At 74.4% G+C, this 57671-nt stretch carries 47 protein-coding genes and 1 pseudogene (1 of these 48 running past the window's edge); 26 read left to right on the top strand and 22 right to left on the bottom strand.

All coding sequences use genetic code 11. The features are described 5' to 3' along the window. Window positions 1-1105: the 3' portion of a regulator gene (locus tag LPA54_RS28435; RefSeq protein WP_228982937.1), read on the top strand. It extends 554 nt beyond the left edge of the window; only the last 1105 of its 1659 coding nucleotides appear in the window; its start codon lies beyond the left edge, outside the window; its stop codon occupies window positions 1103-1105. 379 nt (window positions 1106-1484) lie between these two features. Here LPA54_RS28435 and LPA54_RS28430 read toward each other — a convergent pair whose 3' ends face one another. Together LPA54_RS28430 and LPA54_RS28425 are read right to left on the bottom strand one after the other, a co-directional pair. Further along, the gene (locus tag LPA54_RS28430) at window positions 1485-2780 is read right to left on the bottom strand and encodes an NAD(P)/FAD-dependent oxidoreductase (RefSeq protein WP_228982936.1); all 1296 of its coding nucleotides are present in this window, start codon (window positions 2778-2780) and stop codon (window positions 1485-1487) included. A 493-nt stretch (window positions 2781-3273) separates the two neighbouring features. Further along, complete coding sequence (locus LPA54_RS28425; RefSeq protein ID WP_228982933.1) at window positions 3274-4209, bottom strand: TIGR01777 family oxidoreductase; 936 nt, start codon at window positions 4207-4209, stop codon at window positions 3274-3276. A 34-nt stretch (window positions 4210-4243) separates the two neighbouring features. Here LPA54_RS28425 and LPA54_RS28420 point away from each other — a divergent pair, with 34 nt between their 5' ends. Next, window positions 4244-4738, top strand: a complete 495-nt coding sequence (locus tag LPA54_RS28420; protein WP_228982932.1) for a GNAT family N-acetyltransferase — start codon at window positions 4244-4246, stop codon at window positions 4736-4738. Between the two features lie 83 nt (window positions 4739-4821). Here the strand turns inward: LPA54_RS28420 and LPA54_RS28415 are convergent, their stop codons facing one another. Then, window positions 4822-5340 carry a DUF4240 domain-containing protein gene (locus LPA54_RS28415; RefSeq protein ID WP_228982961.1) on the bottom strand — a complete coding sequence of 173 codons (519 nt, stop codon included), beginning with the start codon at window positions 5338-5340 and terminating at the stop codon, window positions 4822-4824. A gap of 183 nt (window positions 5341-5523) precedes the next feature. Here LPA54_RS28415 and LPA54_RS28410 point away from each other — a divergent pair, with 183 nt between their 5' ends. Further along, window positions 5524-6465 (top strand): SDR family oxidoreductase, encoded by a 942-nt coding sequence (locus tag LPA54_RS28410; RefSeq protein ID WP_228982929.1) that lies wholly within the window; start codon window positions 5524-5526, stop codon window positions 6463-6465. Window positions 6466-6486: 21 nt separating this feature from the next. On the opposite strand, the gene LPA54_RS28405 is transcribed toward LPA54_RS28410, so the two are convergent. The 6 genes from LPA54_RS28405 to LPA54_RS28380 all read right to left on the bottom strand — a co-directional run bounded on the left by LPA54_RS28405 (window position 6487) and on the right by LPA54_RS28380 (window position 16522). Beyond that, window positions 6487-7452, bottom strand: coding sequence for a YafY family protein (locus tag LPA54_RS28405; RefSeq protein ID WP_228982927.1), 966 nt, complete (start codon window positions 7450-7452; stop codon window positions 6487-6489). A 61-nt stretch (window positions 7453-7513) separates the two neighbouring features. Beyond that, window positions 7514-10207, bottom strand: a complete 2694-nt coding sequence (aceE, locus tag LPA54_RS28400) for a pyruvate dehydrogenase (acetyl-transferring), homodimeric type (protein WP_228982925.1) — start codon at window positions 10205-10207, stop codon at window positions 7514-7516. Window positions 10208-10550: 343 nt separating this feature from the next. After that, window positions 10551-11180 carry a GntR family transcriptional regulator gene (locus LPA54_RS28395; protein WP_058945250.1) on the bottom strand — a complete coding sequence of 210 codons (630 nt, stop codon included), beginning with the start codon at window positions 11178-11180 and terminating at the stop codon, window positions 10551-10553. 143 nt (window positions 11181-11323) lie between these two features. Further along, the gene (gene sucB, locus LPA54_RS28390; protein WP_228982923.1) at window positions 11324-13180 is read right to left on the bottom strand and encodes a 2-oxoglutarate dehydrogenase, E2 component, dihydrolipoamide succinyltransferase; all 1857 of its coding nucleotides are present in this window, start codon (window positions 13178-13180) and stop codon (window positions 11324-11326) included. Between the two features lie 59 nt (window positions 13181-13239). Continuing rightward, window positions 13240-14628, bottom strand: coding sequence for a dihydrolipoyl dehydrogenase (lpdA, locus tag LPA54_RS28385; RefSeq protein ID WP_228982922.1), 1389 nt, complete (start codon window positions 14626-14628; stop codon window positions 13240-13242). Between the two features lie 373 nt (window positions 14629-15001). Beyond that, window positions 15002-16522, bottom strand: coding sequence for a leucyl aminopeptidase (locus LPA54_RS28380; RefSeq protein WP_228982919.1), 1521 nt, complete (start codon window positions 16520-16522; stop codon window positions 15002-15004). Between the two features lie 305 nt (window positions 16523-16827). Between LPA54_RS28380 and LPA54_RS28375 the strand changes: the two genes are divergently transcribed. From LPA54_RS28375 to LPA54_RS28355, 5 genes are all read left to right on the top strand, one after another. Further along, window positions 16828-18879 carry a hypothetical protein gene (locus LPA54_RS28375; protein WP_228982917.1) on the top strand — a complete coding sequence of 684 codons (2052 nt, stop codon included), beginning with the start codon at window positions 16828-16830 and terminating at the stop codon, window positions 18877-18879. Between the two features lie 53 nt (window positions 18880-18932). Further along, window positions 18933-20459, top strand: coding sequence for a GT4 family glycosyltransferase PelF (gene pelF, locus LPA54_RS28370; protein ID WP_228982915.1), 1527 nt, complete (start codon window positions 18933-18935; stop codon window positions 20457-20459). Next, entirely contained in the window at window positions 20459-21961 is a 1503-nt protein-coding gene (locus LPA54_RS28365) for a hypothetical protein (protein ID WP_228982914.1), read from the top strand. The genes pelF and LPA54_RS28365 overlap by 1 nt, the downstream gene beginning before the upstream one ends. A gap of 84 nt (window positions 21962-22045) precedes the next feature. Then, window positions 22046-22663, top strand: coding sequence for a spherulation-specific family 4 protein (locus LPA54_RS28360; protein WP_228982910.1), 618 nt, complete (start codon window positions 22046-22048; stop codon window positions 22661-22663). Continuing rightward, window positions 22660-23493, top strand: coding sequence for an endo alpha-1,4 polygalactosaminidase (locus tag LPA54_RS28355; RefSeq protein WP_228982908.1), 834 nt, complete (start codon window positions 22660-22662; stop codon window positions 23491-23493). The genes LPA54_RS28360 and LPA54_RS28355 overlap by 4 nt, the downstream gene beginning before the upstream one ends. Window positions 23494-23507: 14 nt before the next feature. Here the strand turns inward: LPA54_RS28355 and LPA54_RS28350 are convergent, their stop codons facing one another. Further along, on the bottom strand, window positions 23508-24311 hold the full coding sequence (locus LPA54_RS28350; RefSeq protein ID WP_228982956.1) for an adenosylcobinamide-GDP ribazoletransferase: 804 nt from the start codon (window positions 24309-24311) through the stop codon (window positions 23508-23510). Between the two features lie 85 nt (window positions 24312-24396). Between LPA54_RS28350 and LPA54_RS28345 the strand changes: the two genes are divergently transcribed. After that, entirely contained in the window at window positions 24397-25311 is a 915-nt protein-coding gene (locus LPA54_RS28345) for a hypothetical protein (protein WP_228982906.1), read from the top strand. A 35-nt stretch (window positions 25312-25346) separates the two neighbouring features. Here LPA54_RS28345 and LPA54_RS28340 read toward each other — a convergent pair. The 3 genes and pseudogenes from LPA54_RS28340 to LPA54_RS28330 form a co-directional block, all read right to left on the bottom strand. Then, window positions 25347-25961: pseudogene (locus LPA54_RS28340) on the bottom strand (hypothetical protein); the annotation flags it as partial. Window positions 25962-26155: 194 nt separating this feature from the next. Beyond that, window positions 26156-27232: a nicotinate-nucleotide--dimethylbenzimidazole phosphoribosyltransferase gene (cobT, locus tag LPA54_RS28335; protein ID WP_228982953.1), complete on the bottom strand. Its 1077-nt coding sequence runs from the start codon at window positions 27230-27232 to the stop codon at window positions 26156-26158. Window positions 27233-27271: 39 nt separating this feature from the next. After that, complete coding sequence (locus tag LPA54_RS28330; RefSeq protein ID WP_228982905.1) at window positions 27272-28471, bottom strand: bifunctional adenosylcobinamide kinase/adenosylcobinamide-phosphate guanylyltransferase; 1200 nt, start codon at window positions 28469-28471, stop codon at window positions 27272-27274. 92 nt (window positions 28472-28563) lie between these two features. On the opposite strand from LPA54_RS28330, the gene LPA54_RS28325 reads away from it, so the two are divergent. Next, the gene (locus tag LPA54_RS28325; protein ID WP_058941316.1) at window positions 28564-28770 is read left to right on the top strand and encodes a hypothetical protein; all 207 of its coding nucleotides are present in this window, start codon (window positions 28564-28566) and stop codon (window positions 28768-28770) included. 128 nt (window positions 28771-28898) lie between these two features. Here the strand turns inward: LPA54_RS28325 and LPA54_RS28320 are convergent, their stop codons facing one another. The 4 genes from LPA54_RS28320 to LPA54_RS28305 form a co-directional block, all read right to left on the bottom strand. Further along, window positions 28899-29999 carry a S1C family serine protease gene (locus LPA54_RS28320; RefSeq protein WP_228982902.1) on the bottom strand — a complete coding sequence of 367 codons (1101 nt, stop codon included), beginning with the start codon at window positions 29997-29999 and terminating at the stop codon, window positions 28899-28901. A 131-nt stretch (window positions 30000-30130) separates the two neighbouring features. Further along, window positions 30131-32008, bottom strand: a complete 1878-nt coding sequence (locus LPA54_RS28315) for an ABC transporter ATP-binding protein (protein ID WP_228982900.1) — start codon at window positions 32006-32008, stop codon at window positions 30131-30133. Window positions 32009-32154: 146 nt separating this feature from the next. Beyond that, window positions 32155-32907 (bottom strand): bifunctional 2-polyprenyl-6-hydroxyphenol methylase/3-demethylubiquinol 3-O-methyltransferase UbiG, encoded by a 753-nt coding sequence (locus tag LPA54_RS28310; RefSeq protein ID WP_228982952.1) that lies wholly within the window; start codon window positions 32905-32907, stop codon window positions 32155-32157. A 41-nt stretch (window positions 32908-32948) separates the two neighbouring features. After that, a complete protein-coding gene (locus LPA54_RS28305) occupies window positions 32949-33545 on the bottom strand; it encodes a DUF3043 domain-containing protein (protein ID WP_228982898.1) in 597 nt (198 codons plus the stop codon). 263 nt (window positions 33546-33808) lie between these two features. Here LPA54_RS28305 and LPA54_RS28300 point away from each other — a divergent pair, with 263 nt between their 5' ends. The 5 genes from LPA54_RS28300 (at window position 33809) to LPA54_RS28280 (ending at window position 40295) form a co-directional block, all read left to right on the top strand. Beyond that, entirely contained in the window at window positions 33809-34609 is an 801-nt protein-coding gene (locus tag LPA54_RS28300) for a PspA/IM30 family protein (RefSeq protein WP_228982894.1), read from the top strand. Window positions 34610-34622: 13 nt separating this feature from the next. Further along, a complete protein-coding gene (locus LPA54_RS28295; RefSeq protein ID WP_228982892.1) occupies window positions 34623-34904 on the top strand; it encodes a hypothetical protein in 282 nt (93 codons plus the stop codon). A 200-nt stretch (window positions 34905-35104) separates the two neighbouring features. Further along, window positions 35105-36355: a histidine kinase gene (locus LPA54_RS28290; RefSeq protein WP_228982888.1), complete on the top strand. Its 1251-nt coding sequence runs from the start codon at window positions 35105-35107 to the stop codon at window positions 36353-36355. Beyond that, entirely contained in the window at window positions 36352-37056 is a 705-nt protein-coding gene (locus tag LPA54_RS28285; RefSeq protein ID WP_228982887.1) for a response regulator transcription factor, read from the top strand. The genes LPA54_RS28290 and LPA54_RS28285 overlap by 4 nt, the downstream gene beginning before the upstream one ends. A 143-nt stretch (window positions 37057-37199) precedes the next feature. After that, window positions 37200-40295: an efflux RND transporter permease subunit gene (locus LPA54_RS28280; protein ID WP_228982883.1), complete on the top strand. Its 3096-nt coding sequence runs from the start codon at window positions 37200-37202 to the stop codon at window positions 40293-40295. Between the two features lie 188 nt (window positions 40296-40483). On the opposite strand, the gene nadA is transcribed toward LPA54_RS28280, so the two are convergent. Next, entirely contained in the window at window positions 40484-41662 is a 1179-nt protein-coding gene (gene nadA, locus LPA54_RS28275; protein WP_228982882.1) for a quinolinate synthase NadA, read from the bottom strand. Between the two features lie 244 nt (window positions 41663-41906). Here nadA and LPA54_RS28270 point away from each other — a divergent pair, with 244 nt between their 5' ends. After that, window positions 41907-42263: an iron-sulfur cluster assembly accessory protein gene (locus tag LPA54_RS28270; RefSeq protein ID WP_058941326.1), complete on the top strand. Its 357-nt coding sequence runs from the start codon at window positions 41907-41909 to the stop codon at window positions 42261-42263. Between the two features lie 97 nt (window positions 42264-42360). Here LPA54_RS28270 and LPA54_RS28265 read toward each other — a convergent pair whose 3' ends face one another. Both LPA54_RS28265 and LPA54_RS28260 read right to left on the bottom strand, forming a co-directional pair. Next, the gene (locus tag LPA54_RS28265) at window positions 42361-43761 is read right to left on the bottom strand and encodes a hypothetical protein (protein ID WP_228982880.1); all 1401 of its coding nucleotides are present in this window, start codon (window positions 43759-43761) and stop codon (window positions 42361-42363) included. A gap of 106 nt (window positions 43762-43867) precedes the next feature. Beyond that, entirely contained in the window at window positions 43868-44074 is a 207-nt protein-coding gene (locus LPA54_RS28260) for a hypothetical protein (RefSeq protein ID WP_228982877.1), read from the bottom strand. 134 nt (window positions 44075-44208) lie between these two features. Here LPA54_RS28260 and LPA54_RS28255 point away from each other — a divergent pair, with 134 nt between their 5' ends. Then, a complete protein-coding gene (locus LPA54_RS28255) occupies window positions 44209-45183 on the top strand; it encodes a carbohydrate kinase family protein (RefSeq protein ID WP_228982875.1) in 975 nt (324 codons plus the stop codon). Between the two features lie 7 nt (window positions 45184-45190). Here the strand turns inward: LPA54_RS28255 and LPA54_RS28250 are convergent, their stop codons facing one another. Beyond that, window positions 45191-46597: a cysteine desulfurase/sulfurtransferase TusA family protein gene (locus LPA54_RS28250; protein ID WP_228982873.1), complete on the bottom strand. Its 1407-nt coding sequence runs from the start codon at window positions 46595-46597 to the stop codon at window positions 45191-45193. 315 nt (window positions 46598-46912) lie between these two features. Between LPA54_RS28250 and coxB the strand changes: the two genes are divergently transcribed. The 4 genes from coxB (at window position 46913) to LPA54_RS28230 (ending at window position 51385) form a co-directional block, all read left to right on the top strand. Continuing rightward, window positions 46913-47881, top strand: a complete 969-nt coding sequence (coxB, locus tag LPA54_RS28245; RefSeq protein WP_228982871.1) for a cytochrome c oxidase subunit II — start codon at window positions 46913-46915, stop codon at window positions 47879-47881. Further along, window positions 47878-49626 (top strand): cytochrome c oxidase subunit I, encoded by a 1749-nt coding sequence (ctaD, locus tag LPA54_RS28240; RefSeq protein ID WP_228982869.1) that lies wholly within the window; start codon window positions 47878-47880, stop codon window positions 49624-49626. Before coxB ends, ctaD begins: the two co-directional genes overlap by 4 nt. Next, entirely contained in the window at window positions 49623-50021 is a 399-nt protein-coding gene (locus LPA54_RS28235; RefSeq protein ID WP_228982867.1) for a cytochrome c oxidase subunit 4, read from the top strand. Before ctaD ends, LPA54_RS28235 begins: the two co-directional genes overlap by 4 nt. Window positions 50022-50131: 110 nt before the next feature. Beyond that, window positions 50132-51385, top strand: a complete 1254-nt coding sequence (locus LPA54_RS28230) for an Ig-like domain-containing protein (RefSeq protein ID WP_228982864.1) — start codon at window positions 50132-50134, stop codon at window positions 51383-51385. Between the two features lie 129 nt (window positions 51386-51514). Here LPA54_RS28230 and LPA54_RS28225 read toward each other — a convergent pair whose 3' ends face one another. Then, window positions 51515-51916: a hypothetical protein gene (locus LPA54_RS28225; protein ID WP_228982862.1), complete on the bottom strand. Its 402-nt coding sequence runs from the start codon at window positions 51914-51916 to the stop codon at window positions 51515-51517. A 201-nt stretch (window positions 51917-52117) separates the two neighbouring features. Between LPA54_RS28225 and LPA54_RS28220 the strand changes: the two genes are divergently transcribed. From LPA54_RS28220 to trpD, 5 genes are all read left to right on the top strand, one after another. After that, window positions 52118-52738: a heme-copper oxidase subunit III gene (locus LPA54_RS28220; RefSeq protein WP_058941336.1), complete on the top strand. Its 621-nt coding sequence runs from the start codon at window positions 52118-52120 to the stop codon at window positions 52736-52738. Window positions 52739-52812: 74 nt separating this feature from the next. After that, window positions 52813-53622 (top strand): c-type cytochrome, encoded by an 810-nt coding sequence (locus tag LPA54_RS28215; protein ID WP_228982859.1) that lies wholly within the window; start codon window positions 52813-52815, stop codon window positions 53620-53622. Further along, entirely contained in the window at window positions 53619-54668 is a 1050-nt protein-coding gene (locus tag LPA54_RS28210) for a ubiquinol-cytochrome c reductase iron-sulfur subunit (RefSeq protein WP_228982857.1), read from the top strand. The genes LPA54_RS28215 and LPA54_RS28210 overlap by 4 nt, the downstream gene beginning before the upstream one ends. Continuing rightward, window positions 54665-56290 carry a cytochrome bc complex cytochrome b subunit gene (locus LPA54_RS28205; protein WP_228982850.1) on the top strand — a complete coding sequence of 542 codons (1626 nt, stop codon included), beginning with the start codon at window positions 54665-54667 and terminating at the stop codon, window positions 56288-56290. Before LPA54_RS28210 ends, LPA54_RS28205 begins: the two co-directional genes overlap by 4 nt. Before the next feature lie 144 nt (window positions 56291-56434). After that, window positions 56435-57499, top strand: a complete 1065-nt coding sequence (trpD, locus tag LPA54_RS28200; protein ID WP_228982848.1) for an anthranilate phosphoribosyltransferase — start codon at window positions 56435-56437, stop codon at window positions 57497-57499. The last annotated feature ends 172 nt before the right edge of the window (window positions 57500-57671 follow it).

Raw genomic sequence — 57671 nt, 5'->3', positions numbered from 1 at the left:
GCCGTCGGTGGGGCGCACCGCGCCGCCCGGCGCGCCCGCGGGCCCCGGAGCGGCACCGCCCGGCGGCTCGGCCGGGCCACCGGGCCGCGGCCCGCAGGGCGGCCCGGGCGGTGCCGGCGGCAGACCCGGGGCACCCGGGACCGCCGCCGGGCCCGGCGTGGCCGCCGTGCCCCGCCAGCGCGGCACCGAGCGCGGCCCGGGCCAGCGGGTCACCGCCGGCGACGTCGCCGCCCTCCGCTCGGTGGGCGAGCTGTTCCGCACCCTCGACCACGCGTACGGCGGCGGCCACGCCCGGCAGGCCCTCGTCCGCTACCTGGAGCACGAGGCCGAGCCCATGCTGCGCGGCAGCTACGGCGAGACCACCGGGCGGCGGCTCTTCGGCGCGGCCGCCGACCTCACGCGGCTGGCCGGGTGGACGTCGTACGACATCGCCGCGCACGGCCTCGCCCAGCGGTACTTCGTGCAGGCCCTGCGGCTCTCCCAGGCGGCCGGGGACCGCGCCTACGGCTCGTACGTCCTGGTCACCATGAGCCGCCAGGCCGTCTACCTCGGCCACGGCCGCGAGGCCGTGCAGCTCGCGCGGGTCGCCCAGCAGGGCGTCGGCGCGTCGGCGCCGCCCGCCGTGCAGGCGCTGCTGCACGCCGTCGAGGCGCGCGGCCACGCCGTGCTCGGCGAGGTACGGGCCTGCACGGCCTCCCTGGTGCGCGCCGAACGGGCCCTGGACGGCGCCCGCCCCGGCGAGGACGTGCCGCACTGGGCGCGCACCTTCGACGAGGCGCAGCTCGCCGACGAGTTCGCGCACTGCCACCGGGACCTCCAGCAGTTCCGGGCCGCCGCGCAGCACGCGGAACGCGCCCTCCAGCTGTACCCGGCCGCGTACGCGCGCAGCCGGGCCTTCTGCCGCGTCGTCCTCGCGGGCGCCCGGCTCGGCCTGGGCGAGCTCGACCAGGCGTGCGCCCTGGGCGCGGAGGCCGCCCAGCAGACGTCGGAGATGCGGTCGGCCCGCGCGGTGGAGTACGTGCGCGACTTCGAGCGGCGCCTGGAGCCGTACCGGGAGGCGGCGGCCGTACGGACCTACCGGGACCGGGTGGCCGCCATCGGGTAGCCGCCGGCGGGCGGCACCCGCGACGCACACCGGGCCGGACGGGGCGGACGGGCCGGGACGGCGGCGGGCGTGGTCGCCGGAGGGCGAGGGTGGGGCCCGTGCCCCGGTCGCCCGGGGCACGGGCCCCACCCGTCGTGTCGGTGCACGGGTTCCACCCGTCGTACCGGGACACGGCTCCGCCCGCCGTGCCCGGGCGCGGGCCCGACGCGTCCGGTCCGTCCTCCGGGCGGGTGTTCCGCCCACCGGAGGACGAAGGCCGGGGTGCCGGGGGTGGGGCGTGCGCGCCCGGGGTGCCGTGGGCCCCGGGGTCCTCGCCTCCCCCCGGCTCGGGCCCCGGGGCCTCCCCCCCCCGGAAGGTGGCCGATCCGTTCCGTGGCCGTCAGGCGGCGGCCGCCTCCAGGCGGCCGGAGAGCTTGGCCGGCGGTACGCCGAGGTCCCGGAGGATCGCCTGGGCCGCTCGGTGGCCGGAGTGGAGGGCGCCCTGCGCGGTGCTCACGTCGCGGTGGTCGCCGCACACGTACAGCCCCGCCAGCAGCCGCACCGGCCGGCGCAGGTCGTGCGGGGCCGGCATGGCCGGTACGGCCTCCGGGTCGTGGCGGGCGGCCAGCAGCTCCCAGTCGCCCGTCCCCGTGCCGTACAGCTGGGCCAGGTGGCGCCTGGCCCGGGCGTTCAGGTCGTCCGGGGGAGCGCCCAGGACCGTGGAGGTGACCAGGACCCGGCCGGCGGGGGCGCGCGACGGGTCGACCTCGCTCATCACCACCGTGTGCGAGACCGGGCCGGACCGGTCGGCGTCCAGGACGAGTGCCGGGGCGGCCAGCGGTGTCACGGGGGCCGTGTGGTGCAGCACCGTCACCGGGTGGAAGTCGGGGACGCGCAGCCCCGGCAGCAACTCCGCGGCGGCCCGGGCGCCGGTCGCCACGACCAGGGAGCGGCACGCGAACTCGCCGTGCTCGGCGGTCAGGACGCGGTTGATGGAGGCGTCCTTCACCCGGACCCCCGTCCGCACCGTCCCGGGCGGCAGCGTGGCCGCCATCCGCTCGGGCAGTTCGGCCGCCCCGCCGGCGGGGACGCACAGCCGCCCGCGGGCGAAGGTGCGCAGGGTCAGGTCGGCGCACCGGCTCGACGTGGTGAGGTCGGGGTCGCCGAGCAGGGCGGTGAGCAGCGGCCGCAGGAACGTGGTGACCGTGCGCGGCGGCAGCCCGCGGGCCGCCAGGGCCTCCACCGCGGGACGCTCGCGGCGGGCGAGCAGCCGCTCGGTCGGCGTCCCGGCGAGCCGGGCGAGCGAGGCCCCCAGACGCGCCTGGTCCAGCGGGCGGGGGCCGCCCGCCAGGGCCCGGGCGCGGGTGAGCGCGGACCGGGCGCTGCCCCGTACCTCCCCGGTGCGGTGCAGCCGGCCGGCGCTGTGCACCAGCACCCCGGACTGCAACCGGCGCAGGTCGCCGGTGTCCAGGCCCGCCGCGCGGTGCGGTTCCAGGTACGAGGTGTTGAGCAGCTGTGCGACGCGGTCCAGTCGGAACCCGTCGACGTGGTCGGTGGCCATCCGCCCGCCGACGTGCGGGGCGGCCTCCAGCACCCGGACCTCGACTCCGGCGCTGGTCAGGTGGTGGGCCGCGGCGAGACCCGCGAGCCCGGCTCCGACGATGACGACGTCCGCGTGATCTGCGGTACTGAGCACGTGACCCTCCCCGGGTGACGGTTCGGTGCGTGGGTGGCTCATGCCCTGGACAGGCCCCCGGAATGCCCGAGTTCGGGACAACGGCGTCCCGAGCGGCACCCGAGCGTAGGGCCCTTCGGCGGCGGGCGGCAGTCGCGCGCACGGGGGGACACCGAAGCACGGAGGTCGCACACACGTACTGGCCGTGGGCGGGGCCGCGCGGGGCGCTGCGCGCACGGCGGCCGGAAGCGGGCGGACCGCGCGGACGGCACCACGGGCGCCGGGTACCCGCGGAAGTCCGCCCCTCACGCCCGTCCGCGTGGGCCCGTCCGCGCGGGCCCGGCGGTACCGCGCCCCGGCGCACGGCCGGATCCCGGCCCCGGGACCGCCGGGCCCGGGGCCGCCGGGGCCGGAGCGGCCGGAGCCGGGACCGCCGAGGCCGGGACAGCCCCGCCCCGCCCCGCCCCGGGCCGACGGCGGCGGCGCGGCCGTCAGGGCACGGGGCGCGCGGGGGTCACGCCGCCGCGCGGATCGCCGCGTCCACCGTCGGGAAGGCGAAGCGGAAGCCCGTCTCCAGCAGGCGCCCCGGCAGCACCCGCTGGCTGCCCAGGACGTCGGCGGCGAAGTCGCCGAGGGCGATCCGCAGCGCGGGCGCGGGGACGTGCAGGAACGCCGGGCGGCGCAGCACCCGGCCCATCGCCTCCGTCACCTCCCGGTTGGTCACCGGCTCCGGGGCGGTCAGGTTCACCGGACCGGCGAGCCCCGGTGTGTCGAGGAGGTGCCGCAGCGCCGCGACCTCGTCGTGCAGGGAGATGAAGCTCCAGTACTGGCGGCCGTGGCCCAGCCGGCCCCCCAGACCCGCGCGGAACAGCGGGAACAGCCGCCCCCACGCCCCGCCCTCCCTGGCGACCACCAGGCCGGTCCGGGCGTACGCGACGCGGATCCCGGCCTCCTCGGCCGCCGCGGCCGCCCCCTCCCACTCCACGCACACCGACGGAAGGAACCCGTCGCCCGCCGGCGCCGACTCGTCCACGGCGCGCGACCCGGTGTCGCCGTAGTAGCCGAGCGCGGACCCGCACACGAGGACCTCCGGCGGTTCGTCGAGCGACGCCACCGCCTCCGCGACGGCGGCCGTGCCGAGCACCCGGCTGTCGCGGATCTCCCGCTTGTACGCCTCGGTCCAGCGCCGCTCGCCCACCCCGGCGCCCGCCAGGTGCACGACGGCGTCGCACCCGGCGAGGCCCGACGCGTCGACGTACCCGCGCCGCGGGTCCCACTCCACCTCGCCCGCGCCGCGCGGGGGCCGGCGGACGAGCCGGACGACGTCGTGCCCGTCCGCCCGCAGGGAGCGCACCAGGGCCGAACCGATCAGTCCGCCGGCGCCCGTGACGGCGACGCGTGAGCGGGGCGGGGGCGACGCGGGCGCGGGGCCCGGGCGGGAAGGAGACATGACCCCATCCTGCCCCCGTGGCACAGTGACGCCCATGACGCCCTCCCCGATACGCCCCGCGCGTCCCTCGGACGCCGACGCGCTCAGCCGCCTCGACCACGACACGTGGTCCACGCTCTACGCCGTCATGCCGCGCCCGCTGCCGCCGTTCGACCCGTTCTTCGACGCCGACCACCGCCCGGAGGACTACCTCGTCGCGGACCTGGGCGACGGGCCGGTCGGCTACGTCAGGATCGGCTTCGCCACGCGGCTCGCCTGCAACACCCACGTGCGCCAGATCCAGGGCCTCGCCGTGGCGGAGTCCGCCCGCGGGCGCGGCCTCGCCCGCCGCCTGCTGCGCGCCGCCTGCGACGAGGCGCGCCGCCGCGGGGCCACCCGGATCACCCTGCGCGTCCTCGGCCACAACAAGCCCGCGCGCACCCTGTACGAGTCGGAGGGGTTCGCTGTGGAGGGCGTCCTGCCCGGGGAGTTCCTGCTGGACGGCGAGTACGTCGACGACGTCTTCATGGGCCGCGCCCTCACCGCCTGACACCCGGCCGCGCGCCCGGCCCGGCGGCGGCCGGCGCCGCCGACCGCCCGGGAGGGACCGGTCCGCCCCCGGCGCGGGGCCGGTCAGCCGCCGAAGCGGTCCCACAGCCGCGGCAGCCGCTCCGCCAGGGCGCTGTCGTCGTCCACGTCGAGCGGCTCGCCCGCCGGGTCGGCCGGCTGCGGTGGGACACCGAGGTCGGGCGCGTCGGTACCGGTGAGCTGCTCGTACGCCTCGTCCGCCGCGTACCCCAGCTCCTCGCCGTCCCCGTCCAGCTCCGGGTCGAAGTCCTCCAGCAGCTCCGCGAGCGTCTCCGCGTCGTGGACGGCGCCCTCGAACACCTCCCGGCCCTGGCCGATCAGCCAGCACCGGAACCAGTCGAACGCGTCCTCGCCCGCACCGCCCAGCAGGACCGCCGCGGCGGCCCACAGGTCCCAGGTGTACGCCCGGTTGTAGCGCACCTCGAAGTGGCGGGCGAAGTCGAGCACGGAGTCCGGGTCGAGCCGCACCAGCCGCTCCACGAGCAGCTCGGCGTGGTCCTCGGGGTCGCCCTCGGCGGCCTCGCGGGTCGAGTCGACGATCTCCCAGAACTCCGTCTCGTCCATCACGGGACCAGCATCCGGTGTGCCGGGGGGCGCCGCACGCCGGAGCGGTCGGAACGGGACGCGCCGGGGCGGCGGACGACCCGCCGGGAGACGCCGGGGGCCGCCGGGGCCGCCCTGCGCCGCCGGGGGGAACCCGCGGAATACCGGACAGAGGATGTCGCCTTTCCGTGCGACGGTCGTCCCATGACCACCAGCGACATCGACCACCAGCAGACACGGCCGCTCACCGGGACCGTCGCCCTCGTGGCCGGGGCGACCCGCGGCGCGGGCCGCGCCATCGCCGTCCAGCTCGGCGCCGCGGGCGCCACCGTCTACGCCACCGGGCGCACCACCCGCACCCGCGTCAGCGAGGTAGGCCGACCCACCGAGACCATTGAGGAGACCGCCGAGCTGGTCACCGCCGCCGGCGGCGAGGGCATCGCCGTACCGGTCGACCACCTGCGGCCCGAGGAGGTGCGCGCGCTCGTCGCGCGCATCGACGAGGAGCGCGGCCGGCTCGACGTCCTCGTCAACGGCCTCTGGGGCGGCGACCACCTCATCCCGTGGGGCGAGAAGATGTGGGAGACCGACCTCGACCAGGGCCTGCGCATGCTCGACCTCGGCATCCGCAGCCACGCCATCACCAGCAGCTGCGCCCTGCCCCTCCTCGTCCGCCACCCGGGCGGGCTCGTCGTGGAGATGACGGACGGGACGGCCGAGTACAACACGCGCTTCCGGGAGAACTTCTACTTCGACCTCGCCAAGTACGCCCCGCTGCGCATGGCGTTCGCGCTGGGCGAGGACCTGAAGGAGGTCGGCGGCACCGCCGTCGCGCTCACCCCCGGCTACCTGCGCTCCGAAGCGATGCTCGACCACTACGGCGTACGCGAGGAGAACTGGCGCGACGCGCTCGCCAAGGAGCCGCACTTCGCCATCGCCGAGTCGCCCGTGTACGTCGGCCGGGCCGTCGCCGCGCTCGCCGCCGACCCCGACCGGCACCGGTGGAACGGCCGGTCCCTCTCCAGCGGGCAGCTCGCCCGCGAGTACGGCTTCACCGACGCCGACGGGTCGCGGCCGGACGGCTGGGCCTACTTCATCGAGGTCGTCCACGGCGGCAGGGACGCGACCGCCGACGACTACCGGTAGCCGCGCCGCCGGCCCCGCCGGTCACCGGTAGAGCTCCGCCATCCGGACCGCGGCGCGGGCGAACAGCGCCCGCAGCGACGCCGGTTCCAGCACCTCCGCCTCGGCCCCGAGGCGGAGGAGCTGGCCGTACGCGACCTCCTCGGACTCCACCGGCAGCGACACCGTCACCCGGCCCTCCCCGTCCGGCGGGCCCGCCGCCTCCAGGGCCTCGCGCGCGGCGGCCCGGTCCGTCACGTACGGCAGTTCGCGCGCCCCGGCCTCCGTCAGCCGCACCACCGCCCGCGCCCGCAGCAGCGAGCGGGCGAACTCGGCGGCCCGCTCCTCCCAGAAGGCGGGCAGGTCGAAGTCGGCGTCCCGGTCGAAGCGTCCGCCGCCGAGCGCCACGGCCGTGAAGCGGTCCACGCGGTAGACGCGGAACTCCGCGCCGGCACGGGCGCACAGGTACCAGACGCCCGCCTTCAGCACGAGCCCGTGCGGGGCCAGCTCCCGCTCCACCTCCGTGTCCCCGCGCCGGTAGCGCGCCCGCACCGGCCGGTCGTCCCACACCGCCTCCGCGACCACCGGCAGCAGCTCGGGCGTCTGCGGCTCCCGGTACCAGGCCGGCGCGTCCAGGTGGAAGCGCTGGGCCACCGCGACCGGCGCGTCCCGCAGCGACGGCAGGAGCGCCGCCGACACCTTCAGCCGGGCCGCCGACGCCGCGTCCTCCAGCCCCATCTCCCGCAGCGCCCCCGGCACCCCGGAGAGGAACAGCGCCTCGGCCTCCCCGCGCGCCAGACCGGTCAGCCGCGTGCGGTAGCCGCCGACCAGCCGGTAACCGCCCGCGCGGCCCCGGTCGGCGTACACGGGCACCCCGGCCTCCGAGAGGGCGAGCGCGTCACGGGTGACGGTCCGCTCCGACACCTCGAGTTCGGCGGCGAGCTCGGCGGCGGTCATGGACGGCCGCGACTGGAGCAGGAGCACCATCTTGATCAGCCGGGCAGCGCGCATGGCCCCATCATGCAGGAGGCCCCCGCCCCGGCCTGAGCCGGGCGGGGGCCTCCTGCACGCCTCACAGCCCGTAGCGCTCCCGGGCGTCCTTCACCGCGGAGGCCGGGACCTCGCCGCGCCGGGCGAGCTGGGCCAGGGCGGCGACCACGATCGACGGGGCGTCCACGCCGAAGTGGCGGCGGGCCGCCTCGCGGGTGTCCGACAGGCCGAAGCCGTCGGCGCCGAGCGAGCTGTAGTCCTGCTCCACCCACTGCGCGATCTGGTCCGGCACCTGGCGCATGTAGTCGCTGACGGCCAGGACCGGGCCCTGCGCGTCGGCCAGCGCCTGCCGCACGTACGGCACCCGCTCCTCGCCGCGCAGCAGCGCCGCGTCGGCCTCCAGCGCGTCGCGCCGCAGCTCCGTCCACGAGGTCGCGGACCACACGTCGGCGGTCACGCCCCACTCGGCGGCCAGCGTCTCCTGCGCCTGGAGGGCCCAGTGGATCGCCGTGCCGGAGGACAGCAGCTGGACGCGCGGGGCGCCCTCGGGGCCGGTGCCCTCGCGGAACCGGTACAGGCCCTTGACGATGGCCTCGTCGATGCCCTCGACGGCCGGCTTGGCGGGCTGCGGCATCGGCTCGTTGTACACGGTCAGGTAGTAGAAGACGTTCGGGTCCTCGCCCGGGGCGCCCTCGCCGTACATCCGGCGCAGACCGTCCTTGACGATCACCGCGACCTCGTAGGCGAACGCCGGGTCGTAGCTGAGGGCCGCCGGGTTGGTCGCCGCGATGACGGGGGAGTGGCCGTCGGCGTGCTGGAGGCCCTCGCCGGTCAGCGTGGTGCGGCCGGCCGTCGCGCCGACGAGGAAGCCCCGGCCGAGCTGGTCGCCGAGCTGCCACATCTGGTCGGCGGTCCGCTGCCAGCCGAACATCGAGTAGAAGATGTAGAACGGGATCATCGGCTCGCCGTGCGTCGAGTACGCGGTCGACGCGGCGATGAAGTCGGCCATCGAGCCGGCCTCGGTGATGCCCTCGTTCAGGATCTGGCCGTTGACGGCCTCCTTGTAGTACATCAGCTGGTCGCGGTCGACCGGCTCGTACGTCTGGCCCTTCGGCGAGTAGATGCCGAGCGAGGGGAAGAGCGACTCCATGCCGAACGTGCGGGCCTCGTCCGGGACGATCGGCACCCAGCGCCGGCCGGTCTCCTTGTCGCGGACCAGGTCCTTCACCAGCCGGACGAACGCCATGGTGGTGGCGATCGACTGCGATCCGGAGCCCTTGTCGAAGGCGGCGAACGCCTTCTCCGCCGGGGCCGGCAGCGGCGCGACCGGGTGGACGCGGCGGGCCGGGGCGGGGCCGCCGAGGGCGGCGCGGCGCTCCTGGAGGTAGCGGACCTCGGGGGCGTCGGCGCCCGGGTGGCCGTAGGGCACCTGGCCGTCGGCGAAGGCGCTGTCCGGGATGGGCAGGCCGAGCAGCTCGCGCATGTCCTTGAACTCGTCCACCGAGAGCTTCTTCATCTGGTGGTTGGCGTTCTTGGAGGCGAAGCCGCGGCCGAGGGTGTGGCCCTTCACCGTCTGGGCGAGGATCACCGTCGGCGCGCCCCTGTGGCCGAGGGCGGCCTTGTACGCGGCGAAGACCTTGCGGGCCTCGTGGCCGCCGCGGGAGGTGTGGAAGCACTCGACGATCTTGTCGTCGGACAGCAGCTTCGCCATCTCGACGAGCGCCGGGTCCTTGCCGAAGAAGTCCTGGCGGATGTAGGCGGCGTCGCGGGTCTGGTACGTCTGCACCTGGGCGTCCGGCACCTCGCGCAGGCGGCGGACGAGCGCGCCGGCGGTGTCGAGCCGGAACAGCTCGTCCCACGCGGTGCCCCACAGCGACTTCACGACGTTCCAGCCGGCGCCGCGGAACTGGGCCTCCAGCTCCTGCACGATCTTGAAGTTGGCGCGGACGGGGCCGTCGAGGCGCTGGAGGTTGCAGTTGATGACGAAGGTGAGGTTGTCCAGGCCCTCACGCGCGGCGAGCGCGAGTGCCGCGGTCGACTCCGGCTCGTCCATCTCGCCGTCGCCGAGGAACGCCCACACGTGCGAGGCGGAGACGTCCTTGACGCCGCGGTTGGTGAGGTAGCGGTTGAACCGCGCCTGGTAGATCGCGGAGAGGGGGCCCAGGCCCATGGAGACCGTGGGGAACTCCCACAGCCACGGCAGGCGCCGCGGGTGCGGGTAGGAGGGCAGGCCGTTGCCGCCGGACTCCTGGCGGAAGTTGTCCAGCTGCGCCTCGGTCAGCCGCCCGTCGAGGAAGGCGCGGGCGTAGATGCCGGGGGAGGCGTGGCCCTGGATGAACAGCTGGTCGCCGGAGCCGTCGCGCTCCTTGCCGTGGAAGAAGTGGTTGAAGCCGGTCTCGTAGAGCCACGCGGCCGAGGCGAAGGTGGCGATGTGGCCGCCGACGCCGTACTTCGCGCCGCGGGTCACCATGGCGGCGGCGTTCCACCGGTTCCAGGCGGTGATGCGGGCTTCCATCTCCTCGTCGCCGTCGAAGCCGTAGCCGGCCTCGGCGGAGGTGGGGATGGTGTTGACGTAGTCGGTCTCCAGCAGCTTCGGCAGCGCCAGACCGGCGCCCTCGGCCCGCTCCAGGGTGCGGCGCATCAGGTACGCGGCACGGTGCGGCCCCGCCGCGGCGGTCACGGCGTCGAGGGACGCCTGCCACTCGGCGGTCTCCTCGGGGTCGCGGTCCGGGAGCTGGTCGAGCTCGCTCGGCTGGATGCGGGTCGGGTCGGTCATAGTCGCCGCCTTCCTGAGTCGAAGGGGTGGGGAGCCCTTGGTCTTGGCAGGACAGGGCGAAGGACCTCTTGTTGAAGTCCGCCGACGACTGTACGGCCGTGATCGATGATCGATCAAAGGGGGAGGGGCAAAATCTTATGTCAACGGGCAAAGTCGGCATCGGGTGCCATGTTTTTGGGCACCGGGTGCCGTGTTTTCGCAGGCCGGGGTGGACGGGTGAGCGCGCCCACCGCAGGATGAGCGCGCGGGCCGGGCGAGTGCGGGCTTCCCCGACGAGTGCGGGTGCGGGGCTCCCCGGCCGGGTGCCGGGCTCCCCGACCGACCGGGTGTGCCCGGACGGGTGCTAGGCGCGGGGCGCGCAGCCCAGGACGTGGGCCTTGACCAGGCCGCCGATCTCCGGGTCGCGGCGCCGGAAGGCCGCCACCAGGTCCTGGTGCTCCTGCGCGTACTCCTTCTGCACCGTCCCGAGCCAGCGGATCGACAGGGCGGTGAAGACCTCGATCCCCAGCCCCTCCCAGGTGTGCAGCAGGACGGCGTTGTGCGCGGCGCGGACGAGCTCGCGGTGGAAGGCGACCGTGTGCCGCACCTGCGCCGTCCCGTCGCCGTGCGCGTCCGCCTCGTACAGGGCCGCCACGTGCGGCTCCAGCGCCGAGCAGTCCGCCGCCAGCCGCTCGGCCGCCAGCTCCGCGGCGATCTGCTCCAGGCCCGCCCGGACCGGGTAGGACTCCTCCAGGTCGGCGGCCGTGAGGTTGCGTACGCGCACGCCCTTGTTGGGCGCCGACTCGATCAGCCGCAGGCTCTCCAGCTCGCGCAGCGCCTCGCGCACCGGGGTCTGGCTGACCTGGAGCTCCGTCGCGATGCGGCGCTCCACGATCCGCTCGCCCGGCTTCCACCGGCCGCTGACGATCCCCTCCACGATGTGCTCGCGGATCTGCTCGCGCAGCGAGTGCACGACGGGGGGCGGGGTGGTCATGGAGAGGGCTCCTTCGCTGCCGTGGCGGTCGACGCCATCGCGGCCATTATTCCGCCCGGCCCTCGCGCCGACGACGACGGCGCCCCCGCACCGGCAACTGCCGGGCGGGGGCGCCGTGTCGGACGTGCGTCAGCCGAGGGGGCTCACAGGCCGAGGTCGACCTCGAACTCGCCGGCCTCCAGGATCGCCTTGACGGCCGTCAGGTAGCGGGCCGCGTCGGCACCGTCCACCAGGCGGTGGTCGTAGGAGAGCGTCAGGTACGTCATGTGGCGCACGGCGATCGTCTCGCCGAGCTCCGGGTGGTCCACGACGACCGGGCGCTTCACCGTGGCGCCGATGCCCAGGATGGCGACCTGGTTCGGCGGGACGATGATGGTGTCGAACAGCGCGCCGCGCGAGCCGGTGTTGCTGATGGTGAAGGTCGCGCCGGCCAGCTCGTCCGGGGTGATCTTGCTCGCCCGGACCTTGCCGGCCAGGTCGGCCGTGGCCTTGGCGACGCCCGCGATGTTCAGGTCGCCGGCGCCCTTGATGACCGGCGTCATCAGACCCTTCTCGGAGTCCACGGCGATGCCGATGTTCTCCGAGTCGAAGTACGTGATGGTGCCCTCGTCCTCGTTGATCCGGGCGTTGATGACCGGGTGGGCCTTCAGCGCCTGGGCCGCCGCCTTGACGAAGAACGGCATCGGGGAGAGCTTGACGCCCTCGCGGGCGGCGAAGGCGTCCTTCGCGCGGTCGCGCAGGCGCATCAGCTTCGTGATGTCGACCTCGACGACCGAGGACAGCTGCGCCTGGCCGTGCAGCGCCTTCATCATGTTGTCGCCGATGACCTTGCGCATGCGGGTCATCTTGACCGTCTGACCGCGCAGCGGGGACGCCTCCGCGGCCGGGGCCTTGGCGGCGGGCGCGGCGGCCTGGGCCGGGGCGGCCGGGGCCTTCGCGGCCTCGGCGGCGGCGATGACGTCCTGCTTGCGGATGCGGCCGCCGACGCCGGTGCCCTTGACCGAGCCGAGGTCGACCCCGTGCTCGGAGGCGAGCTTGCGGACCAGCGGGGTGACGTACGCGCCCTCGTCCGTCGCCTGCGCGGCGGCCGGGGCGGCCTGCGCGGGGGCGGACTGTGCCGGGGCGGCGGGGGCCGGGGCCGGAGCGGACTGCGCCGGGGCGGGCTGCGCCGGCGCCGGAGCGGCCTGCGCGGGAGCGGCCGGGGCCGGGGCGGCCTGCGCGGGAGCGGGCTGCGCCGGGGCGGCGGGGGCCGGGGCGGGGGCGGCCTGCGCCTGGGGCGCGGGAGCCGGCTCGGCGGCCGGGGCGGGGGCCTCGGGGGCGGCCTCGGCGGCCGGAGCGGCACCGGCCTCGCCGATGACGCCCAGCTTGGCGCCGACCTCGGCGCTCTCGTCCTCGCCCACGACGATCTCCAGCAGGACGCCGGAGGTCGGGGCGGGGATCTCGGTGTCGACCTTGTCGGTGGAGACCTCCAGCAGCGGCTCGTCGGCCTCGACCGACTCGCCGACCTGCTTCAGCCAGCGCGTGACGGTGCCCTCGGTCACCGACTCGCCCAGCGCGGGCAGCACGACCTCGGTGCCCTGCGCGCCACCGGCCGGGGCGGCGGGCGCCTCGGCCTGCGCGGGGGCGGCCGGGGCCTCCTCCCGGGCGGGGGCGGCCGGGGCCTCGGCCTGGGCCGGGGCCGGGGCGGGCTCCGGCGCGGCCTCCTGGGCGGGAGCGGCGGCCGGCTCCTCGGCGGGGGCCTCGGCCTGGGCGGGGGCGCCCGAGCCGTCGTCGATGACGGCCAGCTCGGCGCCGACCTCGACGGTCTCGTCCTCGGCGACCTTGATGGAGGACAGGACGCCGGAGGCGGGGGCGGGGATCTCGGTGTCGACCTTGTCGGTGGAGACCTCGAGCAGCGGCTCGTCGGCCTCGACGCGCTCGCCCTCGGCCTTCAGCCAGCGGGTGACGGTGCCCTCGGTGACGCTCTCGCCGAGCGCCGGCAGGGTTACGGAAACCGGCATGGTTTCACTTGCTCCTAACGAACTTGTGCGGTGTGTGGTCGCGCCCGGTGACTGGTGCGTCAGTCGTGGGAGTGGAGGGGCTTGCCGGCCAGGGCCAGGTGGGCCTCGCCGAGCGCCTCGTTCTGCGTCGGGTGGGCGTGGATGAGCTGCGCGACCTCGGCCGGCAGCGCCTCCCAGTTGTAGATCAGCTGGGCCTCGCCGACCTGCTCGCCCATGCGGTCGCCGACCATGTGGACGCCGACCACCGCACCGTCCTTGACCTGCACGAGCTTGATCTCGCCCGCGGTCTTGAGGATCTTGCTCTTGCCGTTGCCCGCGAGGTTGTACTTCAGGGCGACGACCTTGTCCGCGCCGTACACCTCCTTGGCCTTCGCCTCGGTGATGCCCACGGAGGCGACCTCCGGGTGGCAGTACGTCACCCGCGGCACGCCGTCGTAGTCGATCGGGACGGGCTTGAGGCCGGCCAGCCGCTCCGCCACCAGGATGCCCTCGGCGAAGCCGACGTGCGCGAGCTGGAGGGTGGGGACGAGGTCGCCCACGGCCGAGATCGTCGGCACGTTGGTGCGCATGTACTCGTCGACCAGGACGTGGCCGCGGTCCATGGCGACGCCCTGCTCCTCGTAGCCCAGGCCCTGCGAGACCGGGCCGCGGCCGATCGCGACGAGCAGCACCTCCGCCTCGAAGGTCTTGCCGTCCGCGAGGGTGACCTTGACGCCGTCGTCCGTGTACTCGGCGCTCTGGAAGAAGGTGCCCAGGTTGAACTTGATGCCGCGCTTGCGGAACGCGCGCTCCAGCAGCTTCGAGCTGTTCTCGTCCTCGACCGGGACCAGGTGCTTCAGGCCCTCGATGATCGTGACGTCGGCGCCGAAGGACTTCCACGCCGAGGCGAACTCGACGCCGATGACGCCGCCGCCGAGGATGATCGCCGACTCGGGGACCCGGTCGAGGGTCAGCGCGTGGTCGGAGGAGAGGATGCGGTTGCCGTCGATCTCCAGGCCCGGCAGCGACTTCGGCACGGAGCCGGTCGCCAGCAGCACGTGGCGGCCCTCGACGCGCCGGCCGCCCACGTCGACGGAGGTCGGGGAGGAGAGGCGGCCCTCGCCCTCGATGTAGGTCACCTTGCGGGAGGCGACCAGGCCCTGCAGGCCCTTGTACAGGCCGGAGATCACGTCGTCCTTGTACTTGTGGACGCCCTTGATGTCGATGCCCTCGAAGGAGGCCCTCACGCCGAACTGCTCGGCCTCGCGGGCCTGGTCGGCGATCTCACCGGCGTGGAGCAGCGCCTTGGTGGGGATGCAGCCGTTGTGCAGGCAGGTGCCGCCGAGCTTGTTCTTCTCGATCAGTGCGACGTCCAGGCCCAGCTGCGCACCCCGCAGGGCCGCGGCGTAACCGCCACTGCCACCGCCGAGGATCACTAGGTCGAAAACGGTGCTGGCGTCGTTCGCCACGTCACGTCCTCCATGCATGTGCGCCGGTCGCCGGAACCGTGTCCCCTCCGGGGGGATGACCGGTCGGTCGGCTGGTGTGCGGCCGCTGTCTCTTCGGCCCTGTGGTGGGGGCCCTGTCCTGCCGGGAACCCATCTTCGCACTTGTCGCGGACGTGCGGGACGCGGGGCCGGTTCCCGGGACCGGCCGCCGGTCCGCGGGCGCCGGCCCCCGCCGCGCACGCGCGTGCGGATTCCCGCCGCGGGCGGTCGGGCAGGGCGACGGCCCCGGACGGGTGACGTCCGGGGCCGTCGCGCGGCCGCCCGCCGGGCGGCCGGTGTCGTGGTCCCGTACCGCCGGCCCTCGCGGCCCGGCGGCCCTCCCCGGGACCCGGCGTCAGCCCAGGTCGCCCGCGGCGGTGCGCTCCGCCAGCCGCACCAGGGTCCGCACGGCCGAGCCGGTGCCGCCCTTGGGGGTGTAGCCGTAGGGGCCGGACTCGTTGTACGCCGGGCCGGCGATGTCCAGGTGCGCCCAGGTGATGCCCTCGCCGACGAACTCCTTCAGGAACAGGCCGGCCACCAGGCCGCCGCCCATGCGCTCGCCCATGTTGGCGATGTCGGCGGTGGGGGAGTCCATGCCCTTGCGCAGCTCCGCGGGGAGCGGCATCGGCCAGGACTGCTCGCCGGCCTCGTCCGCGATCTCGTGGATCGCCGTGCGGAACGCGTCGTCGTTCGCCATGATCCCGAAGGTGCGGTTGCCGAGCGCCAGCACCATCGCGCCGGTCAGCGTGGCCACGTCCACGATCGCGTCCGGCTGCTCCTCGGAGGCGCGGGTGAGGGCGTCCGCGAGGACGAGGCGGCCCTCGGCGTCGGTGTTCAGCACCTCGACGGTCTTGCCGCTGTACATGCGCAGCACGTCACCCGGGCGGGTGGCGGAGCCGGAGGGCATGTTCTCGGCGAGCGCGAGCCAGCCGGTGACGTTGACCGGCAGGCCGAGGCGGGCGACGGACACGACCGCGGCGAAGACGGCGGCGGCGCCGGCCATGTCGCACTTCATGGTCTCGTTGTGGCCGGCCGGCTTGAGGGAGATGCCGCCCGAGTCGTAGGTGATGCCCTTGCCGACCAGGGCGAGGGTCTTCTCCGCCTTCGGGTGCGTGTAGGCGAGCTTCACCAGGCGCGGCGGGTTCTGCGAGCCGGCGCCGACGCCGAGGATGCCGCCGTAGCCGCCCTTGGCGAGGGCCTTCTCGTCCAGGACCTGGACCTTGACGCCGTTCTCCTTGCCGGCCGCGCTGGCGACGGCGGCGAAGGCCTCGGGGGTGAGGTCGTTCGGCGGGGTGTTGACCAGGTCGCGGGCGCGGTTGACCTCCTCGGCCACGGCCAGCGCGCGCTCGGCGGCCGCCTTGTAGGCCTTGTCGCGCGGCTTGCCGCCGAGCAGGACGACCTCGGCGAGCGGGTCGCGGGCGTCCTCGCCCCGCTCCTGGTAGGCGGTGAAGGCGTACGCGCCGAGCAGCGCGCCCTCGGCGACGGCCTCCGCGTCCTCGACCGCCTCGACGGGCAGGGCGAAGGCCGCCTTCTTCGTACCGGAGAGGGCGCGGGCGGCCACGCCGGCGGCGCGGCGCAGGGTCTCGGTGTCGTACGCGTCGTCCTTCGAGGGGGCCCGGCCGAGGCCGACCGCGAGGACGAGGGGCGCCTTCAGGCCGCCGGACGTCGGGACCTTGGTCACCTCTCCCTCGGCACCCGAGGCACCGAGGGTCTCCAGGACGGCGGCGAGCTTTCCGTCGAACGCCGCGTCCACGGCCTCGGCGCCCGGCGCGGCGACGAGCCCCTTGCCGCCGTCCGCGGGCTTGGCGACACCGACCACGAGGGCGTCGGCGCGCAGCGTCGCGGCACCGGCGGTGCTGAGAGTGAGAGCAGTCACGGTGGTGAAATCTCGCTTCCGTTGAGTTCTTTCGCGGTCGAGGGGTGGGCCGACCGTGCCCGCCGCATGGTAGTTCGGCCCGTTGGAGCGTCACGCACGAGCCTACGCGCGCGCGTGGTTTCGCTCACGAGGGCGGGCGTTCACTCTTCCGAGGCGTCTCTTTCATGTTTTCCGGATCAGTCCATGAGAGCTGCGTCACACTCCCAGCATTCGCGCAAGGCGATCGCGTACCCGTTTGCATCATCTCCACAGATCCTCCCGGTGCGGGCACGTCGCGCGGGAGCACCCGTCAGGGGGGAATTCCCATGCACCACCACCGAGTCCGCGCCCGCGCGGCGACCGGCGCCCTGCTCGCCGCGGCCCTCCTCGCCACCCTCCCGCCGGCCGCGCCGGCCGGCGCGGCCACCGCCGTCGCCCCCCGCGTGGACCTCACCGTCCTCGTCGTCGACGACGGCGGCGGCGCCGTCGCGGCCCTCACCTCGGAACTGCGCGCCTCCGGACTGCCCCACCGGCGGATCGTGCTGGGCGAGCCCGGCCGCCCCGTCATCGACGCGGCGTTCCTCGCCGACCCCCGCGACCCGGCCACCGGCCGGCCCCGGGCCCGCTTCCAGGGCGTGATCCTGCCCAACGAGGCCCCCGCCGGCCTCGCCGCCGCCGAGCGGGCCGCCCTCGCCGACTACCAGCGCGCCCACGCGATCCCCCAGGTCGACGCGTACACCTGGGCCCACCCCGGCGTCGGCCTCGACCACACCGACCAGGGCGGCCACGCCGGGGCCCTCGACGGCACGACCGCCGCGGTGACCGCCGCCGGCCGCGCGGGCCCCTTCCGCTACCTCGACGGGCCCGTCGCCTTCGAGGACAACGACCCGGCCGTCCCCGAGAGCCACGGCTACGCCGGCCGCCCGCGCGAGGGGTACACCAGCCTCCTCGACATGCCGGTCGCCGGCGGCGGCCGCGCCAGCCTCATCGGCGAGTACGCCCGCGACGGCCGCCGCGAACTGGTCGTCACCTTCGCCTACAACGAGCACCAGCGGCAGTTCCGCGCGGTCGCCCGGGGCATCGTCGAATGGCTCACCGGCGGGGTCCACCTCGGCCTCAGCCGCTACCACTTCGCCGTCCACGTCGACGACGTCCTCGCCCCCGACTCCCGCTGGAACACCGAACGCAACTGCACCCCCGGCGACTTCGACTGCCCCGGCGGGGACGGCGAGGACGCCTCCACCATCCGCATGACCGCCGCCGACGCCCGGTACGCCGCCGAGTGGCAGCGCACCGCCGGCCTCACCCTGGACATGGTCTACAACGCCGGGGCCGGCGAGGAGTGGAAGGCCGCCCACGGCGGCGACCCGCTCACCGACCAGCTCCTCGCCGACCGCGCCCGCTACCGCTGGGTCAACCACACCTACACCCACCCCTTCCTCGGGTGCGTGCAGGACACCTCCACCGTCCCCTGGCGGTGCGCCACCGACGCCGCCGGCGCCACCCGCTGGGTGAGCAGAGCCGAGATCACCGCCCAGATCCGCGACAACCACGCCTGGGCCGTCGCCAAGGGGCTGCCCGTGGACCGGACGGAACTGGTCACCGGCGAGCACTCCGGCCTCGCCACCCTGCCCCAGCAGCCCCGGGACAACCCGAACCTCGCCGGGGCGCTCGCCGACACCGGCGTGAAGTGGATCGCCTCCGACAACTCCCGCGAGCCCGCGCAGCGCCCGGTCGGCTCCGCCCTCACCGTGCCGCGCCACCCCATGAACGTGTACTACAACGTCGGCACCGCCGCCGAGATGACCGACGAGTACAACTGGATCTACACCCGCCGCTCCGACGGCGGCAGCGGCGTCTGCGAGACGAACCCCGCGTCCACCTGCCTCGACGCCCCCCTCGACCCGGCCACCGGGTACGCGGAGCACATCGTCCCGCAGGAGGCCCGCACCGCGCTGCGCCACGTCCTGGCCGGCGACCCGCGGCCGCACTACGTCCACCAGTCCAACCTCGCCGAGGAGCGCCTCCTCTACCCCGTCCTCGACCGGGTCCTCGCCGACTACCGGGCCCTGTTCGCCGACAACACCCCCCTCGTCACCCCCCGCCACCGCGACATCGGCACGGAGCTGGCGCGCCGCGCCGCCTGGGACCGGGCGCTGGCCGAGGGCCGGGTCACCGCGTACCGCGTCGGCGGTACCGTGACCGTGCAGGCGCCGACCGGCGTGGCCGTCCCCGTGACGGCGCCCGAGGGCACGCGCAAGCGCTCCCTGCTCGGTTCGAGCGCCTTCGGTGCCCCCTACGCGGGCGCCCGCTCCGCCTGGGACACTCCCGGCACCCTGCAGACCGCCCTCACCCTCACGCTGCCGACGACCACCTGACCACACCGGACGGGCCCCTCCGCGCCGGGACCCGTCCACACCGGGGGAACACCATGCCCAGCAGCGGCCGTCACGTCACCCTGCTCACCGAAGGCACCTATCCGCACGTCCACGGCGGCGTGAGCACCTGGTGCGACCAACTCGTCCGCGGCATGCCCGAGGTCGACTTCCAGGTGCTCGCCCTCACCGGCAACGGCCGCGAACCCGTCACCTGGCAGCTGCCGCCCAACGTCTACCGGCACACCTCCTTCCCCCTGTGGGGGCCGGCCCCCGGCCGCTCCCGGCCGCTCCTGGGCCGTGAGCGCCGGCGCTTCATCGACACCTACGAGCGGTTCCTCCTCGCCGTCCTCGACCCGGCCGCGCCCCGCAGCCACTTCGCCGAGGGCCTCTTCGGCCTCGCCGGACTCGCCCGCCGCGGCCGGCTCTCGGCCGCCCTGCGCTCCGAGGCCGCCCTGCGCTCCCTGATGTGGATCTGGACCATGCCGCACCTGGAGACCGCGGCGGCCCGGCCCACCGTCCACGACGCCCTGACCGCCACCGACCTCCTGGAGCACGCGCTGCGCCCGCTCGGCGCGCGGATACCCGACGACTGCGTGGCGCACGCGGTCTCCAGCGGCCTGGCCACCCTCCCCGCCCTCGTCGCCCAGCACCTCGACGGCGTACCGTTCCTCCTCACCGAGCACGGCATCTACCTGCGCGAGCGGTACCTCGGCTACCGCACCGAGGCGCAGCGCTGGCCCGTCAAGGCCCTCGTCCTCGGCTTCTACCGCGAGCTCAACTGCCTCGGGTACCGCAAGGCCGACCTCATCACCCCCTGCAACCGGTACAACCGCCGCTGGGAGGAGCGCGGCGGCGCCCCCGCCGACCGCATCCGCACCGTCTACAACGGCGTCGACCCGCACGCGTTCCCGCTCGCCGGGCCCGAGCCGCGGACCCCCACCCTCAGCTGGTGCGGCCGGATCGACCCGATCAAGGACCTGGAGACCCTCGTCCGGGCCTACGCCATCGCCCGCGCCGAGGTCCCCGCCCTGCGCCTGCGCCTCTTCGGCCCCGTCCCCGCCGGGAACGAGGACTACCGCACCCGCCTGGAGAAGCTCGCCGCCGAGCTGGGCGTGGGCGACGGCATCAGCTACGAGGGCCGCGTCGAGGACGTCGCCGGCGCCTACGCCGCCGGCACCCTCGTGATGCTCTCCTCCATCAGCGAGGGCTTCCCCTTCTCCCTCATCGAGGCCATGTCCTGCGGCCGCGCCACCGTCTCCACCGACGTCGGCGGCGTGCGCGAGGCGGTCGGCGACACCGGCCTCGTCGTGCCGCCCCGCGAACCCGCCGTCATGGCCGAGGCCGTCCTCGCCCTGCTGCGCGACGACGCCCGCCGCGCCGAACTGGGCCGCCGCGCCCGGCAGCGGGTCGTCGACCAGTTCACCCTGCGCCGCTCCGTCGACCGCTTCCGGCGCGTCTACCGCGAGCTGGCCGGCTTCCCCGAACCCGAGCCGGCCGCCGTCGAGTCCGGCGACTGGACGCTCAAGCTCCGCCTCACCGACCCCTGGTACCGGGAACTCGCCACCGAGGGGACGGTCTGATGAGCGGCTCCCTCTGGCTCACCCCGCCCGGCGCCGCCGCCCCCGGCGCGCCCACCGACACCCTGCCGCGCATACCGCGCGCCCCCCGCCAGCGGCCCGCCTGGGCGGCGGCCGACCCCCTCGACGAGCTGACGGCCCGGCTGGAGGACCTCATAGCGCAGGCGGTCCACCCGGACGAGATAGCCGCCATCCTGGAGTCCGACGGGATGACGGACGACCACATACGGCTCACCTACGGCCGCGAGGACTCCTTCGCCCTCGCCGAGGACCTCTACGCCCGGGTGGCACGCCGCTACCCCGAACCGGCCGGCCCGCCCACCGACCCCTGGCACACCGGCCTGGGCGGCTGCGTCCTGCGCGGCCTCGTCTTCGCCCTGCCCGGCCTCGCCTACGTCCTGGGCGCGCCCCTGCTCGCCGGCCCGCCCGGCGCCCTGGGCCTGCCCTCCGGCACGGTCCCGCTGCTCGCCGGCGCCGTCACCGGGTGGGTGTGGAACCAGGCGCTGTCGCACCGCGCGTACGCCTGGCTCGGCCTCGGCGACCGGCCCGCGGCCGCCCGCACGCTCCTCGCGGGCGCCCCGCTCGGCGGGCTCCTGGGGTCGCTCGTCGCCGTGGCGGCGGCCGGGCCGGGGGAGTGGGGCGCCGTCGCGTTCGCCGCCGGGCAGGCCCTGTACCTGGCGGCGGCCACCGTGCTGCTCGTCCTGGACCGGGAGCGGTCCCTGTTCGGCGCGCTGCTGCCGCTCGCCGGCGGCGCCCTGGCCGCGCTGGGGACGGCGCTCCCGGCGGCCGTACGGACCGCGCTGCTGCTGGCGTCGCTGCTCGCCGCGATCGCCCTGGCCGCCCGTGCCCTGGCCGTCGAGGCCGCACCCGGCGGGCGGACCGGGCGGACCGGCGCGAGCGCGGGGAGCCGGGCGGCGCCCCGGTTCGCCGCCTCCCTCCCGTACGGGCTGTTCGGCCTCGGCACCGGCCTGCTGGTGCTGTACACCGCCATCGGCGACGTCCTCGCGTACGGCCCGGCCGCCGCGGTGGCGGCGCCGTCCGCCGTCGCCCTCACCCTGTCCATGGGGCCCGCCGAGTGGCTGCTGTACCGCTTCCGCGGCGAAAGCCTCGCGGGGCTGCGCGCCTCCACGAGCCCGGCCGCCTTCCGACGGGCCACCGGCGGGGTCCTCGCGCTCTGCCTCGCCGCCTACCTGACGGTGCTGCTGGTGCTGGCCGCCATCGGGACGGCGCTCGTCCCCGGCGCGCCGGAACTCGGCGGCGTACGCCTGGTGACGCTGCTGCTCATCGGCGCCGTCCTGTGGACCGCCCTGCTGCTCCAGTCGTTCGGCGCCGTCCTCGGCGCGGCCGTCGTCTGCGCGGCCGCCGCCGGCGCGCAGACCGCGGCCCTCGCCACCGGCGCGGGTGAACCGCGGGCCGTGGGCGCGGCGGTGGCGGGCGCCGCGGCGCTCGTCCTGGCGGTGCTCTGCGGGATACTCCTCGGCCGCGCCACCACCCACCGCCACTGACCCCGCCCACCGCCCCGGCCCCCGGGGCCGCGGACCGCCCGCCCCCGGCCACCCGCCCGTCCCGAACCACCCCGAGGCCCGCGCATGAAACTCCTCGTGCCGTACTACGAGCACCCCGCCGACCGCCCGGCCGAATGGGACGCCCTCGTCGCCGCCGCCCCGCTGCTGTACGGCGTCGTCCTCAACCCGGCCAACGGCGCCGGCGCCGCCCCCGACCCCGCCTTCGCGGACGTCGCCGCGCGCCTGCGCGCCGCCGGCGTGCGCGTCCTCGGCTACGCCGACACCGACTACGGCCGCCGCCCCCACGCCGACGTCGTACGGGACCTGCTGAGCCACCGCGACTGGTACGGCGCGGACGGCGCCTTCCTCGACCAGACCGCCGCCGACCCCGCCCTGCTGCCGCACTACCGGCGCCTCTCCGTCGCGGCCCGCGCCGCCGGCGCCACCACGCTGGTCCTCAACCACGGCACCCCGCCGGACCCGGCGTACGCCGACCTCGCCGACCTCCTGGTCACGTTCGAGGGCCCGTGGGAGACCTACCGGGCGGACGGACGCGACCGGCCCGTCGCCGACCACCACTGCCACCTCGTGTACGCCGCGCCACCGGACGCCCGGCTCACCGCGCCCGTCGGGTGCGCCGTGCCCGGCGACGGGGCACATCCCTGGGGAACCCTCCCGCACGCACTGGAGCACCGCCGATGAGACGCCCTCCCTCCCTCCTCGTCGCCGCGGCCGCACTGGCCCTCCTGATCGCCGGGTGCACCGGCGCACCCGACGACGACCCCGAACCGCCGCCCCGCACCAGCCCCGCCCCCTCCCCGGGCGCGACGGGCGGCGTGTGGCGCCCCGCGCAGGGCGCGGCATGGCAGTGGCAGCTCAGCGGCCGGCTCGACCCGCGCGTGGACGTACCCGTGTACGACATCGACGGCTTCGACCACCCCGCGTCCGCCGTCGCCGACCTCCACGCGCGCGGCCGCAAGGTCATCTGCTACCTGTCCACCGGCGCCTGGGAGGACTTCCGGCCCGACGCGGCTCAGTTCCCGAAGGCCGTGCTCGGCAAGGGCAACGGCTGGGAGGGCGAGCGCTGGCTCGACATCCGCCGCACCGACGTCCTGGAACCGCTCATGGCGGCGCGCATCGACATGTGCCGCGACAAGGGCTTCGACGCCGTCGAACCGGACAACATGGACGGCTACGACAACGACACCGGCTTCCCGCTGACCGCCGACGACCAGCTCCGCTACAACCGCCTCATCGCCCGCCTCGCCCACCGGCGCGGCCTGTCCGTCGGGTTGAAGAACGACCTGGACCAGATCCCGCAGCTGGTGCGGGACTTCGACTTCGCCGTCAACGAGCAGTGCGCCCAGTACGACGAGTGCGACGCCCTCGAACCCTTCCTCGCCGCGGGCAAGGCGGTCTTCCACGTCGAGTACGAGCTGCCCACGCGCGCCTTCTGCCCGCTGGCCGAGCGGACCGGGATGAGCTCGATGCTGAAGAAGTACGACCTGGGGGTCTGGCGCCGGGCCTGCTGAGGGCCCCAGGGCCCTCAGCCGAGGGTGAGGGCGACCAGCGCGGCCGTCGCCGCCGTCTCCGCCACCGCGCCGAAGACGTCGCCCGTCACCCCGCCGAGGCGGCGGACGCAGCGGCGCAGCAGCGCCTGTGCCGCCGCCAGGGCGACCAGCGCCGCCAGGGCGTGGCGCACGGCGCCGTACGGCCCGGCCACCGCCGCCCCGGCCGCCGCGCACGCGGCCACGGCCACGACCGCCACGGCGAGCGCGGCGCGCGGCGGGACGGTCCCGGCGACCACCGCGCCCAGCCCCTCGGGGCGGGCCGCGGGGACGGCGGCGCGGGAGGCGAGGGTGAGCGCCACCCGGGCGAGGGCGCCGGCCACCACGGCCGCGACGGCGCCGCGCGCCCAGCCCGCCGCGTACAGCTGGTGGAGCGCCGCCACCTGGGCGAGCAGCGCGAACAGCAGGGTGACGACCCCGAACGGGCCGATGTCCGACCGCTTCATGATCCGCAGGGCGTCCTCGGCGGGTCGGCCGCTGCCCAGTCCGTCGGCCGTGTCGGCGAGCCCGTCCAGGTGCAGGCCCCGGGTGAGCACCGCCGGTACCGCCGTGGCGGCGACCGCGGCGAGCAGCGGGCCCGCGCCGAGCAGCAGGAGCAGGACGCCGGCGGCGGCCGCGCCCGCCCCGACGACGAGCCCGGCGACGGGCGCGCACAGCATCCCGGAGCGGGCGGCGTCGCGGTCCCAGCGCGTGACGCGCGCGGGCAGCACCGTGAGCGTGCCGAAGGCGAAGCGCAGGCCGTGCAGGGGCGGGAGCGGGTCCGTGGAGGTCACCGCGCGCACACTAGCCGCCGGCGCCGCGCCCCGGCGCCGCGCCCCCTCCGGCGTTACCTTGCACATGACGCCTCATACCGGACGGAGGTGACGTGTGGATCACTGGTTCACCCGCAACGTCGTCGAGCCGGGCAAGCTGCCCCTCCTGGTGGCGCTCGCGTCCTTCGTGCTGACCTTCCTGCTCACCCGGACGGTCACCCGGCTCATCCGGGCCGGCCGCGGGCCCTTCCGCGACGTCAGCACCGGTGGGCTCCACATCCACCACGTGGTCCCGGGCGTCGTCCTCACCCTTGTGGGCGGCTTCGGCGCGCTGGGCGCGCTCGGCGCGGGCCGCCACACGGCGGCCGGGCTCGTGTGCGCCGTCGTGTTCGGGGCGGGAGCGGGGCTCGTCCTGGACGAGTTCGCCCTCATCCTCCACCTCGACGACGTCTACTGGACCGAGCAGGGCCGCAAGAGCGTGGAGGCCGTCGTCCTCACCGCCGCCCTCGTGGGCCTCGTCCTCGGCGGCTTCTCACCGCTCGGCGTGGACGCGCTCACCCCCGAGGAGCGGCAGGACCGGGCGACGCTCCTGGCCAGCGTGGGGCTGAACGTCCTGTTCGTGGTCGTCGCCCTCCTCAAGGGGAAGTTCCGCATGGCGGTCCTCGGCACGCTCCTGCCGTTCGTCGCCGTCGTCGGCGCCCTGCGGCTGGCCCGCCCCGGCTCGCCGTGGTCCCGCCGCGCCTACCGCAACCGGCCGCGCGCGCGGGCCAGGGCGGGGCTGCGGGCCTACCGCCACGACCGCCGCTGGGTCCGGCTCGCCCGCAGGTTCCAGGACGTGGTGGCCGGCTTCCCCGACCGGCTGCCGTCCGTGGCCGGCGGCGGGGGAGGAGCGGCGGGCGACGGCGTCGACCGGCCGCTCACCGGCGGCGGCGACCCGGCGGCGACCGGCCGGGACCCGGCGGCGGGCGGCGGCGGCCCGGCGGCGGGCGGCGACGAGCGGCGGGAGGCCGACGGCAGCGACCCGCGCTGACGCCAGAACACCACCGCCCCGTACCCGGCGGCGGCCGCGGCGATGGCCGCGAGGTGCTCCTTGCCGGCCAGGTTCGGCTTCACGACCACCTCGACCACCATGGCGGCGACCACCAGCAGGCCCGTCAGCCGGGCCCCGTACCGCCAGCACACGACGACGGCGAGGCCCACCACCGCCGCCGAGGGCCCGGTGTCCACCACCCGGGCGTCCGACGCCGGCAGCCCGAGCCCGAACGGGGCGTCCGGCCCCAGCGCGATGCCCACCCGCGCGTACGTCGTCCCGGCCAGCGTCGCCGCGTACGCCACGAGCAGCGTGCGCGCCCGGCCCAGGGTGACCTCCGCGATCCCGAACACCAGCAGCACCTGGGCGAGCGCCCCCCACACCGGCAGGTCGAGCGCGGGCACGAAGAGCGACAGCGGGGTGCGCAGCAGCGCCACCCACAGGGGGTCCTCGGCCCGCACCGAGCCGACGGCCTGCACCGGCCCGTACCCCCACGGCTGGTTCTGCACCAGCTGGAACAACGACGTCAGGCACACCGCGGCGAGGGTGAGCGCCACCGCCCGCGGGCCGCGGTCCCGCAGGGCCGCCCGCACGGTGCCGAACAGCGGGCCCCACTCCCGGCGGGCGAACCCCTCCAGGGCCGCCCTCACCGCGCACCCCCGGCGCGGCCGCCGAGGAGCTCCGTCCGGCGTCCCCCTCGCCCGGCGGCGGCGTGCCGCGGGCCTCGTCGTTCGGTGCTCACACCGGGCCTCTTCCGTGAAACGTGCGCCGTACGGGGCGGTGCGTCGCACGCCCGACGCCGGTGCGGCCGCCCCGCTCCCGCGAGCCGGCCGCACCGGTGCCGTCAGTCCGAGCCGCCCTCCGCGTCCGCCCCGGCCGGCTGGTCAGGCCGTACCGGCAGCTCCGCCGCGAGCGCCGCGGCGGCCTGGACGAGGGGGAGGGCGAGCAGCGCCCCGGTTCCTTCCCCCACAGTGACGCCGTGGTCCAGCAGGGGGTTGAGCGCCATCCGGTCCAGCGCCTTGGCCTGCGCCGGCTCACCGCTGACCTGGCCCGCCAGCCACCAGTCCGGCGCCCGGAACGCGGCCCGCTGGCCCACCAGGGCGCACGCCGCCGACACCACGCCGTCCAGGATCACCGGCGTCCGCCGCACCGCCGACTGGAGCAGGAAGCCGGTCATCGCCGCGACGTCCGCGCCGCCCACCGCGGCCAGCAGCTCCAACTGGTCGCCGAGGACCGGCCGCGCCCGGCGCAGCGCGTCGCGGACCGCGGCGCACTTGCGCATCCACGCCAGGTCGTCGATGCCGGCGCCGCCGCGCCCGGTCACCACCGAGGCGTCCGTGCCGCACAGGGCGGCGATCAGCGTCGCGGCGACCGTCGTCCCGCCGACGCTGAGGTCGCCGAGGACGACCAGGTCGGTCCCCGCGTCGGCCTCCTCGTCGGCGATCGCCATGCCGAGCCGCACGGCCCGCTCGGCCTCCTCCGCCGTGAGGGCGTCCTCGACGTCGATCCGCCCGCTGCCGCGCCGCACCCGGTGCCGCACGACTTCCTCGGGTAGCAGCTCCGCAGCGCAGTCCAGGCCCGCGTCGACCACGCGCACCGGGACCCCGGCCCGCCGCGCGAGCACGGCGACGGGGCTGGAGCCGTCCAGCACGGCGCGCACCAGCGTGTGCGCCGTCCCCGCGGCGCGGCCGGAGACGTCCAGCCCGGCCACGCCGTGGTCGGCGGCGAACAGCACCACCCGGGGCCGTTCCACCGGCCGCACCGGGACGGCGCCCTGGGCGGCGGCGAGCCACTCGCCGAGCTCGTCGAGCCGGCCCAGCGCGCCGGGCGGGACGCCCAGCCGCTCCCGGCGTTCCTCGGCGTCCCGGCGGACGCCGCTGTCGGGACGCTCGATCAGTTCGGAGAAGTCGTCCAGATTCAGCCTGCTCATTCGCGGAACAGTACCGGGCGCGGTCGACGCTCAGCCGCGCAGGACGAGCACCTGCCCGGAGACGGCCAGCAGCACCTGCTCGCACTCGTCGGCGAAGGCCGCGTTGAGCCGTCCGAGCTCGTCGCGGAAGCGCCGTCCGGCGGCCGTGGCGGGCACGACGCCGGCGCCCACCTCGTTGGTGACGGCGACGACCGTGCGGGCCGTGCCGCGCACCGCGGCGACGAGTTCGTCCACCCGCTCGCGCAGCGCCTTCTCCCCCGTCCGCGCCCACGTCTCGTCGTCCCAGGCGCCGACGCGGTCCATCGCATCGGTGAGCCACAGGGACAGGCAGTCGACCAGCAGCGGGGGACCGTCCGCCGCGAGCAGCGGCGCCACCTCGCAGGTCTCCTCGGTGCGCCAGGAGCCGGGCCGCCGGTCGCGGTGGGCGCCCACGCGCGCCGACCACTCCTGGTCGCCGTCGCGCGCGCCGCCCGTCGCGACGTAGACGACGTCGGGGTAGGACTCCAGGCGCCGCTCGGCCTCCAGGGACTTCCCCGACCGCGCGCCGCCGGTGACCAGCGTGCGGCGGGGGAGCGGCGGCGCCTCCCGGTACGCGCCGACGGTCACCGTCGCCCCGTCGGTGAGGGCCCGCGCGCCCGCGGCGGCGAGCCGCCGGTCCAGCTCGGGGCCCTGCGGCACGTCGTGGTCGAGGTGCACGGCGACCACGTCCGTGTCCCGCCCCACCGCGCCGGCGCCCCGCAGCCGGGCGAGCGCGCCGGGCCGCCCGGTGACGTCGGCGGCGACGAGGTCGTACGGGCGCCGCTGGTCCACCCGCCCGGCCGGGGCGCCGCCCGGCGGCAGGTACAGCAGGCGGGCGCCCTCGGGCGAGGTGACCTCGTACCCGGTGCCCGGGGCGTCCATCGGCACGGCGCGGACCCGGTGCCCGCTGATGAGCGTCAGCTCGCGCCCGTCCGGGACGCGGCCGGCGGCCGGCAGCCCGGCCGGCAGTTCCACGGGCGGGCCGTCGTGGGGGTGGGTCAGCAGCACCTGCCGCACCCCCGACAGGGTGTGCCCCGCCCGTGCGGCGGCCAGGGCGGCGCCGGGGGTGAGGTCGAGGAGCAGGGCGCCGTCCACGAGGAGGGACGTGGCGGCGCGCGCGTACGGGCCCCGGGCCGTGGCGCACACGGCGCAGGGGCAGCCGGGTCGGGGCAGTCCGGTGGGGGCTCCGGTGCCGAGCAGGGTCAGTTCCACGGTACCGATCCTCCCGCGAGCCCCGCGCGGCTGCTCGCCCGGCTACGCTGCGGGCAGGAAAGACCACAGGTGGCTGTGATCGGGAGGCGCACATGGCGTGGACGTGGCGGTTCGAGAAGTCCGACGGCACGGAGGTCGAGCCGGCGGTCAGGCCGGAGGAGTTCACCACCCAGGGCGACGCCGAGTCGTGGATCGGCGAGCAGTGGCGTGACCTGCTGGAGGGCGGCGCCGACCAGGTCACCCTCTTCGACGACGGCACGAAGATCTACGGCCCCATGCCGCTGGACGCCGAGGGCTGACCGCCGGGGCCCCGGGGCCGGGCGGGCGCCCGGGGCCGGCCGCCCGCCGTCCGGGGGCGGACGCCGCCGCGCCGCGCGCCGCCGCCGCTCGCCGGTGGGCGGCGCGCCCGCGGCGCGGCACGGCACCCTCACACCTCGCCCAGCGTCACCGCGGCCGTACGGGCGCGGCCCTCCCGCAGGTAGCGGACCTGCACCCGCTGCCCCGGTTCCAGCGTGGCGAGCGCTTCCAGCAGCGACGTGATCGTCGTGATCTCCGCGTCGCCCACACGGGTGATGATGTCGCCCACGCGCAACCCGGCCGCCTGCGCCGCCCCGTCCTCCAGGAGCCGTTCCACCGCGACGCCCGCCGGGCGGTAGTCGTCGTCGAGGACCGTGCGCCCGGAGATGCCGAGCGCCGCCCGCCCCGAGTCGCGCACGCTGCCGAACCGCACGATCTGGTCGGCGATCGTGCGCACCGTCGACACCGGGATGGCGAACCCGATGCCGGCCGCCGCGCCGCCGCCCGCCTCCGGGTCGGCCGCCGCGAGCGTGGGGATGCCGATGATCTCGCCGTCGAGGTTGGCCAGCGCGCCGCCGCTGTTGCCGGGGTTGATCGGCGCGGACGTCTGCACCATGTTGGCGATGGTCGCGCCCGTGCCGCCGCCGGAGCGGCTCTCGCTGACGGTGCGTCCGATCGCCGAGACGATGCCCTGCGTGACGCTGCCGGACAGCCCGAGCGGCGAGCCCATGGCCAGCACGATCTGCCCCACCTCGACCTTCGCCGAGTCGCCGAACCGCGCCGGCCGGATGCCCTGCGGCGTGGCGCCGTCCAGCTTGATGACGGCGAGGTCCTGCTCCGGGTAGCTGGAGACGAGCCGCGCGGCCAGCGGCTGCTCGCGCGTGGCGACGGTCACCCGGAAGCTGCGCCCCGAGCCGACCACGTGTGCGTTGGTCACGATGTGCCCCTGGGTGTCGTAGACCACCCCCGACCCGAGGCTCTCGCCCGCCTCGATGGTGACGACGGACGGCAGCACGTCCCGGATCACGCTCTGGTACTCGCTCTGCAGGTCGGCCGCCTGCCTCGGCGCCGCGGCCCGGGCCGTCGCCGTCGCCGGCGCGGTGGCCCTGGGGCCCGCGGCGGCCGGCCCGGCGGGCGGCGGGGTCGCGCAGCCGCCGAGCAGGGCGGCCGCGCACACCGCGGCGACGAGGGACGGCACCAGCGCGCGTACGCGGGGAACGAGGGCATCCATGTCCGGAGTATCCCTTTGGCCCCGTGACTCCTGCCCGCGCAGCGCACCCGATCAGGGGCCGCCCGCCGCGCGGCGGCCCGGCGCGGCGGCCCCGGGATGCCCGCCGCCCCGCCCGGTCACCGCCCGGCCCCCTACCCGCGCGAGGCGAGGAACTGCGTCGCCGCCAACTCCCCGTACAGCGGGTCCCGGGCCACCAGCTCCTCGTGCGTGCCCACCGCCCGCACCCGGCCCGCGTCCATCACCACGATCCGGTCCGCCAGCGTCACCGTCGACAGCCGGTGCGCCACCACCAGGACGGTCACCTCCCGCGCCACCTCGGCGACGACGTCCCGCAGCGCCTGCTCGTTGACCGCGTCGAGCTGCGAGGTCGCCTCGTCGAGCAGCAGCAGCCGCGGCCCGCGCAGCAGCGCCCGCGCGACGGCCACCCGCTGCCGCTCGCCGCCCGACAGCTTGGACCCCCGGTGCCCCACCACGGTGTCCAGCCCGTCCGGCAGCCGCTCCACCAGCCCGTCCAGCCGCGCCCGCACCAGCACCGCCCTGACCTGCTCCTCCGTGGCGTCCGGCGCCGCGAACAGCAGGTTCTCGCGGAGCGTCCCGGCGAGCACCGGGGCGTCCTGCTCGACGTAGCCGATGGCGGCCCGCAACTCGGCGACCGGCCAGTCGCGCACGTCCCGGCCGTCCACCAGGACCCGGCCGCCGGTGGCCTCGTAGAACCGCTCGACCAGCCCGAACACCGTCGTCTTGCCCGCGCCCGAGGGGCCGACGAACGCCGTCATCCCGGGCCCGGGCACCTCGAACGACACGCCGTGGTGCACGTACGGCAGGTCGTCGCGGTAGCGGAAGGAGACGTCCTCGAAGACGACGGACGCCGGCGCGCGCCCGACCGCAGCCACAGCGGCCCCGGCAGCCACACCGGCCCCGGCCGCCACACCGCCGCCGACAGCCGCCACACCGGCCCCGACGGCCAGGCCGCGCTCGGCCCCCGTCGCGGCGTCCTCGACCTCCAGCCGCTCCGCCTCCTCGATCCGGGCGATGGCCGCCGACCCCACCTGGTACTGCGTCACCGCCTGCACCAGCTCCGAGACCGGCTCGATCAGGTAGAAGAGGTACAGCAGGAACGCGATCAGCTCCGCGACGGTGATCGTCCCCGCGGCGACCCGGGCCCCGCCGATGCCGAGCACGGCCAGGAACGACACCTGCACCGCCAGCCCCACCGAGGACCCGGCGAGGGCCTGCCACTTCGCGGCCTTCACGCCGTGCCGCCACGCCTCCCGGGCGGCCGCCTCCACGACCGCCGTCTCGCGCGCCTCCGCGCCCGACGCCTTGACCGTGCGGAACGCGCCGAAGACCCGCTCGAGACGGCTGGAGATCTCACCGACCGCGGCCTGCGAGCGCCGCGTCGCCTCGGCGATCCGCGGCATGGCGAACGCGAACGCGCCACCGATCAGGACGATCACGCCCAGGGTGGTGCCGAGCAGCACGGGGTCCATCAGCGCCATCATCACCAGCGTGGCGACGAAGCCGAGCCCGCCGGTCACGGCCGAGACGACCGACTCCGTCGTGACCGCCCGCAGCAGCGTCGTGTCGGAGGTGATGCGGGACATCAGGTCGCCGGGCTGGGTGCGCTCCACCTCGGGCAGCCGCAGCCGCAGCAGCCGGCCGACGAGGGAGCGGCGGGCGGAGAGGACCACCGACTCGGCGGTGCGTTCCAGCAGGTAGGAGCCGACCGCCTGGATCGCCGTCCCGGCGACCACGAGCGCGGTCAGGCCCAGCAGGATCCCGGTGATCGGCTCGTCCCGCCCGAGCCGTTCGACGAGCGCCTTCGCGGCGAGCGGCTGGGCGAGCCCGGCCACGGTCCCGAAGAGGGCGAGGAGGGTGCCGAGGGCGACGACCGCGCGGTGCGGCCGGAAGTGCCGGTAGAGGGCCCGCCAGGTCTCCCGGGCGGGCAGCCGCGGGGTGGTGCCGGTGTCGGGCGGGGCGGCGCTGGATGCGGTGTCGGTGATGCTCACGCCGACGAAGACGCGGAAACGCCGCCCCCACCTGCCCGGCGGACGGGATCAGGCCGGATCACGTCCCCCTCGTGCCCGCGCCCGCCCCCTGGGTCCGGCTCCCGACGGTCCTGGCGCGTCGGCCTCCCGTGTCGCGCCCGCCGCCGTCAGCCGCGCACGCCGCACAGGTGCAGCAGTGCCGCGACCCGGCGGTACGGGTCGGTGCGGCCGGCCCGGTCCTCGGCCGCCAGCAGCCGCTCCAGCTCGTCGGCGGCGGGCAGCCCCCGGTCCGGCGGGACGGAGTCGGTGAAGACCCGCACCCCGTACCAGTCGTGCAGCGGCGCCGCGATGCCCGCGAGCGTCGCGGTGAGCGTCTCCAGCCGGTCGGCCCGCACGCGCGGCCCGGGGCCGCCCGCGTCGGTGTCGGAGTCGAACGCCGCCAGGGCGCCGGGCCAGTCACCGGCCAGACCCGGCCGCATGGCCAGGGCGTCGGCGTTCCGCACGAGCAGCGAGAGCAGACCGCCCGGCGCCAGCATCCGGGCGAGTCCGGCCAGTACGGCGTCGGGCTCGTCCACGTACATGAGGACGCCGTGGCAGAGCACCACGTCGAAGCTGCCGGGCAGGAAGTGGACGCCGGTGTCCCGGCCGTCCCCCTCGATCGTCCGGAACCGCTCGCGGATCCCGGCCGGCTCGGTCGCCAGCGCCTCGCGGACGGCGCCCAGCATCCCCGGGTCGGACTCCAGACCGGTCACGGTGTGCCCGGCCCGAGCGAGCCGCAGGGCCTGCGTGCCCCGGCCCATGCCGACGTCGAGGATCCGCAGCCGCTGCCCCACCGGGTAGCGGGCGCCTATCTGCTCGTCCAGCTGGCGCGCCAGGAGCTCCTGGCGGACGGTGTCGCGCAGCCCCCCGGCCCCGTCCAGCCAACCGGCGGACGCGCCGCCGGGTTCCGACAGCGTGGTACTCAGGGTCGCTCTCCCCGTTTGACCTGCGGCTTCGGCAGCCGCAGCCGGCGCATCTGGAGCGAGCGCATCAGCGCGTACGCCACGGCGCCGCGCTTCGGCTCGTTCGGGAAGCGCTGCTTGAGCTGCTTCTTCAGCCGGATCGACAGGCCGATCGAGTCGACGACGATCAGCACGATCACGCCCATCCACAGCAGCGTGGCGATCGTCTGCATCTGCCCGGCCTGGATCAGCGACAGGACGAGGATGACCACGGCCAGCGGCAGGAACATCTCGGCGACGAAGAACCGGGAGTCGACGAAGTCGCGGACGAAGCGGCGCACGGGGCCGCGGTCACGGGCGGGCAGGAAGCGCTCGTCGCCGCTGGCGAGTGCCTGGCGCTGACGGGCCATGTCGGCGCGGCGCGCCTCGCGCTGGCGGCGCATCGCCTCCTTGCGGTCGAGCGTCGGTGTGGCCGCACGGCGGCGCTGGGACTGGGCCTCACTCCGCTTCGGGGTCGGTCGGCCCTTGGGGGCCTGCGGGTCGCGGGGCTGCGTGGAGAGGTCGGCCGTCACCTTGCCGGTGGGCGCCTTCTCTTCCTTCGAACGGCTACGGAACACAAACCCCAAGGGTACGGGGTACCGGGTGTGGACCCCACCCCCGCGGGGAACGATCCGGCAACGGCCCGCGTCCTCCCGGGTGCGTCCCCGCACCGGATCCCGGGTCCGTCTACTCCCCGGGCCGGAGACGGGCCGTTCCGCACTCGTCCTTGGGGAGGAGCCCATCGGCCCCCGAACAGTGCGGTAATGGATGTGGGGCCCGTACTGTGGGTTCTGTCGGAGTGCTGCAGCCGAAGTCGGTCAGAAGGGGGCGCGCGAAGCCCATGAGCGGTGTCATGAAGCGTATGGGGATGATCTTCCGCGCGAAGGCGAACAAGGCCCTGGACCGGGCCGAGGACCCGCGCGAGACCCTCGATTACTCGTACCAGAAGCAGCTGGAGCTGCTCCAGAAGGTCCGGCGCGGCGTGGCGGACGTGGCGACGTCCCGCAAGCGCCTCGAACTCCAGCTCAACCAGCTGCAGAGCCAGTCCGCCAAGTTGGAGGACCAGGGCCGCAAGGCGCTGGCCCTCGGCCGCGAGGACCTGGCCCGCGAGGCGCTGTCCCGGCGGGCGGCGCTCCAGCAGCAGGTGACCGACCTGCAGACGCAGCACCAGACCCTCCAGGGCGAGGAGGAGAAGCTGACGCTCGCCGCGCAGCGGCTGCAGGCCAAGGTCGACGCCTTCCGCACCAAGAAGGAGACGATCAAGGCCACGTACACCGCGGCGCAGGCGCAGACGCGCATCGCCGAGTCCTTCTCCGGGATCTCGGAGGAGATGAGCGACGTCGGCGTCGCCATCCAGCGCGCCGAGGACAAGACCGCGCAGCTCCAGGCGCGCGCGGGCGCCATCGACGAGCTGCTCGCCTCCGGCGCCCTCGACGACCAGTCGGGGCTGGCGAAGGACGACATCCAGGCCGAGCTGGACCGCCTGTCGGGCGGGACGGACGTGGAACTGGAGCTCCAGCGCATGAAGGCCGAGCTCGCGGGCGGTACGACGCCGCAGCAGGCCATCGAGGGCGCGGACGACACGCAGTCGGAGCAGGGCCAGGGCCGGCCGGAGGCGCGGCCGAGGTTCGACAAGAGTTGAGGACGGGCGCGTCATGATCGTGCGGATCATGGGGGAGGGCCAGGTGAGGTTGGCCGACGGCCACTTCGCCGAACTGGACCGGCTCGACGACGAGCTGCTCGCCGAGATGGAGACCGGCGACGAGGCCGGTTTCCGCCGGACCCTGCACGCGCTGCTGGGCCGGGTCCGCGAGCTGGGCGAGCCGCTGCCGGACGACTCCCTGGAGCCGTCGGAGCTCATCCTCCCGGCGCCGGACGCGTCCCTGGAGGACGTGCGGTCCCTCCTCACGGAGGACGGCCTGATCCCACCGGCCTGATCCCACCGGCCCGCTTCACCGTGCCCGGTCCTGCCGGCCCGATCCCGTCGGCGTGACCCGGTCGCGCCCCCGACGCGGCCGGGCCGGGGTGTCCGCCCGCGCCCCGGGCGGGTCCGCCCGCCCCACGCCCCCTCCCGCCCCACGCCCCTCCCGCCACCGACCCGGCGTGCGGGGGAGCCGGCTGCCTTACCCTCTCGGGTGTGCCGGCACAAGGAAACGCCCTCACGCGCGCCCGCGACCGGCTGCGCGCCCACCCGGTCGCCTGCGACGCCCTGCTCGCCGCGGCCGTCCTCGCGGCGATGGTCCTCGGCTCCTTCGTCGACCCGCACGGCGACGGCGCGGGCCCCACCTTCGGCACCCGCACCCCCGGCCCGGCCAGCGTCGTCCTGATGGTGCTCGGCGCGGCCGCCCTCGTGGCCCGGCGCCGGGCCCCGCTGCGGGCGCTGGCGGTCACCGGCGCGGTGACCGTCGCCGAGTTCGTCGCGGGGGACCCGCCGGCGCCCGTAGCGATGAGCGCCGTCGTCGCCCTGTACACGGTCGCCTCCCGCACCGACCGGCCCACCACCTGGCGCGTCGGCCTGGCGACGATGACCGTGCTGACGGCCGTCGCCATGTCCTTCGGCTCCTCCCCCTGGTACGCGCAGCAGAACCTCGGCGTCTTCGCGTGGACGGGCATGGCGGCCGCCGCCGGCGACGCCGTCCGCAGCCGCCGCGCCTTCGTCGACGCGATACGGGAGCGCGCCGACCGCGCCGAGCGCACCCGCGAGGAGGAGGCCCGGCGCCGCGTCGCGGAGGAGCGGCTGCGCATCGCCCGCGACCTGCACGACGTCGTCGCCCACCACATCGCCCTGGTCAACGTGCAGGCGGGCGTGGCGGCGCACGTCATGGACAAGCGCCCCGACCAGGCGAAGGAGGCGCTGGCGCACGTCCGGGAGGCCAGCCGGTCGGCGCTGGACGAGCTGCGGGCCACCGTCGGGCTGCTCCGCCAGTCCGGGGACCCCGAGGCGCCCACCGAGCCGGCGCCCGGCCTCGCCGTCCTGGACGACCTGCTCGACACCTTCCGCAACGCCGGTCTGCCCGTGCGGCTGGCCCGCACCGACCAGGACACCCACCTGCCCGCCGCCGTCGACCTCGCCGCGTACCGGATCATCCAGGAGGCCCTGACCAACGTCCGCAAGCACGCGGGCCAGGGCGCCACCGCGGAGGTGAGCGTGCTGCGCGTCGGCCGCACCGTCGAGGTCACCGTCCTGGACGACGGCACCGCCCCCGTCCAGGCCGTCGGCGGGCCCGGGCCCGCCGGGGCGCAGGGCGGGCACGGCCTCGTCGGCATGCGCGAGCGGGTCGGCGCCCTGGGCGGCGCCCTCACCGCGGGACCCCGCTACGGGGGCGGCTTCCGCGTCCAGGCCATACTGCCCCTCACCACACGCGGCGGGGAGGACGGGGCGGCATGACGACCACCGGGCCGATCAGGGTGCTGCTCGCCGACGACCAGGCCCTGCTCCGCAGCGCCTTCCGGGTGCTCGTCGAGTCGGAGCCCGACATGGTGGTCGTCGCGGAGGCGTCCGACGGGGCCGAGGCCGTCGCCCTGACCCGCGCGACCGCGCCGGACGTCGTCCTGATGGACATCCGCATGCCGGGCAGCGACGGACTGGCCGCCACCCGTGAGATCACCTCCGACCCGGGCCTCGACCACGTCCACGTCGTCATGCTGACCACCTTCGAGGTCGACGAGTACGTCGTGCAGTCGCTGCGCGCCGGCGCCTGCGGCTTCCTCGGCAAGGGCGCGGAGCCCGACGAGCTGCTCAGCGCGATCCGGATCGCCGCCGCAGGCGAGGCGCTGCTGTCGCCCGCCGCGACCAAGGGCCTGATCGCCAGGTTCCTCGCCCAGGGCGGCCCGCCGGCCGGCGGGGAACCGGCCGGCGCGGGGGGCCGCGCCGAACGGCTCTCCGCGCTGACCGGCCGCGAGCGCGAGGTCCTCGTCCACGTCGCCGCCGGGCTGCCCAACGACCGGATCGCCGAGCGCCTGGAGGTCAGCCCCCTCACCGTCAAGACGCACGTGAACCGCGCCATGGCGAAGATCGGGGCCCGCGACCGCGCCCAGCTGGTCGTCTTCGCGTACGAGTCGGGGTTGGTACGCCCAAGGGTGGAGTGACCGCCCGGCCCGCGTACTCCGGGCGCGGTACGCGCGGCGCCGGGAATGGACCTGGGGGCGAGGGATCGCCCCTCCGCGATGGCCGATGGTGTGGGGGAGCACCCACCACGTCGAGCCACCGCGGAAGAGAGACACGAGACGCCATGTCCTGGCTGTCCAGATTCAGCCTCGCCCAACGGGCCCTGATAGGCCTGATGTCGATCGTCGCGATCGTCTTCGGCACGATCGCCGTCCCCCAGCTCAAGCAGCAGCTGCTGCCCTCCATCGAACTGCCCATGGTGTCGGTCCTCGCGCCGTACCCCGGCGCCTCCCCCGACGTGGTCGAGAAGCAGGTCGTCGAACCGCTCGAGGCCTCCCTGAAGGCCGTCGACGGCATCACGGGCGTCACCGCCACGGCGAGCGAGGGCAACGCCCTGGTCATGGCGACCTTCGACTACGGCGACGAGGGCAGCGAGCAGCTCGTCGCCGACGTCCAGCAGGCCGTCAACCGGGCCCGGGCCCAACTGCCGCAGGACGTCGATCCGCAGGTGATCGCCGGCTCGACCGACGACATCCCGACCGTCGTCCTCGCCGTCACGTCCGACAAGGACCAGCAGGCCCTCGCCGACCAGCTGGAGCGGACGGTCGTCCCGGCGCTGGAGGACATCGACGGCGTCGGCCAGGTCTCGATCGACGGCGTCCAGGAGCTCCAGGTCTCCGTCACCCCCGACGTCCGCGAGCTCGCCGCGGCCGGCCTCACCACCGTCGGGCTCGCCGACGCGCTGCGCGGGGGCGGCGCGACCGTGCCCGCCGGCTCCTTCTCCGAGGCCGGCGAGAGCCGCACCGTCCAGGTCGGCGGCGGATTCACCTCGCTCCGGCAGATCGAGGACCTGCGGATCAAGCCCGCGAAGGGCGCCCCGGTGCGCCTCGGCGACATCGCCACCGTCCGGCAGGAGGAGGCCCGGCGGGTCTCCCTGACCCGGACCAACGGCAAGCCGAGCCTCGCCGTCATGGCCACCATGGACGACGACGGCAGCGCCGTCGCCATCTCCGAGGCCGTCCGCGACAAGCTGCCCGGGCTGCGCGCCGACCTCGGCGCGGGCGCCGAGCTGACGGTCGTCTCCGACCAGGGCCCGGCGGTCTCGAAGTCCATCTCCGGCCTCACCACGGAGGGCGCGCTCGGCCTGGTCTTCGCCGTCCTCGTCATCCTGGTCTTCCTCGCCTCGATCCGCTCCACCCTGGTCACCGCGGTCTCCATCCCGCTCTCCGTCGTGCTCGCCCTGATCGTGCTGTGGACGCGGGACCTGTCCCTGAACATGCTGACGCTCGGCGCGCTCACCATCGCCATCGGCCGGGTCGTCGACGACTCGATCGTGGTGCTGGAGAACATCAAGCGGCACCTCGGCTACGGCGAGGAGCGCCAGGCGGCGATCCTCACGGCGGTGCGCGAGGTGGCGGGCGCCGTGACCTCCTCCACCCTCACCACCGTCGCCGTGTTCCTGCCGATCGGCCTGGTCGGCGGCATGGTGGGCGAGCTGTTCGGCTCGTTCTCCCTCACCGTCACCGCGGCCCTGCTCGCCTCGCTCCTCGTCTCGCTGACGGTCGTGCCGGTCCTGTCGTACTGGTTCCTGCGCGCCCCGAAGGGGACCTCCGACGACCCGGAGGAGGCCCGCCGCCAGGCGGAGGAGAAGGAGAGCCGCAGCGTCCTGCAGCGCGTGTACGTCCCCGTGCTGCGCTTCGCGACGCGCCGCCGCGTGGTCAGCGTGCTGATCGCCGCCGTCGTCTTCGCCGGCACCCTCGGCATGGCCCCGCTGCTCAAGACCAACTTCTTCGACCAGGGGGACCAGGAGGTCCTCTCCCTCCGGCAGGAGCTGCCCGCCGGCACCAGCCTGGAGGCGGCGGACGCCGCGGCGAGGAAGGTCGAGAAGGTCCTGGCCTCCACCGACGAGGTGAAGGACTACCAGGTCACCGTCGGCTCGTCCGGCTTCATGGCGGCCTTCGGCGGCGGCACGGGCGCCAACCAGGCGTCGTACCAGGTGACGCTGGCGGACTCCGCCTCGTACGAGCGGGTCCGCGACCGCATCGACGCCGAGCTGGCCAAGCTGGACGGCATCGGCGACACGACGATCGCCGCGGGCGACGGCTTCGGCAACCAGGACCTGAGCGTCGTGGTGAAGGCCGCCGACGCCGCCACCCTGAAGAAGGCGTCCGAGCAGGTGCGGGCCGAGGTGGCCCGGCTCGACGACGTCACCGACGTGCAGAGCGACCTGTCGCAGTCCGTGCCGCGCGTCTCGGTCCGGGCGAACGCCCGGGCGGCCGAGGCGGGCCTGAACGACGCCGCGCTCGGCATGGCGGTCGCCGAGGCCGTACGCGGCACCCCCGTCGGCAAGGCGGTCCTCGACGACACCGAGCGCGACATCGTCATCACCTCCGCCGCCCCGGCGCGCACCATGGCCGAACTGCGGCAGCTGCCGCTGGGCCCGGTGCGGCTCGGCGACGTCGCCGAGGTGAAGCTGGTCCCGGGCCCGGTGTCGATGACCCGCATCGACGGCTCCCGCGCCGCGACCGTCACGGCCAAGCCGACCGGCGACAACACGGGCGCGGTCAGCGCCGACCTCCAGGCGAGGATCGACGCGCTGGACCTGCCCGAGGGCGCCACGGCCTCCATCGGCGGGGTGTCGGAGGACCAGGAGGAGGCGTTCGCCAAGCTGGGCCTGGCGATGCTGGCCGCCATCGCGATCGTCTTCATGCTGCTCGTGGCGACGTTCAGGTCGCTGGTCCAGCCGCTGATCCTGCTGGTCTCCATCCCGTTCGCGGCGACCGGCGCGATCGGTCTGCTGATCGTCACCGGCACGGCGATGGGCGTCCCCGCCATGATCGGCATGCTGATGCTGATCGGCATCGTCGTCACCAACGCGATCGTGCTGATCGACCTGATCAACCAGTACCGGGCCCAGGGGCTCGGGGTGATCGAGTCGGTCGTGGAGGGCGGCCGCCACCGCCTCCGCCCGATCCTCATGACGGCCCTGGCGACGATCTTCGCCCTGCTCCCCATGGCCCTCGGCATCACGGGGGAGGGCGGGTTCATCGCCCAGCCGCTGGCGGTGGTGGTGATCGGCGGCCTGATCACCTCGACGCTGCTCACGCTGCTGCTGGTCCCGACGCTGTACGCGATGGTCGAGCTGCGCAAGGAGCGCCGCCGCGCCAAGCGCGCGGCGAAGGCGACCCGCACGGAGGAGAAGACCCTGGCCGACGCCTGACCCGCCCGACCGGCGGCCGGCCACCCCGGCAGGCGCCGAGGCCCGGCCGACCCGGCACCCCGGCGGGCCGGCCACCCCGGCAGCCCGGCCGGCCGCGAACGCCCGCGAAGAGCCCGAGGGGCGCCCCGCGTACTGCGGGGCGCCCCTCGGGCGTCGTCGTGCGGGCGTACTGCCGACCGCACCACCGGTTACGGCAGTGCCAGCATCCGCTCCAGCGCCAGCTTCGCGAAGCTCTCCGTCTCGCGGTCGACCTGGATGCGGTTGACGAGGTTGCCCTCGGCCAGCGACTCCAGCGCCCACACCAGGTGGGGCAGGTCGATGCGGTTCATGGTCGAGCAGAAGCAGACGGTCCGGTCGAGGAAGACGATCTCCTTGCCCTCACCGGCGAAACGGTTCGCCAGCCGCTGGACCAGGTTCAGCTCCGTGCCGATCGCCCACTTCGAGCCGGCCGGGGCCGCCTCCAGGGTCTTGATGATGTACTCAGTCGACCCCACGTAGTCCGCCGCCGCCACGACCTCGTGCCGGCACTCCGGGTGGACGAGCACGTTCACGCCCGGGATCCGCTCCCGCACGTCGTTGACCGAGTCCAGCGAGAAGCGGCCGTGGACGGAGCAGTGGCCGCGCCACAGGATCATCTTCGCGGCGCGCAGCTCCTCGACGGTCAGGCCGCCGTTGGGCTTGTGCGGGTTGTACAGCACGCAGTCGTCCAGGGACATGCCCATGTCGCGGACCGCGGTGTTCCGGCCGAGGTGCTGGTCGGGCAGGAAGAGGACCTTCTCGCCCTGCTCGAAGGCCCAGTCCAGGGCGCGCCGGGCGTTGGAGGAGGTGCAGATCGTGCCGCCGTGCTTGCCGGTGAAGGCCTTGATGTCGGCGGAGGAGTTCATGTACGAGACCGGGACGGTCGCCTCGGCGACACCGGCCTCCGTCAGGACGTCCCAGCACTCCGCGACCTGCTCGGCGGTGGCCATGTCGGCCATGGAGCAGCCCGCGGCGAGGTCCGGCAGGACGACCTTCTGCTCGTCGCCGGTGAGGATGTCCGCCGACTCGGCCATGAAGTGCACGCCGCAGAAGACGATGTACTCCGCCTCGGGCCTGGCCGCCGCGTCCCGGGCGAGCTTGAAGGAGTCGCCCGTGACGTCCGCGAACTGGATGACCTCGTCGCGCTGGTAGTGGTGGCCGAGGACGAAGACCTTGTCCCCGAGCTTCTCCTTGGCCGCGCGGGCGCGCTCCACCAGGTCCGGGTCGGACGGCGAGGGGAGGTCGCCGGGGCACTCCACGCCCCGCTCGCTCTTGGGGTCGGCCTCGCGGCCGAGCAGCAGCAGGGCGAGCGGCGTCGGCTGGACATCCAGGGGCTGGGCGGTGGTCACGTCACGCACCCTTTCTACTGAGCCTTTTCGTCTAATTGACGCTATCTATCATATCCGCTTCACGTCACTTTGACGATGTCCATAGTGTCGATGTGACGCATTCGCCCTCGACAGCTCGGTGCCCCGCCTTCGGGCCGTGTGCGAGCATGAAGGGGAGGAACCGGGCGCGGCCCGGAATGAATCGGCGACCCCGCCGGTTGCACCCGTCGGCAAGCAGTCTCCGAACAACCCGGGAGAAAAGCAGATGTCCGTATCGGACGAGAAGACCACTGTCAGTGACGGCATCATCCTGTCGGACGCCGCCGCGGCCAAGGTCAAGGCCCTGCTCGACCAGGAAGGCCGCGACGACCTGGCGCTCCGCGTCGCCGTTCAGCCGGGTGGCTGCTCCGGTCTGCGCTACCAGCTCTTCTTCGACGAGCGCTCCCTCGACGGCGATGTCGTGAAGGACTTCGACGGCGTCAAGGTCGTCACCGACCGCATGAGCGCCCCGTACCTCGGCGGCGCCTCCATCGACTTCGTCGACACCATCGAGAAGCAGGGCTTCACGATCGACAACCCGAACGCCACGGGCTCCTGCGCCTGCGGTGACTCCTTCAGCTGACCGGTCGACGGCCCGCCCGCCGTCCCGTCACGCCGTCGGCCCCCGGACCTCCAGGTCCGGGGGCCGACGCCGTACGCGCGCGCGGTGAGCCGGCGCGTCAGCGCCGGGCGGCGGCCTTGCGGAGCGGTTCGCCGCTCTCCGCGTCCACCACGGCCCGCCCGCCGACCGGTGCGTCCAGCGTCACGGTGACGTACACCGGGACGGCCATGCTGACGCACGCCCCGCCCCTGTCGCTCGGCACCTCGAACAGGCGCAGTCCCACCTCGGTGCCGCTCTCCTCGGGCCGCACGACGTACCGGCTGCACGGGCTGCCGTCGAACGACACCCGCAGCTCCCGCTCCCCGGCCCGGGGGCCCTCCAGCGTCATGCCGGGCCTCGGCGGGTACGCGTTGAGCTGCTCCAGCGGCACGGCCGGGTGGCTGAACCGGACCGTCCGCCCGTTCTCCTCCGCGGTGAACAGCCAGGCGGGGACGAGCGCCGCCCTGCTGCGGACGGGGTAGGCCGCGAGGCCGAGGACGGCCTCGCGGATCGTCACCACGTCCTGCGCGCGCTTGGGGGTGCCGGTCCTCGGGTCGCACGGCCCGCCCGGCACCGAGGCGGGCGGGCCGCCGTCCCGGTGCGGGACGGGCGACGCGCAGTCCCCGGCCCCGGACCCGCCGCCCCTCCCGCCCCGGCTGCCGTGCCCGGAGTTGCCGAGGTCCCGCACCGCCTGCTCGGCGCTCGTCACCGGCACCGCCTCGCCCCGCACGAGGGTGGCCTGCCTGCCCTCCGCCGTCACCACCCCGCCACTGGCGTCCACCATGAACTCGGCCGCGTACCAGCGGGTGGGCAGCCCGCCCACCCGCGGGTGGGCGACCACCCGGTCCCCCTCCACGTACAGGGCGGCGTCCGGGTGGCCGAGCGCCTTCAGCAGCGGGGCGACTGCCCGCTTCGCGGCCTCGTCGCTCTTCGGCTTGTCGTCCGGGCCGCCGGGGCAGCGCTTGCCCTTCGCGCAGTCGTCGGACCGCGGCCCCTGGGCCACGTACCGGTAGTCGCCCGTGTCGTCCACCGTCAGCTCCGGACCGGAACCGTCCTTCTGCGGGCCGACGCGCCACAGCCCGTGCGCGTGCACCGGCTTCGCCGCGAACCCGAAGGCCCGCGCCAGCCGCGCCGCGTCGGCCTCGGTGAACTTCCCGGCGTCCCGGTACGTGTGCGCCCGGTCGGGTGCGTCCGGCAGCGGGCCCGCGACCCGGTACCGCCCGGCGTCGTTGGGGTCGCGCTCGCCGGGCGCGACGCCCGGGGGAGTGCCCGGCGAGGCGCTCGCCCCCGGGGCGGGCGTCCAGGCCGGGCCGCGCGGGTGGGTGACGACCATGCGGTCGGCGGCCTCACTCCGGTCGCCGCCGGCGACGGCGAGGTACGTCCCGCCCCCGCCCGCCAGTACGGCCACCGCCGCCAGGACGGCGACGAGCGGCGGGCGCCGCCGGCCGGTGGGTGTGTCAGTGCTCTGCGTTTCGCTCACCGCAACGCTCCTTCGTCGGTCCTCGTCCCTTGCGTATCCCCTCCGGACGGGAGACACGGGTGGGACGGGGCGAACGGGCGAGCGGTTCCCCCGCGGGGCGCAGGCGTCAGCCGCCGTACTCCGCCGTGGCGTCGATCAGCCGCGCCGAGGCGGGTTCGACGACGACCCCGTGGATGCGCGACGGCGGCACAGGGGAGGGCGCCGACTCCCGGGGGGCGGACCAGTGCGGCGCCATCCGCGCGGACGCCCCGCGCAGCTCCGCCAGGGTGAACTCGGACTCCGGACGCTCACGCGACACGATGTGGTTCGACATACCGGCACCGTACGCACAGCCCGACGCGACCGAGAAGCCCTACTATCGGGTAGTTTCCCCTGTTCGCCACCGTCCGCCGAGCCGGTAGCGTGAACCGTCAACGCCGTCTCCCCGCCCCGCAGGAGCATCCCGCCGTGCGTATCGCAGTCACCGGCTCCATCGCCACCGACCACCTGATGACCTTCCCCGGCCGCTTCGCCGACCAGCTGGTCGCCGACCAGCTGCACACGGTCTCCCTCTCCTTCCTCGTCGACAACCTCGACGTGCGCCGGGGAGGCGTCGGCGCGAACATCTGCTTCGGCATGGGCCAGCTGGGCACGCGCCCGGTCCTCGTCGGCGCGGCCGGTTCGGACTTCGACGAGTACCGCGCGTGGCTCGACCGGCACGGCGTGGACACCGGCTCCGTGCGGATCTCCGAGGTCCTGCACACCGCGCGCTTCGTCTGCACGACCGACGCCGACCACAACCAGATCGGCTCCTTCTACACCGGCGCCATGAGCGAGGCCCGGCTCATCGAGCTGAAGGCCGTCGCCGACCGCGTCGGCGGCCTCGACCTGGTCCTCATCGGCGCCGACGACCCGGAGGCGATGCTCCGCCACACCGAGGAGTGCCGCAGCCGCTCCATCCCCTTCGCCGCCGACTTCTCCCAGCAGATCGCCCGGATGAACGGCGACGAGATCCGCACCCTCCTCGACGGCGCCACGTACCTGTTCTCCAACGAGTACGAGAAGGGCCTCATCGAGTCCAAGACGGGCTGGAGCGACGAGGAGATCCTCGGCCGCGTCGGCCACCGCGTCACGACCCTCGGCGCCCGCGGCGTGCGCATCGAGCGGACCGGCGAGCCCACCATCGAGGTCGGCTGCCCCGACGAGGAGGCCAAGGTCGACCCGACCGGCGTCGGGGACGCGTTCCGCGCGGGCTTCCTCTCCGGCCTCTCCTGGGGCGTCGGCCACGAGCGCGCCGCCCAGGTCGGCTGCATGCTCGCCACGCTCGTCATCGAGACCCTGGGCACGCAGGAGTACACCCTGCGCCGGGCCCACTTCATGGAGCGCTTCACCAAGACCTACGGCGACGAGGCCGCCGCCGAGGTCCGCGCGCACCTCGGCTGACCGGGCGTCACACCAGCCGGCGGACCGTGAAGGCCGCGCCCTGGTCCGCCGGCTCCTCGCCCACGTACTCCTGCCCGCGCATGGCGCACCACGCGGGGATGTCCAGCCGCGCCGCCGTGTCGTCGGCGAGCACCCGCACCGTCCCGCCGACCGGCACGTCGCCGATGACCTTCGCCAGCTCGATCACGGGGACGGGGCACCGCTTCCCGAGGGCGTCCACGACCAGCCCCCCGCCGTCCCGCGCGGCCCCGCCGCCTCCCCCCGCGGCGGCCGCCGGCTCGTGCGCCGGCGCCCCCAGCCGCTCGCGCACGCCGGCCACCACGCCCGGCAGCGCCCGGAGGAACCGCTCCACGTCCGCCTCCGCGACGCCGAGCGGCAGGGAGACGCGGACGTTGCCCTCCGACAGCACCCCCATGGCCCGCAGGACATGGCTGGGCGTCAGCGTCGAACTGGTACACGACGAACCGGACGAAACGGAGAAACCGGCCCGGTCCAGCTCGTGCAGCAGCGCCTCCCCGTCCACGTAGAGGCACGAGAACGTGACCAGGTGCGGCAGCCGCCGCTCCGGATCGCCCACGACCTCCGCGTCCGGCACCGACTCCGCCACCCGCGCGCGGATCCGCTCCACCAGCCCCCGCAGCCGCGCGGCCTCGGCCGCGGCCTCCTCCCGCACGGCCCGCAGCGAGGCCGCGGCCGCCACGACGGCCGGGAGGTTCGGGAACCCGGCCGACCGGCCCGCCTCCCGCTCGTCCGCCGGGCCCACCGCCGCGAACCGCACCCCCTTGCGCACGGCCAGCAGCCCCACGCCCGCCGGCCCGCCCCACTTGTGGGCGCTCGCCGCGAGCAGCGACCACCCGGCCTCCACCCGCCCCCACGCCAACGACTGCGCCGCGTCCACCAGGAGGGGCACGCCCGCCTCCCGGCACGCCTCCGCCACCGCCGCCACCGGCTGCTCGGTGCCCACCTCGTGGTTGGCGGACTGGAGGCACGCCAGCGCCGTGTCGGCCCGCAGCGCCCGCCCGTACGCCTCCGGGTCGACCGCCCCGGACCGCTCCACCGGCACCCGGGCCACCGCCCCGCCCGCCGCCTCGTGCGCGGCCGCCGCGTGCAGCACCGAGGAGTGCTCCACCTCCGACACGACCAGGTGGCCGCCCACCCGGCGCCGCCCCGCGAGGGCGCCCGCGACGCCGGAGTGGACGGCGTGCGTCCCCGAAGGGGTGAACGTCAGCTCGTCGGGGCGGCACCCCACGGCCTCGGCGGCGGCCTCCCGCGCGGCGTCCAGCAGCAGCCGCGCGCGCCGCCCCTCGCGGTACAGCCGGGCGGGGTCGGCCCACCCCTCGTCCAGCGCGGCCTGCAGCGCCTGCCGGGCGACGGGGTGGAGCGGGGCGGAGGAAGCGACGTCGAAGTAGGCCACGCCGCAACGCTAACCCCGCCCCGCCCGCACGGGGGAGGCGCGCCTTCCGCTCCCCGTGCCGGACGGCCCCCGCCGGGGCGCGCGCGGACGCCGCGCCGGGCCTCCCACCGGGATCCACCACGCCCGCGACCTGCGCACACAACCCGAAAGAGGGGTCCGGCGGCGCGTTGGGCACCCTCCCCGCGCGACGCCAAATAGCGTCCAGTAGGGTTTGGTCCGCATAAACATCCAAACCCCTGCCCGCGTCAGGGCCGGCGACCGACCAGCGAGACGGCCGCAGCCGACCCGCGGGCGAGACTCTCGGGAAGGCGCTACGTGAGTCCCAACGGCTCCGACCGCTCGTCGCGGCGCCCGATGCGGCGGAAGCTGCCGCAGGTGCTGACTGCGGGCCTGATCCTGGCTACCGCCTCCGGTTGTTCCTACAACTGGGAGGACTTCCCCCGCCTCGGAATGCCCACCCCGGTGACGGAGGAGGCCCCGCGGATCCTCTCCCTCTGGCAGGGCTCGTGGGCGGCAGCGCTCGCCACGGGCGTGCTGGTGTGGGGCCTGATCCTGTGGAGCGTCATCTTCCACCGGCGTAGCCGCACCAAGGTCGAGGTTCCTCCGCAGACCCGGTACAACATGCCCATCGAGGCCCTGTACACGGTGACCCCGCTCATCATCGTCTCGGTGCTCTTCTACTTCACCGCGCGTGACGAGTCCAAGCTCCTGGCTCTCTCGGAGAAGCCGGCCCACACCATCAACGTGGTCGGCTACCAGTGGAGCTGGGGCTTCAACTACATCGAGAACGTGGACGGCGACGCCGCCACGGGTGCCGAGGTCCCCAAGGAGCTCGGCGCCATTCCGGACAAGTGGCAGAAGCAGTTCCCCGCGGGCGCCGAAGGCGTCCACGACGAGGGCGTCCCCGGCACGCGCAACCCGCAGACCGGCAACCCGGGCCCGACCCTGTGGCTGCCGAAGGGCGAGAAGGTCCGGTTCGTCCTGACCTCGCGTGACGTCATCCACTCCTTCTGGGTCGTCCCCTTCCTGATGAAGCAGGACGTCATCCCGGGCCACACCAACGCCTTCGAGGTGACCCCCACGCAGGAGGGCACCTTCCTCGGCAAGTGCGCCGAGCTGTGCGGCGTCGACCACTCCCGGATGCTCTTCAACGTCAAGGTCGTCTCCCCCGAGCGCTACCAGCAGCACCTCAAGGAGCTGGCCGAGAAGGGGCAGACCGGCTACATCCCGTCGGGCATTCAGCAGACGGACCCGGCCAGGAATGCGGAGAAGAACCAACTGTGAGCATCCTCAACGAACCTCAGGGTGCCGCCACGGCAGCTGACGGCTCGAAGGAGCCGTACGAGAACGAGCTGCCCGTCCGGCGCAAGCAGCCCGGCAACGTCGTCGTGAAGTGGCTGACCACCACCGACCACAAGACGATCGGCACGCTCTACCTGGTCACCTCGTTCGTCTTCTTCTGCATCGGCGGTCTGCTGGCGCTCTTCATGCGCGCCGAGCTGGCCCGTCCCGGCACGCAGATCATGTCGAACGAGCAGTTCAACCAGGCGTTCACGATGCACGGCACGATCATGCTGCTGATGTTCGCGACGCCGCTGTTCGCCGGCTTCGCGAACTGGATCATGCCGCTGCAGATCGGCGCGCCCGACGTGGCGTTCCCGCGGCTGAACATGTTCGCCTACTGGCTGTACCTCTTCGGCTCGATCATCGCCGTGGCCGGCTTCCTCACCCCGCAGGGTGCCGCCGACTTCGGCTGGTTCGCCTACACCCCGCTGTCGGACGCGGTCCGCTCGCCGGGCGTCGGCGCCGACATGTGGATCATGGGTCTGGCCTTCTCCGGCTTCGGCACGATCCTCGGTTCGGTCAACTTCATCACCACGATCATCTGCATGCGCGCGCCCGGCATGACGATGTTCCGCATGCCGATCTTCACCTGGAACGTGCTGCTGACCGGTGTCCTGGTCCTGCTCGCCTTCCCGGTGCTGGCCGCCGCGCTCTTCGCGCTGGAGGCGGACCGCAAGTTCGGCGCGCACATCTTCGACCCGTCCAACGGCGGCGCCCTGCTGTGGCAGCACCTCTTCTGGTTCTTCGGCCACCCAGAGGTGTACATCATCGCCCTGCCGTTCTTCGGCATCGTCTCGGAGATCATCCCGGTCTTCAGCCGCAAGCCGATGTTCGGTTACATCGGCCTGGTGGCCGCGACCATCGCGATCGCCGGCCTGTCCGTGACGGTGTGGGCGCACCACATGTACGTCACCGGCGGTGTGCTCCTGCCGTTCTTCTCGTTCATGACCTTCCTGATCGCGGTCCCGACCGGTGTGAAGTTCTTCAACTGGATCGGCACCATGTGGAAGGGCTCGCTGTCCTTCGAGACGCCGATGCTCTGGACGATCGGCTTCCTGGTCACCTTCACCTTCGGTGGCCTGACCGGTGTCATCCTGGCCTCGCCGCCGATGGACTTCCACGTGTCGGACTCGTACTTCGTGGTGGCGCACTTCCACTACGTCGTCTTCGGCACCGTCGTGTTCGCGATGTTCGCCGGCTTCCACTTCTGGTGGCCGAAGTTCACCGGCAAGATGCTGGACGAGCGCCTCGGCAAGATCACCTTCTGGACGCTCTTCATCGGCTTCCACGGCACGTTCCTCGTCCAGCACTGGCTGGGCGCCGAGGGCATGCCGCGCCGCTACGCGGACTACCTGGCCGCTGACGGCTTCACCGCGCTGAACACGATCTCCACGATCAGCTCGTTCCTGCTGGGCATGTCGATCCTGCCGTTCTTCTACAACGTCTGGAAGACCGCCAAGTACGGCGAGAAGATCGAGGTCGACGACCCGTGGGGCTACGGCCGGTCGCTCGAGTGGGCCACGTCCTGCCCGCCGCCGCGCCACAACTTCCTCACGCTGCCGCGCATCCGCTCGGAATCGCCGGCCTTCGACCTGCACCACCCTGAGATCGCCGCCCTGAGCCAGCTCGAGAACGACGGGCAGAAGGACACCGCGCTGTTCGGTGGCAAGGAGGTCGGCAAGTGAAGATCCAGGGCAAGATGTTCATCTGGCTGAGCTTCTTCATCCTCGCCATGGCCATCCTGTACGGCCTGTGGTCGAAGGAGCCGGTCGGCACCACGGCGCTCTTCATGGCCTTCGGCCTGGCGATCATGATCGGCTACTACCTGGCCTTCACGGCCAAGCGGGTGGACGCCATGGCCCAGGACGACAAGGAGGCCGACGTCGCGGACGAGGCCGGCGAGCTCGGCTTCTTCTCCCCGCACAGCTGGCAGCCGCTCTCCCTCGGGATCGGTGGCGCGTTCGCCTTCCTCAGCGTCGCGCTCGGCTGGTGGCTCATGTTCTTCGCCCTGCCGCTCATCCTGATCGGCGTCTGGGGTTGGGTCTTCGAGTACTACCGCGGTGAGAACCAGAACCAGTAGGCACCCGAACGGGTGAACGGGCCCGGCGGCCTCCTTGACGGAGACCGCCGGGCCCCTCTTTTGCAGTCGCCCGGCGTGCCGTGCCCGGCGGCTCTTCCTACCGTGTGCCTATGAGCCACACGCCGAGCCTCCGCATCGCACTCAGCTGCTCCCTGCTGGTCGTCGCCGCAGGCGCCGGCGCTGCCGGCTGCGGGGGGCCGGACGACCACCCGCTCTCCGCGCGGCCCTACGACGCGGCGCGGCAGGTCGCCTTCGACGGGTTCGCCGAGGGGCGCGAGGCGGCGCTGGACAAGCCGCTCGCCGTGACCGCCAAGGACGGCGGCACGCGCATCACCGACGTGTCCGCGGTCGACGAGGCCGGCCACCACCTGGCGGGCCGCCTCTCCGCCGACGGCAGCCGCTGGCGCTCCTCGGCCCCGCTGGCCGCCGGAGCCCGCTACACCGTCAGGGTCGCCACGGAGAACGGCGAGGGCGCCCCGGGCGTCCGTACGCTGACGTTCCGGACCGCCCCCGCCCGCAACCTCCTGACGGTGGAGTTCGGCCCCGAGGCGGGCGAGTACGGCGTCGGGCAGCCCCTCACCGCCAAACTCGGCGCCGCCGTCACCGACCGCGCGGGCCGCACGGCCGTCGAGCGCGCCCTGCGGGTCCGCTCCACGCCGAGGGTCACGGGCGCCTGGCACTGGGTCAGCGACAAGGAGCTGCACTTCCGGCCCAAGGAGTACTGGCCGGCCGGCGCCGAGGTCACCCTCACGAGCAACCTCGCCGGCGTCCCCGTGGGCGGCGGCCTCTACGGCGCCGCCACCGACCCGCTCAAGATCACCATCGGTGACCGCGTCGAGGCCGTCGCCGACGCCGCGGGCCACTACATGACCGTCCGGCGCAACGGGAAAGTGATCAACACCATTCCGGTGACCACCGGCAAACCGGGCTTCTCCACCCGCAACGGCGTCAAGGTCGTGCTGGAGAAGCAGTACTTCGTCCGCATGCGCAGCACCACGGTCGGCATCGCGGCCGGCAGCAGCGAGTCCTACGACCTGCCGGTGTACTACGCCACCCGGGTCACCTGGAGCGGCGAGTACGTCCACGCCGCCCCCTGGTCGGTCGGCTCCCAGGGCTCCGCCAACGTCAGCCACGGCTGCGTGGGCATGTCCACCGGCAACGCCGCGTGGTTCTACGAGACCGTCCAGCGCGGCGACATCGTCCAGGTCGTCAACAGCGCCGGCGAGGAGATGTCGCCCTTCGGCAACGGCTTCGGCGACTGGAACCTGCCGTGGGAGAAGTGGCGGGAGGGCAGCGCGGTCCACGCGGGCACCCGCGAGGGGGCCACGCCCGCCGACGGCGCCCGGCTGCGGCCGCACCTCTGACGGCCCGGCACACGCCCCCGCGCGCCCGACACCGGCCCCGGGGGCGTACAAGGACCCCCGGGAGCGCGCACGGGCCCCCGAGGCGCCTCGGGGGCCCGTGTACGCCCGGCGGACCGCCCGCGGGCGGGCTCAGGCCTCCACGGCCAGCCGGCTGCGCACCAGGGCCGCCAGCGCCTCCGCCAGCTCCACCGGCTCCACCGGCAGCGCCACGGCCGCGTCCGCGCGGCTCCAGGTGGCCAGCCAGGCGTCCTGCGGCCGCGCGATCAGCAGCAGCACCGGCGGGCAGCGGAACACCTCGTCCTTGATCTGCCGGCACACGCCCATCCCGCCGGCCGGGGCGGCCTCGCCGTCCAGGACGCAGACGTCGATGCCGCCCTCCTCCAGCCGCTCCAGGACGGCCGGGAGCGTCGCGCACTCGACGTACTCGACCGGGGGAACGTCGGCCGCGGGCCTGCGCCCGGCCGCCAGCCGCACCTGCGCGCGGGTGTTCGCGTCGTCGCTGTAGACCAGTACGGTGGCGCTGGACTGCATGGTTCCTCCGAGTTCGTACGCGGGAGTGCTCGGTAACCGATGCGCGGATGCTACTCCGTCCCACCGGCCGTCAACACCGCTCCGACACCGGTTCGGAGGGCCTCCCGATGGGCCGTTCGGCTCAGGTCGGGCTGCCCGCCGGGGGCGGGGACACTCCGAACGGCACCCCCCGGAGTGAGGGCGGGATAAGCGACCGACATAATGTCGGTCGTGGCGACAGCAACGACAGTAGATACCGGGCACGCGCACCCGTCGGTCAATCGACCGAACCTCACCAGCGTCGGAACCATCATCTGGCTGAGTTCCGAGCTGATGTTCTTCGCGGCCCTCTTCGCGATGTACTTCACCCTGCGATCGGTAACGGGTGCCGAATACTGGTCCGAGCAGGCGGGCCACCTGAACTTCCCGTTCTCGGCGACCAACACCACGATCCTGGTGCTCTCCTCCCTCACCTGCCAGCTCGGCGTCTTCGCCGCCGAGCGCGGCGACGTGAAGAAGCTGCGCGCCTGGTTCATCGTGACGTTCGTCATGGGCGCGATCTTCATCGGCGGTCAGGTCCTCGAGTACACCGAGCTGGTCAAGGAGGCGGGCATGTCCCTGTCCTCCGGGCCCTACGGCTCGGTCTTCTACCTGACCACCGGCTTCCACGGCCTGCACGTGACGGGCGGCCTCATCGCGTTCCTCCTGGTCCTCGGCCGGACGTACGCAGCGAGGCGCTTCACCCACGAGCAGGCAACCGCCGCCATCGTCGTGTCCTACTACTGGCACTTCGTCGATGTCGTCTGGATCGGCCTCTTCGCCACGATCTACATGATCAAGTAATCGGGCCGCCGCCTGGCGGACCGAGACACTTCCAGCAAGCATCGACGCAGAAGATCCTGACACCGGGGTAATCCGTGAAAAAGCTCTCCGCACGACGACGCCATCCGCTGGCGGCGGTCGTCGTCCTACTCCTCGCGCTGGCGGCCACTGGGGGGCTGTACGCCGCGTTCGCGCCCGCGAGCACGGCCCAGGCCGACGAGACCGCCCAGTCCCTCGCCATCGAGGAGGGCAAGAAGCTCTACACCGTCGGCTGCGCCAGCTGCCACGGCACCGGCGGTCAGGGCACGTCCGACGGCCCGTCCCTGGTCGGCGTCGGCTCGGCCGCCGTCGACTTCCAGGTCGGCACCGGCCGCATGCCCGCGCAGCAGCCGGGCGCCCAGGTCCCGCGGAAGAAGAACATCTACACGCAGGCCCAGATCGACCAGCTCGCGGCGTACATCGCCTCGCTCGGCGCCGGCCCGATCACCCCCACCGAGAAGCAGTACAGCGTGGAGGGCGCGGATGTCGCCAAGGGCGGCGAGCTGTTCCGCAACAACTGCGCCCAGTGCCACAACTTCACCGGTGAGGGCGGTGCGCTCACCAAGGGCAAGTACGCGCCGACCCTCGAAGGCGTCAGCGAGAAGCACATCTACGAGGCCATGCAGACCGGCCCGCAGAACATGCCCTCCTTCCCCGACACCACCATGCCGGAGAAGGAGAAGAAGGAAATCATCGCGTACATCAAGGCCGTGAACGGTGACGAGACGCCGTCCCCCGGCGGCTTCGGGCTGGGCAGCCTCGGACCGGTCAGCGAGGGTCTGTTCGGCTGGATCTTCGGTCTCGGTACGCTGATCGCCGTCGCCGTCTGGGTCGCGGCCCACACCGCTAAGGCCAAGAAGTCATGAGTAGCCAAGAGATCTCCGAAGAGAGCCTGCCGCAGAAGCAGGACAACGCGCACGGCGCGGCAGTAGCCGAGAGCCCGTTCGCCGACCCGGGGCTCCCGCCCCACAAGCCCCGCGTCCAGGACATCGACGAGCGGGCCGCCAAGCGGTCCGAGCGGACGGTCGCCCTGCTGTTCACGATCTCGATGCTGGCCACCGTCGGCTTCATCGCCTCGTTCGTGGCGTTCCCGGTCGACAAGATCGTGTACGTGTGGCCGCTGGGCCACGTCAGCGCGACCAACCTGTCGCTGGGCCTGACGCTGGGCATCGCCCTGTTCTGCATCGGCGCCGGCGCGGTCCACTGGGCCCGCACGCTGATGTCGGACGAGGAGGTGGCCGACGAGCGTCACGCGATCGAGGCCACCCCCGAGCTCAAGGCCAAGGTGATGGCCGACTTCGCCCAGGGCGCGGCCGAGTCCGGCCTGGGACGGCGCAAGCTGATCCGCAACACGATGTTCGGTGCCCTCGCGATGGTGCCGCTCTCCGGTGTCGTGCTCCTGCGCGAGCTCGGCCCGCTGCCCGAGAAGAAGCTCTTCCACACCTCGTGGGCGAGGGGCAAGCGGCTCATCAACATGAACACCTTCGAGCCCCTGCGGCCCGAGGACGTCTCCGTCGGTTCCCTCACCTTCGCCATGCCGGACGGCCTGAGCGAGGAGGACCACGACTTCAACAACAAGATCGCCAAGGACGCCCTGATGATCGTCCGGATCCAACCGGCCGACATCAAGGACAAGCGCGAGCTCGAGTGGTCGCACGACGGCATCGTGGCCTTCTCCAAGATCTGCACCCACGTGGGCTGCCCGGTCTCCCTGTACGAGCAGCAGACCCACCACGTCCTCTGCCCGTGCCACCAGTCCACCTTCGACCTCTCCGACGGCGCCCGCGTCATCTTCGGCCCTGCCGGCCATGCCCTTCCGCAGCTGCGGATCGGCATCGATGACGAGGGCTTCCTCGAGGCGCTCGGCGACTTCGAAGAGCCGGTCGGTCCTGCATTCTGGGAGCGCGGATGAGTACCGCCAACGACACGACGCGCAAGGCCCCCGCCGGTGAGCGGGTCGCCGACTGGGCGGACGGCCGGCTCGGGATCTACTCCCTGGCCAAGTCCAACATGCGGAAGATCTTCCCGGACCACTGGTCCTTCATGTTGGGCGAGGTCTGCCTCTACACCTTCATCATCATCATCCTGACGGGTGTCTACCTGACGCTCTTCTTCCACCCGAGCATGAACGAGATCGTGTACCACGGCTCGTACGTGCCGATGCAGGGTGTGCGGATGACCGAGGCGTACGCCTCGACCCTGGACATCAGCTTCGACGTCCGCGGCGGTCTGCTGATCCGGCAGATCCACCACTGGGCGGCGCTGATCTTCATCGCCGGCATGTTCGTGCACATGATGCGCGTCTTCTTCACCGGCGCGTTCCGCAAGCCGCGTGAGATCAACTGGCTGTTCGGCTTCCTGCTGTTCGTCCTGGGCATGTTCACCGGGTTCACCGGCTACTCGCTCCCCGACGACCTGCTCTCCGGCACCGGTGTCCGCTTCACGCAGGGTGCGATCCTGTCCGTGCCGATCGTGGGCACGTACCTGTCGATGTTCATCTTCGGCGGCGAGTTCCCCGGCCACGACATGGTCGCCCGGTTCTACTCGATCCACATCCTGCTGCTGCCGGGCATCATGCTCGGCCTCGTGGTGGCGCACCTGATCCTGGTCTTCTACCACAAGCACACGCAGTTCGCGGGCCCCGGCCGGACGAACAAGAACGTCGTGGGCATGCCGCTGCTTCCGGTGTACATGGCGAAGGCCGGCGGCTTCTTCTTCCTGGTCTTCGGCGTCATCGCGGTCATCGCCGGTGCGTTCACCATCAACCCGGTGTGGGCCCTCGGCCCGTACCGGCCGGACCAGGTCTCCACCGGCGCGCAGCCCGACTGGTACATGGGCTTCGCCGAGGGTCTGATCCGCGCCATGCCGGGCTGGGAGATCAACCTGTGGGGCCACACGCTCGTCCTGGGCGTGTTCATCCCGCTGGTCCTGTTCGGCGTGATGCTGGTCGCCATCGCGGTGTACCCGTTCATCGAGTCGTGGATCACCGGTGACAAGCGCGAGCACCACATCCTGGACCGTCCGCGCAACGCCCCGACCCGCACGGGCCTCGGCGTCGCGTGGGTCACCGGTTACATGATCATGCTGATCGGCGGTGGCAACGACATCGTCGCCACCTACTTCCACCTGTCGATCAACGCGGTCACCTGGTTCGTCCGGATCGCCTTCTTCGTCGGACCGGTCATCGCCTTCGTCGTCACCAAGCGGATCTGCCTGGGTCTCCAGCGCCGCGACCGCGACAAGGTGCTGCACGGCCGCGAGACGGGCATCATCAAGCGGCTGCCGCACGGAGAGTTCGTCGAGGTCCACGAGCCGCTCAGCCAGGCCCAGCTGCACGCGCTCACCGCGCACGAGCAGTACGCGCCCGCCGAGCTCGGCCCGACGGTCGACGAGAACGGCGTCGAGCGCAAGCCGACCCGTTCGGCGAAGCTCCGCGCGAAGCTCAGCAAGGGCTACTTCGGTGAGGGGAACCAGGTCCCCAAGGCCACGGCCGAGGAGTACAAGGAGATCAGCGCGGGCCACGGCCACCACTGATCACCCGTCCCCGGGGCACTCCGCCCCGGGGGCCCTGGAAGGTCGCCACGGCAGGAGCCCCGTCCAATCGTCGGACGGGGCTCTTCGCCGTCCCCGGCGGTGGATAGGCTGGTGCCCTCATCCGTCACGGACCCAGGAGCGACCATGAGCGCTGTGCAACCCGCTGGAGGACCGACCACGGCGGGCCGCTCCTGGCCCGTGGTCCTCGACACCCTCCTCGCCGGCCGGGACCTCGACGCGGACACCACCGCCTGGGCGATGGAGCGCGTCCTCAGCGGCGAGGCCACCGACGCGCAGATCGCCGGCTTCGCGGTCGCCCTGCGCGCCAAGGGTGAGACGGTCGAGGAGATCACCGGCCTCGTCCGCACCATGTACGCGCACGCCCGGACCATCGACGTCCCCGGGCCGTCCGTCGACATCGTCGGCACCGGCGGGGACGGCGCCAAGACCGTCAACATCTCCACCATGTCGGCGGTCGTCGTCGCCGGTACGGGCGCGAAGGTCGTCAAGCACGGCAACCGCGCCGCCTCCTCCGCCTCCGGAGCCTCCGACGTCCTGGAGAAGCTCGGCGTCAACCTCGAACTGACCCCCCGGCGGGTCGCCGAGGTCGCCGAGGAGGCGGGCATCACCTTCTGCTTCGCCGTCAAGTTCCACCCCGCCCTGCGCCATGTCGCCGCGGCCCGCAAGGAGTTGGGCATCCGCACGACGTTCAACTTCCTCGGGCCGCTGACCAACCCCGCCCGCGTACGGGCGCAGGCGACCGGTGTCGCGGACGCCCGGATGGCGCCGATCCTCGCCGGGGTGCTCGCCGAACGCGGCTCCTCGGCGCTGGTGTTCCGCGGTGACGACGGCCTCGACGAGCTGACCACCACCGCGACGTCCCGCGTGTGGACCGTCCGCGACGGGGCCGTGCGCGAGGAGACCTTCGACCCCCGCGACGTGGGCGTCGACCTGGTCCCCGTGGAGGCGCTGCGCGGCGCCGACGCCTCGTACAACGCCGATGTCGCCCGCCGGCTGCTCGGCGGCGAGACGGGCCCGGTGCGGGACGCCGTGCTGCTCAACTCCGCGGCGGCGCTGGTGGCCCTGGCCCCGACCGACGCGCCGCTGGCCGAGCAGATCCGGGCCGGCATGGCGAAGGCCGCCGAGTCCATCGACTCGGGCGCCGCCCGCGCGACCCTGGAGCGCTGGGTCCGCGCCAGCAACCGCTAGCGACGGGGCGGCGGGGGGGGGGCGGGGGGGCCCCCCCCCCCCCCCCACCCTTCCGCTCGCTCGGGCCCCCTCCCCCGGATCGTCTCCGGGGGAGGGGGCCCGCGTCCTTCCCGGGGAGGGGTTCGCGCCCCGGGGCAGCGGGCTCGACGGCGTCCCGCGGGAACGCCCCGGG

Origin of the sequence: Streptomyces sp. DH12, from assembly GCF_020873895.1 — a bacterium.
Classification (GTDB): Bacteria; Actinomycetota; Actinomycetes; order Streptomycetales; family Streptomycetaceae; genus Streptomyces.
This window is presented reverse-complemented; position numbering and strand designations above follow the sequence as displayed.

Bases quoted from the DNA above. Each gene is read 5' to 3' on its own strand.
- LPA54_RS28355 (WP_228982908.1), top strand. From the start codon at position 22,660: ATGAGACGCCCTCCCTCCCTCCTCGTCGCCGCGGCCGCACTGGCCCTC.
- LPA54_RS28410 (WP_228982929.1), top strand. From the start codon at position 5,524: ATGACCACCAGCGACATCGACCACCAGCAGACACGGCCGCTCACCGGG.
- LPA54_RS28260 (WP_228982877.1), bottom strand. From the start codon at position 44,074: ATGTCGAACCACATCGTGTCGCGTGAGCGTCCGGAGTCCGAGTTCACC.
- LPA54_RS28415 (WP_228982961.1), bottom strand. From the start codon at position 5,340: ATGGACGAGACGGAGTTCTGGGAGATCGTCGACTCGACCCGCGAGGCC.
- LPA54_RS28375 (WP_228982917.1), top strand. From the start codon at position 16,828: ATGCACCACCACCGAGTCCGCGCCCGCGCGGCGACCGGCGCCCTGCTC.
- LPA54_RS28220 (WP_058941336.1), top strand. From the start codon at position 52,118: ATGTCGGTCGTGGCGACAGCAACGACAGTAGATACCGGGCACGCGCAC.
- LPA54_RS28210 (WP_228982857.1), top strand. From the start codon at position 53,619: ATGAGTAGCCAAGAGATCTCCGAAGAGAGCCTGCCGCAGAAGCAGGAC.
- LPA54_RS28300 (WP_228982894.1), top strand. From the start codon at position 33,809: ATGAGCGGTGTCATGAAGCGTATGGGGATGATCTTCCGCGCGAAGGCG.
- LPA54_RS28320 (WP_228982902.1), bottom strand. From the start codon at position 29,999: ATGGATGCCCTCGTTCCCCGCGTACGCGCGCTGGTGCCGTCCCTCGTC.
- LPA54_RS28285 (WP_228982887.1), top strand. From the start codon at position 36,352: ATGACGACCACCGGGCCGATCAGGGTGCTGCTCGCCGACGACCAGGCC.
- LPA54_RS28420 (WP_228982932.1), top strand. From the start codon at position 4,244: ATGACGCCCTCCCCGATACGCCCCGCGCGTCCCTCGGACGCCGACGCG.
- trpD (WP_228982848.1), top strand. From the start codon at position 56,435: ATGAGCGCTGTGCAACCCGCTGGAGGACCGACCACGGCGGGCCGCTCC.
- LPA54_RS28405 (WP_228982927.1), bottom strand. From the start codon at position 7,452: ATGCGCGCTGCCCGGCTGATCAAGATGGTGCTCCTGCTCCAGTCGCGG.
- LPA54_RS28230 (WP_228982864.1), top strand. From the start codon at position 50,132: ATGAGCCACACGCCGAGCCTCCGCATCGCACTCAGCTGCTCCCTGCTG.
- LPA54_RS28365 (WP_228982914.1), top strand. From the start codon at position 20,459: ATGAGCGGCTCCCTCTGGCTCACCCCGCCCGGCGCCGCCGCCCCCGGC.
- sucB (WP_228982923.1), bottom strand. From the start codon at position 13,180: ATGCCGGTTTCCGTAACCCTGCCGGCGCTCGGCGAGAGCGTCACCGAG.
- pelF (WP_228982915.1), top strand. From the start codon at position 18,933: ATGCCCAGCAGCGGCCGTCACGTCACCCTGCTCACCGAAGGCACCTAT.
- LPA54_RS28360 (WP_228982910.1), top strand. From the start codon at position 22,046: ATGAAACTCCTCGTGCCGTACTACGAGCACCCCGCCGACCGCCCGGCC.
- aceE (WP_228982925.1), bottom strand. From the start codon at position 10,207: ATGACCGACCCGACCCGCATCCAGCCGAGCGAGCTCGACCAGCTCCCG.
- LPA54_RS28270 (WP_058941326.1), top strand. From the start codon at position 41,907: ATGTCCGTATCGGACGAGAAGACCACTGTCAGTGACGGCATCATCCTG.
- LPA54_RS28395 (WP_058945250.1), bottom strand. From the start codon at position 11,180: ATGACCACCCCGCCCCCCGTCGTGCACTCGCTGCGCGAGCAGATCCGC.
- LPA54_RS28205 (WP_228982850.1), top strand. From the start codon at position 54,665: ATGAGTACCGCCAACGACACGACGCGCAAGGCCCCCGCCGGTGAGCGG.
- LPA54_RS28280 (WP_228982883.1), top strand. From the start codon at position 37,200: ATGTCCTGGCTGTCCAGATTCAGCCTCGCCCAACGGGCCCTGATAGGC.
- LPA54_RS28325 (WP_058941316.1), top strand. From the start codon at position 28,564: ATGGCGTGGACGTGGCGGTTCGAGAAGTCCGACGGCACGGAGGTCGAG.
- LPA54_RS28225 (WP_228982862.1), bottom strand. From the start codon at position 51,916: ATGCAGTCCAGCGCCACCGTACTGGTCTACAGCGACGACGCGAACACC.
- LPA54_RS28425 (WP_228982933.1), bottom strand. From the start codon at position 4,209: ATGTCTCCTTCCCGCCCGGGCCCCGCGCCCGCGTCGCCCCCGCCCCGC.
- LPA54_RS28295 (WP_228982892.1), top strand. From the start codon at position 34,623: ATGATCGTGCGGATCATGGGGGAGGGCCAGGTGAGGTTGGCCGACGGC.